General features: G+C 65.8%; 46 protein-coding genes, 3 rRNA genes and 1 pseudogene (2 of these 50 running past the window's edge). 37 read left to right on the forward strand and 13 right to left on the reverse strand.

Annotation, left to right across the window (positions count from 1 at the left end):
• Positions 1 to 605, forward strand: partial view of a JAB domain-containing protein gene (locus K5L49_RS13085; protein ID WP_223693370.1) — the 3' portion only. It extends 148 nt beyond the left edge of the window; the window shows 605 of its 753 coding nt (coding positions 149–753); its start codon lies off the left edge, out of view; its stop codon occupies positions 603 to 605.
• On the opposite strand, the gene aspS is transcribed toward K5L49_RS13085, so the two are convergent.
• A complete protein-coding gene (gene aspS / locus K5L49_RS13090; RefSeq protein ID WP_223693372.1) occupies positions 535 to 1,863 on the reverse strand; it encodes an aspartate--tRNA(Asn) ligase in 1,329 nt (442 codons plus the stop codon). The two genes, K5L49_RS13085 and aspS, sit on opposite strands and share 71 nt — an antisense overlap.
• Positions 1,864 to 1,969: 106 nt before the next feature.
• Between aspS and K5L49_RS13095 the strand changes: the two genes are divergently transcribed.
• The 8 genes from K5L49_RS13095 to rrf all read left to right on the forward strand — a co-directional run bounded on the left by K5L49_RS13095 (position 1,970) and on the right by rrf (position 12,710).
• On the forward strand, positions 1,970 to 2,692 hold the full coding sequence (locus tag K5L49_RS13095) for a histidine phosphatase family protein (RefSeq protein ID WP_223693373.1): 723 nt from the start codon (positions 1,970 to 1,972) through the stop codon (positions 2,690 to 2,692).
• Positions 2,689 to 3,294 carry a TlpA family protein disulfide reductase gene (locus K5L49_RS13100; RefSeq protein ID WP_223693375.1) on the forward strand — a complete coding sequence of 202 codons (606 nt, stop codon included), beginning with the start codon at positions 2,689 to 2,691 and terminating at the stop codon, positions 3,292 to 3,294. Before K5L49_RS13095 ends, K5L49_RS13100 begins: the two co-directional genes overlap by 4 nt.
• A gap of 1 nt (position 3,295) precedes the next feature.
• Complete coding sequence (locus tag K5L49_RS13105; RefSeq protein ID WP_223693377.1) at positions 3,296 to 4,036, forward strand: cytochrome c biogenesis CcdA family protein; 741 nt, start codon at positions 3,296 to 3,298, stop codon at positions 4,034 to 4,036.
• 61 nt (positions 4,037 to 4,097) lie between these two features.
• On the forward strand, positions 4,098 to 5,645 hold the full coding sequence (gene resB, locus K5L49_RS13110) for a cytochrome c biogenesis protein ResB (protein WP_374107687.1): 1,548 nt from the start codon (positions 4,098 to 4,100) through the stop codon (positions 5,643 to 5,645).
• A gap of 9 nt (positions 5,646 to 5,654) precedes the next feature.
• Complete coding sequence (gene ccsB, locus K5L49_RS13115) at positions 5,655 to 6,728, forward strand: c-type cytochrome biogenesis protein CcsB (protein WP_223693380.1); 1,074 nt, start codon at positions 5,655 to 5,657, stop codon at positions 6,726 to 6,728.
• A 674-nt stretch (positions 6,729 to 7,402) separates the two neighbouring features.
• Positions 7,403 to 8,926: ribosomal RNA gene (locus tag K5L49_RS13120) — 16S ribosomal RNA — on the forward strand.
• 415 nt (positions 8,927 to 9,341) lie between these two features.
• Positions 9,342 to 12,456: ribosomal RNA gene (locus K5L49_RS13125) — 23S ribosomal RNA — on the forward strand.
• Positions 12,457 to 12,593: 137 nt separating this feature from the next.
• Positions 12,594 to 12,710 (forward strand): 5S ribosomal RNA (gene rrf, locus K5L49_RS13130).
• Together the 16S, 23S and 5S rRNA genes form the textbook arrangement of a ribosomal RNA operon.
• Positions 12,711 to 13,665: 955 nt before the next feature.
• Here the strand turns inward: rrf and K5L49_RS13135 are convergent.
• A complete protein-coding gene (locus tag K5L49_RS13135) occupies positions 13,666 to 14,166 on the reverse strand; it encodes a hypothetical protein (protein ID WP_223693382.1) in 501 nt (166 codons plus the stop codon).
• On the opposite strand from K5L49_RS13135, the gene K5L49_RS13140 reads away from it, so the two are divergent.
• Together K5L49_RS13140 and K5L49_RS13145 are read left to right on the forward strand one after the other, a co-directional pair.
• Positions 14,131 to 15,162: a hypothetical protein gene (locus tag K5L49_RS13140; protein WP_223693384.1), complete on the forward strand. Its 1,032-nt coding sequence runs from the start codon at positions 14,131 to 14,133 to the stop codon at positions 15,160 to 15,162. The two genes, K5L49_RS13135 and K5L49_RS13140, sit on opposite strands and share 36 nt — an antisense overlap.
• Complete coding sequence (locus K5L49_RS13145) at positions 15,137 to 16,159, forward strand: HAD-IIA family hydrolase (RefSeq protein ID WP_223693386.1); 1,023 nt, start codon at positions 15,137 to 15,139, stop codon at positions 16,157 to 16,159. Before K5L49_RS13140 ends, K5L49_RS13145 begins: the two co-directional genes overlap by 26 nt.
• A 4-nt stretch (positions 16,160 to 16,163) precedes the next feature.
• Here K5L49_RS13145 and K5L49_RS13150 read toward each other — a convergent pair whose 3' ends face one another.
• Complete coding sequence (locus K5L49_RS13150; RefSeq protein ID WP_223693387.1) at positions 16,164 to 17,156, reverse strand: o-succinylbenzoate synthase; 993 nt, start codon at positions 17,154 to 17,156, stop codon at positions 16,164 to 16,166.
• Positions 17,157 to 17,213: 57 nt separating this feature from the next.
• On the opposite strand from K5L49_RS13150, the gene K5L49_RS13155 reads away from it, so the two are divergent.
• The 3 genes from K5L49_RS13155 to K5L49_RS13165 are packed head-to-tail and all read left to right on the forward strand — an operon-like array spanning position 17,214 to position 20,305.
• Complete coding sequence (locus K5L49_RS13155; protein WP_223693389.1) at positions 17,214 to 18,125, forward strand: 1,4-dihydroxy-2-naphthoyl-CoA synthase; 912 nt, start codon at positions 17,214 to 17,216, stop codon at positions 18,123 to 18,125.
• A gap of 9 nt (positions 18,126 to 18,134) precedes the next feature.
• Positions 18,135 to 19,307 carry an AMP-binding protein gene (locus K5L49_RS13160; RefSeq protein WP_223693390.1) on the forward strand — a complete coding sequence of 391 codons (1,173 nt, stop codon included), beginning with the start codon at positions 18,135 to 18,137 and terminating at the stop codon, positions 19,305 to 19,307.
• A 26-nt stretch (positions 19,308 to 19,333) separates the two neighbouring features.
• The gene (locus K5L49_RS13165) at positions 19,334 to 20,305 is read left to right on the forward strand and encodes a 1,4-dihydroxy-2-naphthoate polyprenyltransferase (protein ID WP_223693392.1); all 972 of its coding nucleotides are present in this window, start codon (positions 19,334 to 19,336) and stop codon (positions 20,303 to 20,305) included.
• A 72-nt stretch (positions 20,306 to 20,377) separates the two neighbouring features.
• Here the strand turns inward: K5L49_RS13165 and K5L49_RS13170 are convergent, their stop codons facing one another.
• Positions 20,378 to 20,707, reverse strand: coding sequence for a DUF4229 domain-containing protein (locus K5L49_RS13170; protein WP_223693394.1), 330 nt, complete (start codon positions 20,705 to 20,707; stop codon positions 20,378 to 20,380).
• 42 nt (positions 20,708 to 20,749) lie between these two features.
• On the opposite strand from K5L49_RS13170, the gene K5L49_RS13175 reads away from it, so the two are divergent.
• From K5L49_RS13175 to K5L49_RS13240, 14 genes are all read left to right on the forward strand, one after another.
• Positions 20,750 to 21,103 (forward strand): PLD nuclease N-terminal domain-containing protein, encoded by a 354-nt coding sequence (locus K5L49_RS13175; protein WP_223693396.1) that lies wholly within the window; start codon positions 20,750 to 20,752, stop codon positions 21,101 to 21,103.
• Positions 21,096 to 22,916: a 2-succinyl-5-enolpyruvyl-6-hydroxy-3-cyclohexene-1-carboxylic-acid synthase gene (menD, locus tag K5L49_RS13180; protein WP_263298863.1), complete on the forward strand. Its 1,821-nt coding sequence runs from the start codon at positions 21,096 to 21,098 to the stop codon at positions 22,914 to 22,916. The genes K5L49_RS13175 and menD overlap by 8 nt, the downstream gene beginning before the upstream one ends.
• 562 nt (positions 22,917 to 23,478) lie before the next feature.
• Positions 23,479 to 24,504, forward strand: coding sequence for a LacI family DNA-binding transcriptional regulator (locus K5L49_RS13185; RefSeq protein ID WP_223693398.1), 1,026 nt, complete (start codon positions 23,479 to 23,481; stop codon positions 24,502 to 24,504).
• A gap of 31 nt (positions 24,505 to 24,535) precedes the next feature.
• Entirely contained in the window at positions 24,536 to 25,903 is a 1,368-nt protein-coding gene (locus K5L49_RS13190) for an ADP-ribosylglycohydrolase family protein (RefSeq protein WP_223693399.1), read from the forward strand.
• 26 nt (positions 25,904 to 25,929) lie between these two features.
• Entirely contained in the window at positions 25,930 to 27,342 is a 1,413-nt protein-coding gene (locus tag K5L49_RS13195) for an ABC transporter substrate-binding protein (RefSeq protein WP_223693401.1), read from the forward strand.
• Between the two features lie 14 nt (positions 27,343 to 27,356).
• Positions 27,357 to 28,295: a carbohydrate ABC transporter permease gene (locus K5L49_RS13200; RefSeq protein ID WP_223693403.1), complete on the forward strand. Its 939-nt coding sequence runs from the start codon at positions 27,357 to 27,359 to the stop codon at positions 28,293 to 28,295.
• Positions 28,292 to 29,209 (forward strand): carbohydrate ABC transporter permease, encoded by a 918-nt coding sequence (locus tag K5L49_RS13205; RefSeq protein ID WP_223693405.1) that lies wholly within the window; start codon positions 28,292 to 28,294, stop codon positions 29,207 to 29,209. Before K5L49_RS13200 ends, K5L49_RS13205 begins: the two co-directional genes overlap by 4 nt.
• A complete protein-coding gene (locus tag K5L49_RS13210; RefSeq protein ID WP_223693406.1) occupies positions 29,206 to 30,090 on the forward strand; it encodes a ribokinase in 885 nt (294 codons plus the stop codon). The genes K5L49_RS13205 and K5L49_RS13210 overlap by 4 nt, the downstream gene beginning before the upstream one ends.
• A 32-nt stretch (positions 30,091 to 30,122) precedes the next feature.
• Positions 30,123 to 31,088 carry an ADP-ribosylglycohydrolase family protein gene (locus tag K5L49_RS13215; protein ID WP_223693408.1) on the forward strand — a complete coding sequence of 322 codons (966 nt, stop codon included), beginning with the start codon at positions 30,123 to 30,125 and terminating at the stop codon, positions 31,086 to 31,088.
• Positions 31,081 to 32,148, forward strand: coding sequence for an ADP-ribosylglycohydrolase family protein (locus K5L49_RS13220; protein ID WP_223693410.1), 1,068 nt, complete (start codon positions 31,081 to 31,083; stop codon positions 32,146 to 32,148). Before K5L49_RS13215 ends, K5L49_RS13220 begins: the two co-directional genes overlap by 8 nt.
• A 675-nt stretch (positions 32,149 to 32,823) precedes the next feature.
• On the forward strand, positions 32,824 to 33,126 hold the full coding sequence (locus tag K5L49_RS13225) for a LacI family DNA-binding transcriptional regulator (protein WP_223693411.1): 303 nt from the start codon (positions 32,824 to 32,826) through the stop codon (positions 33,124 to 33,126).
• Positions 33,119 to 33,604, forward strand: coding sequence for a hypothetical protein (locus tag K5L49_RS13230; RefSeq protein WP_223693413.1), 486 nt, complete (start codon positions 33,119 to 33,121; stop codon positions 33,602 to 33,604). Before K5L49_RS13225 ends, K5L49_RS13230 begins: the two co-directional genes overlap by 8 nt.
• Before the next feature lie 88 nt (positions 33,605 to 33,692).
• Entirely contained in the window at positions 33,693 to 35,189 is a 1,497-nt protein-coding gene (locus tag K5L49_RS13235) for an alpha-amylase family glycosyl hydrolase (RefSeq protein ID WP_223693415.1), read from the forward strand.
• 844 nt (positions 35,190 to 36,033) lie between these two features.
• Positions 36,034 to 36,579 (forward strand): acyl-CoA thioesterase, encoded by a 546-nt coding sequence (locus K5L49_RS13240; RefSeq protein ID WP_223695305.1) that lies wholly within the window; start codon positions 36,034 to 36,036, stop codon positions 36,577 to 36,579.
• 151 nt (positions 36,580 to 36,730) lie between these two features.
• Here K5L49_RS13240 and K5L49_RS13245 read toward each other — a convergent pair whose 3' ends face one another.
• Complete coding sequence (locus K5L49_RS13245; protein ID WP_223693417.1) at positions 36,731 to 38,107, reverse strand: FAD-binding oxidoreductase; 1,377 nt, start codon at positions 38,105 to 38,107, stop codon at positions 36,731 to 36,733.
• Positions 38,108 to 38,186: 79 nt separating this feature from the next.
• Here K5L49_RS13245 and K5L49_RS13250 point away from each other — a divergent pair, with 79 nt between their 5' ends.
• Complete coding sequence (locus tag K5L49_RS13250) at positions 38,187 to 39,164, forward strand: DNA-3-methyladenine glycosylase family protein (protein ID WP_223693418.1); 978 nt, start codon at positions 38,187 to 38,189, stop codon at positions 39,162 to 39,164.
• 73 nt (positions 39,165 to 39,237) lie between these two features.
• On the opposite strand, the gene K5L49_RS13255 is transcribed toward K5L49_RS13250, so the two are convergent.
• From K5L49_RS13255 to K5L49_RS13265, 3 genes are all read right to left on the reverse strand, one after another.
• Entirely contained in the window at positions 39,238 to 39,801 is a 564-nt protein-coding gene (locus K5L49_RS13255; protein ID WP_223693420.1) for an SRPBCC domain-containing protein, read from the reverse strand.
• A gap of 145 nt (positions 39,802 to 39,946) precedes the next feature.
• Entirely contained in the window at positions 39,947 to 41,542 is a 1,596-nt protein-coding gene (locus K5L49_RS13260) for a phytoene desaturase family protein (RefSeq protein WP_223693422.1), read from the reverse strand.
• Positions 41,543 to 41,645: 103 nt separating this feature from the next.
• Positions 41,646 to 42,542 (reverse strand): LysR family transcriptional regulator, encoded by an 897-nt coding sequence (locus K5L49_RS13265; protein WP_223693424.1) that lies wholly within the window; start codon positions 42,540 to 42,542, stop codon positions 41,646 to 41,648.
• A gap of 157 nt (positions 42,543 to 42,699) precedes the next feature.
• On the opposite strand from K5L49_RS13265, the gene K5L49_RS13270 reads away from it, so the two are divergent.
• The 3 genes from K5L49_RS13270 to K5L49_RS13280 all read left to right on the forward strand — a co-directional run bounded on the left by K5L49_RS13270 (position 42,700) and on the right by K5L49_RS13280 (position 48,338).
• On the forward strand, positions 42,700 to 46,320 hold the full coding sequence (locus K5L49_RS13270) for a proline dehydrogenase family protein (RefSeq protein ID WP_223693426.1): 3,621 nt from the start codon (positions 42,700 to 42,702) through the stop codon (positions 46,318 to 46,320).
• Between the two features lie 39 nt (positions 46,321 to 46,359).
• Positions 46,360 to 47,187, forward strand: a complete 828-nt coding sequence (locus tag K5L49_RS13275) for an aldo/keto reductase (protein WP_223693427.1) — start codon at positions 46,360 to 46,362, stop codon at positions 47,185 to 47,187.
• A gap of 146 nt (positions 47,188 to 47,333) precedes the next feature.
• Positions 47,334 to 48,338 (forward strand): hypothetical protein, encoded by a 1,005-nt coding sequence (locus K5L49_RS13280; RefSeq protein WP_223693429.1) that lies wholly within the window; start codon positions 47,334 to 47,336, stop codon positions 48,336 to 48,338.
• A gap of 77 nt (positions 48,339 to 48,415) precedes the next feature.
• Here K5L49_RS13280 and K5L49_RS13285 read toward each other — a convergent pair whose 3' ends face one another.
• The 5 genes from K5L49_RS13285 to K5L49_RS13310 all read right to left on the reverse strand — a co-directional run bounded on the left by K5L49_RS13285 (position 48,416) and on the right by K5L49_RS13310 (position 52,395).
• Positions 48,416 to 48,793 (reverse strand): GntR family transcriptional regulator, encoded by a 378-nt coding sequence (locus K5L49_RS13285; RefSeq protein ID WP_223693431.1) that lies wholly within the window; start codon positions 48,791 to 48,793, stop codon positions 48,416 to 48,418.
• Positions 48,790 to 50,433: a sensor histidine kinase gene (locus K5L49_RS20505; RefSeq protein WP_308116550.1), complete on the reverse strand. Its 1,644-nt coding sequence runs from the start codon at positions 50,431 to 50,433 to the stop codon at positions 48,790 to 48,792. The genes K5L49_RS13285 and K5L49_RS20505 overlap by 4 nt, the downstream gene beginning before the upstream one ends.
• 19 nt (positions 50,434 to 50,452) lie before the next feature.
• Positions 50,453 to 51,067 (reverse strand): response regulator transcription factor, encoded by a 615-nt coding sequence (locus K5L49_RS20510; protein WP_223693432.1) that lies wholly within the window; start codon positions 51,065 to 51,067, stop codon positions 50,453 to 50,455.
• 200 nt (positions 51,068 to 51,267) lie between these two features.
• Positions 51,268 to 51,846 carry a sugar O-acetyltransferase gene (locus tag K5L49_RS13305; protein WP_223693434.1) on the reverse strand — a complete coding sequence of 193 codons (579 nt, stop codon included), beginning with the start codon at positions 51,844 to 51,846 and terminating at the stop codon, positions 51,268 to 51,270.
• Positions 51,847 to 51,957: 111 nt separating this feature from the next.
• Positions 51,958 to 52,395 carry an Lrp/AsnC family transcriptional regulator gene (locus tag K5L49_RS13310; protein WP_223693436.1) on the reverse strand — a complete coding sequence of 146 codons (438 nt, stop codon included), beginning with the start codon at positions 52,393 to 52,395 and terminating at the stop codon, positions 51,958 to 51,960.
• A 220-nt stretch (positions 52,396 to 52,615) separates the two neighbouring features.
• On the opposite strand from K5L49_RS13310, the pseudogene ddaH reads away from it, so the two are divergent.
• The 5 genes and pseudogenes from ddaH to K5L49_RS13335 form a co-directional block, all read left to right on the forward strand.
• Positions 52,616 to 53,469, forward strand: a pseudogene (gene ddaH / locus K5L49_RS13315) (dimethylargininase).
• Between the two features lie 11 nt (positions 53,470 to 53,480).
• On the forward strand, positions 53,481 to 54,779 hold the full coding sequence (gene rocD, locus K5L49_RS13320) for an ornithine--oxo-acid transaminase (RefSeq protein ID WP_223693437.1): 1,299 nt from the start codon (positions 53,481 to 53,483) through the stop codon (positions 54,777 to 54,779).
• A 133-nt stretch (positions 54,780 to 54,912) separates the two neighbouring features.
• Positions 54,913 to 56,388, forward strand: a complete 1,476-nt coding sequence (locus K5L49_RS13325; protein WP_223693439.1) for a peptide MFS transporter — start codon at positions 54,913 to 54,915, stop codon at positions 56,386 to 56,388.
• Between the two features lie 72 nt (positions 56,389 to 56,460).
• Positions 56,461 to 57,330, forward strand: a complete 870-nt coding sequence (locus K5L49_RS13330) for a LysR family transcriptional regulator (protein ID WP_223693440.1) — start codon at positions 56,461 to 56,463, stop codon at positions 57,328 to 57,330.
• A 3-nt stretch (positions 57,331 to 57,333) separates the two neighbouring features.
• Positions 57,334 to 57,671, forward strand: the 5' portion of a protein-coding gene (locus tag K5L49_RS13335; protein WP_223693442.1) for a beta-N-acetylhexosaminidase. 1,330 nt of this gene lie beyond the right edge of the window; only the first 338 of its 1,668 coding nucleotides appear in the window; its start codon is at positions 57,334 to 57,336; its stop codon lies off the right edge, out of view.

Consider the following 57,671-nt stretch of genomic DNA (forward strand, 5'->3'; position numbering starts at 1 on the left):
TCATCGCGTTCGCGCGGTCCATCCTCCGACGCACCGGCGGCTTCCCCGGCCTTGCGACGATGGACTACGCCCGGCTCGAGACCCTCCCCGGCATCGGGCCGGCGACCGCCGGGAAGCTGGTCGCGACCATCGAGATCTGGCGGCGGGCCGGAACCTCGTCCGCTTGGACGCGGCTGGTCGACCACGAAGCGATCGCGAAGATCGTCAAGCCCGAGCTTCTCCACCGCGACAATGAGCGGTTCGTCGTCGTCATCGCGGATCGCGCCTCTCGGCCGATCGAGATCGTGCTGCTCCGCGACGGCGGCGTCGACCAGGTCACGATCGAGCCGGCCGAGGTGCTCCAGGCCGTGCTCACCCGGGGTGGCCGGTCATTCGCGGTCGCGCACAACCATCCGAGCGGCATCCTCGACCCGAGCGTGGCCGACATCGCCGTCACCCGTCGTCTCGACCAGGCGGCGGTCACCATCGGCCTCCGGTTCCTCGGGCACATCCTCGTCGCCGGAGACGGCTGGGTCACCCTTCCCGCGCGCGGCTCTACGGCAGCAGGCGGGTCGGTCCGCGGAAGAGGTAGGTCGTCTCCCGCAGGTTCGACAGGTGCAGCATGAGCATCAGCACGCGGCCGAGACCCATGCCGAAACCACCGTGCGGCGGAACGCCGTAGCGGAAGAAGTCGAGGTAGAAACCGAGCTCGGCCGGGTCCAGACCCTTCTCGCGGGCCTGCGCCTCGAGGATTTCGACGCGATGCTCGCGCTGGGCTCCGGTCGAGATCTCGACGCCGTTGAAGATGAGGTCGTAGCTGTTGGTGATGCTCTCGTCGGCCGCGTTGCGCATGTGGTAGAACGGCCGGATGCTCGCGGCGTAGTCGGTGAGGAAGACGAATTCGTGGCCGAACGTCTCCTTCACATATGCGGAGATCTGTCGCTCGCCCTCCGGGTCCATGTCGTCATCGTGGCGCGGAACCTCGTAGCCGCGCTCCGCCACGATCCGCTTCGCCTCGGCGAGGGGGATGCGCGGGAACGGCGTCGACGGCACCTCGATGTCGACGTCGAACAGTGCCTTGATCTGCTCGCCGTGCTTCTCTTTCACGGCGGAGAATCCGGCAACGATCAGGTTCTCGTGCAGCGCCATCACGTCTTCGTGGCTGTCGATCCAGCTGATCTCTGTGTCGACGCTGGTGAACTCGGTGGCGTGACGGCTCGTGAAACTGGGGTCGGCGCGGAAGGCCGGACCGATCTCGAAGATCTTGCCGAAGCCGGCCGACTGGGCCATCTGCTTGAAGAACTGCGGGCTCTGCGAGAGGTACGCCTTGGTGTCGAAGTAGTCGACCTCGAACAGCTCTGCGCGCGACTCGCTCGCACTGGCCATGAGTTTCGGCGTGTGCAGCTCGATGAAGTCGTGGTTCACCCAGTACTCGCGCAGGGCGTGCTCGAATGTGGTCTGCACTCGGAAGATCAGGTTGTTCTTCGGCTCGCGCAGGTCGAGGAAGCGCCAATCCATGCGCTTGTCGATCCCGCTGTCGGCAGCGATCGGCGTCTCGGGGATGGCGGCCGTCTCCACGGTCAGCGTGCTGAGCTTGATCTCGATGCCGCCGAGCTTCACGCGCTCGTCGTGCTTGAGCTCGCCGGTGGCGGTCACGAAACTGCCCTGGGCGAGGCCCGAGATCGTGGTGGCCGGCTCATCGGCGACGACGACGCCGTCGGCGTCGACCGTGCGCGGATTCACCAACTGAACGGCACCGCTCTCGTCGCGCAGAACGACGAACTGCACCTTCTTCTGGTCGCGAACGGTCTCCACCCAGCCGGCGACGGTCACGGGGCCGTCGGGGGAGGCGGCCAGGTCTTTGATCAATACTCGTTCGGTCACGATCCACTAGCCTACCGTCCGCCCCTCCCGCCGGCGCGGGCCGTCGGGAAGCCGTCGACGGGGGCGCACAGTGAATTCAAGGCAAACCCCTCCGTAGACTGGGGTCGTGGTAGCAAGCCAAGTCCACCTCGTACGTCATGGCGAGGTGTTCAACCCCGACGGCATCCTGTACGGCAGGCTGCCGGGCTTCGGCCTCTCCAAGCTCGGGCACCGCATGGCGCAGTCCGCCGCCGACGACCTCGGCGCCCGCGGACGCACGATCGCTGCCCTCCGCGTGTCCCCGTTGCAGCGCACCCGCGAGTCGGCTGCTCCCGTCGCCCGGATGTTCGGCCTCGAGCCCCGCATCGACGACCGCATCATCGAGCCGACCAACCACTTCGAGGGCACCGTGATGGCACGGGCCCTCCGCAACCCGGTGAACTGGCCGTTCCTCGTCAACCCGGCACGGCCGAGCTGGGGCGAGCCGTACAGGAGCATCGAGGCGCGGATGCGCGCCGCGATCGACGATGCGTTCGACTCGGTCGACGAAGGCGACGTCGTCCTCGTCAGCCATCAGCTCCCGATCTGGGTCACCCACCTCTCGGTCGCCGGGGAGCGGTTCTGGCACGATCCGCGCAAGCGCCGGTGCGCGCTCTCCAGCATTACCACCTTCGAGCGCACGACGGTGCCGGCCGCGCAGCCGAACCCGGAGGCCGCCGCCGCAGAATCTTCTTCCTCCTCCATCGAGGTCCCTCAGAACGGAGCACCCCCCGTGCGCATCATCGAGGTCGGATACGTCGATCCGGCCGCCGCCCTGAACGCCACCGCCACCGATGTGGGGGCCGTGTGAAGCGTCGAATCCGCCTCCTCCTGTCTGCCGCCGCCCTCGCCGCCTCGGCGGGCCTCGTGCTCTCCGGCTGCACGACGGACAAGCTCGCCGAGCAGTACCGGTCGGGCTCCGGCCAGAACTACATCGCCGGCGACGGCACGGTCAGCGAGTTCGCCGTGAACAACCGCGGCGACGCGGTGACCTTCTCCGGCAAGACCGGCACCGGCGAGACGGTGTCGTCCATGCAGTATGCGGGCGACGTCCTCGTCGTGAACTTCTGGTACGCGGGATGCCCCCCGTGCCGTGTCGAGGCGCCTGAGCTCGAGAAGCTGTACAAGAAGTACCAAGCACAGGGCGTCGGATTCCTCGGAGTCAATCTGTACGACTCGGAAGCCACGTCGGCGAGCTTCGAGAACGAGAAGGGGATCACCTACCCGTCGGTCCTCGACCGCGACACCGGCTCCGTGCTCCTCGCGTTCAGCAAGACCGTTCCGCCGAAAGCGACGCCCACCACTCTGGTGATCGACAAGAAGGGGCGGGTCGCAGCCCGCATCCTCGGAGCGCTCCCCGACCCGAGCATCCTCGACACCCTTATCCACGACACGCTCGCCGAGACCGATTGAGGTGACCGGACTCGCCGACATCGTGTTCAGCGGCCAGCTTCTGCTGGCGCTGCCCATCGCCGTGCTCGCCGGTCTCGTCTCGTTCGCGTCGCCCTGTGTCCTGCCCCTGGTGCCGGGCTACCTGGCGTATGTCGGCGGGTTCAGTGAGCCGGGCGCCAAACGGGAACGGTCGAGGCTGCTCACCGGGGTCTCGCTCTTCATCCTCGGCTTCGCTGTCATCTTCGTCGCATACGGTGCGGCGTTCGGTGCGCTCGGCTCCTGGCTGTTCCGGTGGCAAGATCTGGTCATCCGCATCCTCGGCGTGTTCGTCATCGTGATGGGGCTCGTCTTCATCGGTCAGTTCTCGTTCCTGCAGCGCACCATCAAGCCCAGCTGGCGGCCGGCCACCGGGCTCATCGGCGCTCCTCTGCTCGGAATCGTGTTCGGCCTCGGCTGGACGCCGTGCATCGGCCCGACCCTCGGCGCCATCAGTGCGCTCAGCGTCGGTTCGGGATCGCCGTGGCGCGGCGCCCTGCTCGGGCTCTTCTACTGCATCGGCCTCGGGATCCCGTTCCTGCTCGTGGCGCTCGGCTTCGACTGGGTCGCCGGTTCGGTCGCGTTCCTCAAGCGGCACATCCGGCTGATCAATATCATCGGCGGCGTTCTGCTCGTCGTCATCGGCGTCTTGATGGCGACCGGACTCTGGAGTGACCTCATGTCCCGATTCTTGGCGGTGATCGTAGGCTTTGAGCCGGCCATCTGACCACATCGATTCCGCGCCACCGCGAGTCGACCCCGACGTCGTCCAGCCCAAGCTGGGCCCGATGGGTTGGCTGCGCTGGTTCTGGCGACAGCTCACGAGCATGCGCACGGCGCTGTTCCTGCTGTTGCTACTCGCGGTCGCCGCCGTGCCCGGTTCACTCGTGCCGCAGCGCAGTTCCGACCCGAACGGCGTTTCCAAGTACTTCGTCGACCACCCGGACATTGCCCCGTTCCTCGACAAGCTGCAGGCGTTCGACGTCTACACCTCGGTGTGGTTCTCGGCCATCTACCTGCTGCTGTTCGCCTCGCTCATCGGGTGCATCATCCCGCGCACCAAACATCACCTGGACGCGCTGCGGGCCAAGCCGCCACGAACCCCGGTGCGGCTGACCCGCATGGCGGGGTTCCAGGCGCGCCTGCTGCCCGCCGATCTGGCTCGAGATGCGCCGGAGCCGATCGCGGCCGCCCGCGACATCCTGCGCAAGAGCGGCTACCGCGTCGCGCTGTACGAAGACGCCCGATCGACGTCCGTCTCAGCGGAGCGCGGCTACCTGCGCGAGACCGGCAACCTGGTCTTCCACACCGCGCTGCTCGGCATCCTGCTCGCCATCGGGTTCGGCGGTGGCTTCGGGTTCACCGGGCAGAAGATCGTGGTGGAGGGGCAGAGCTTCGTCAACAGCCTCCCTTCCTACAACTCGTTCAACCCGGGGCGGTTCTTCTCCGATTCGTCGCTGCAACCGTTCTCGATCCGGGTCGACAGCCTCAAGGTGGCGTACGAGACGAAGAACAAGAATGCGCTCGGCGAACCGATCGACTACACGGCGAACGTGACGACGACCGGGCCAGGCGGCGCCACGGGAACGACGACGATCAAGGTGAACGAGCCCCTGGCCATCGGCGGCACCAACGTGTATCTGCTCGGTAACGGCTACGCCCCGACGATCACGGTGCGCGACCCGAAGGGTCACGTCGTCTTCACCGACTCGGTGCCGTTCATCCCGCAGGATTCGCAGCTCACCTCGCTCGGCTACATCAAAGTCCCGGACGGTCTCTCGCAGCAGCTCGGCATGATCGGCTTCTTCTATCCGACCGTCGGGAAGAGTCAGACGGCCGCCGGTGCTCTCACCTCCATCTATCCCGGCCTGCGAGATCCAGTGCTGAGTCTCAACGTCTGGGCCGGCGACCTCGGCGTCGACAGCGGCGTGCCGCAATCGGTCTACAGCCTGAACACCGACTCGCTCAAGCAGCTGGCAGGCCCGCCGACCAAGAAGGCCGCCCTCCAGGTGAAGCCCGGGCAGACGATCGAGCTCCCGAACGGGATGGGAACGCTCAGCTTCGACAACGTCAAGCGCTATGTCTCGCTCGACGTGCACCACGATCCCGCCCAGGTATGGGTGCTCGTGTTCGCGATCCTGATCCTCGCCGGCCTGCTCACCTCCCTGTTCGTGCCACGACGCCGCATCTGGGTCAAGTCCGTCGACAACGGCGACGGCTCCCACACGCTGGAGTACGCTGGCCTCGCCCGAGGCGAAGACCCCAACCTCATCGCCGCCGTCACCTCGGTCGCCGACGAGCATTCCGCCGTTCTCACCCGCATCCGAAACACTTAGGCTGGCATCGTGACCACAACTCTGGCTCAGCTCTCGACCGTGTTCATCTACGCGGCCATGGGCATTTACGCTCTCGCGTTCATCGCCTTCGCGATGGACCTCGCGCGGCGGGGGGCCCGCGCCACGGCCGAGGAGGCCGCCGTCGTTCCGAGTGCCGTCACCCGCAGGGCGGAGGCGGGCGCCCCGGCCTCGGCCGGAGTGACGACCATCACCACGGCGGAGGCGTCCGGCGGCTCCGAACGGAGCTCCGGCACCTCCACCCTCACCCGGCTCAGTGCCCGCATCAGCTCTCGGGTGGAGGACGAGGTCACGAACGGCGGTTCGGTCTCCGTCGCGATGCGCACCGCGTTCACGCTCACCATCATCGGCTTCACGTTCCACCTGGTCTCGACGGTGCTGCGCGGGGTCGCGGCCGATCGCGTCCCCTGGGCGAACATGTGGGAGTTCTCCATGACGGGCACGCTCGTCATCATCGGAGTCTTCCTCCTGGTGAATCTCCGGTTCGACGTGAAGTACCTCGGCACCTTCGTGCTCGGTCTCGTCTGCATCCTGTTGATGATCGCCACCGTGCGGTACTACGTTCCGGTCGTCCCCTTGCCGCCGGCCCTGCAGTCGTACTGGTTGGTCATCCACATCATGGTCGCCATCCTGGGAACGGCGTTCTTCGCACTCGGCTTCGCGCTGTCCGGTCTGCAGCTGCTGCAGGCGCGGCGCGAGCGGCAGGCCGAGGAGTCGAGGCCGCAGCAGTTCAAGTTCCTCGCCACCCTTCCGGGAACCAAGACACTGGAGAACCTCGCTTACCGGGTGAACATCATCGGCTTCATCTTCTGGACGTTCACGCTAATCGCCGGCGCGATCTGGGCCGAGAAGGCCTGGGGTCGGTATTGGGGCTGGGACACCAAGGAAGTCTGGACCTTCATCATCTGGGTGATCTATGCCGGATACATCCACGCGCGGGCCACCCGCGGCTGGCGCGGATCCCGTTCAGCGTGGCTCGCCGTCATCGGGTTCTCCGCGGTGATGTTCAACTTCGGCATCGTCAACGTGTTCTTCCACGGACTGCACTCGTACTCAGGCCTGTGATCCGTCGCAATCCGCTCCGCTCAACGCCCCCGATCCCGGGGGCGTTTTGCGTTGGTCCTGCGGGGCGAACGGGGCCACTGCCCCGTGATCACGCGGAAGTAGCCCCGCGACACGCCCGGGCTGCAGGCCGAATTTGCGAGCCCTCCAGGACCTGCGTAAAGTAATCACTTGTCACCCCAAAGGTGCGGAAAGCGGAAGAGCTTCCCGGCCTCAAGAGGGACCAAATCCTAAGCCTAACGGCACAATCTCAACTTGCTTGAGAGCGCCCGAAATGCTTAGGATATAAACCCCACTCACTGAGCAGGTCTAACCGACTCGGATCGTGTGAAACGGTTGCGTCCAGATAAGGACCGCCGCGATAACGCGAAACGGCCGACTTGACAAACTGACTGAGAGTGGTAAGGTAGAGAAGTTGCCCCAGAGAGACGGCCGGGAGGTCAGAAACTGGGAGCGTCCGATCCTTGAGAACTCAACAGCGTGCACAATGTCAAATGCCAAAAACCTCGACACTTAGCTTCGGCTAGGTAAGAGATTCCTTTGGAAACAGATTAAAACAACAAAGCAAGTCAGTAATGATTTGTTCTGTCAGTTTCAAACTTGCTGAGGTGTTCACCCATTCCGGTGGCCCGAAGCACTAGATGTGCCGCAGCGCTTGCGTTGCGTGCAATCAAACATTTACGGAGAGTTTGATCCTGGCTCAGGACGAACGCTGGCGGCGTGCTTAACACATGCAAGTCGAACGATGAACCCGGAGCTTGCTCTGGGGGATTAGTGGCGAACGGGTGAGTAACACGTGAGTAACCTGCCCTTGACTCTGGGATAACCTCCGGAAACGGAAGCTAATACCGGATACGACGTACGGAGGCATCTCCTGTACGTGGAAAGAACTTCGGTCAAGGATGGACTCGCGGCCTATCAGGTAGTTGGTGAGGTAACGGCCCACCAAGCCTACGACGGGTAGCCGGCCTGAGAGGGTGACCGGCCACACTGGGACTGAGACACGGCCCAGACTCCTACGGGAGGCAGCAGTGGGGAATATTGCACAATGGGCGCAAGCCTGATGCAGCAACGCCGCGTGAGGGACGACGGCCTTCGGGTTGTAAACCTCTTTTAGTAGGGAAGAAGCGAAAGTGACGGTACCTGCAGAAAAAGCACCGGCTAACTACGTGCCAGCAGCCGCGGTAATACGTAGGGTGCAAGCGTTGTCCGGAATTATTGGGCGTAAAGAGCTCGTAGGCGGTTTGTCGCGTCTGCTGTGAAATCCCGAGGCTCAACCTCGGGCCTGCAGTGGGTACGGGCAGACTAGAGTGCGGTAGGGGAGATTGGAATTCCTGGTGTAGCGGTGGAATGCGCAGATATCAGGAGGAACACCGATGGCGAAGGCAGATCTCTGGGCCGTAACTGACGCTGAGGAGCGAAAGCGTGGGGAGCGAACAGGATTAGATACCCTGGTAGTCCACGCCGTAAACGTTGGGAACTAGATGTGGGGACCATTCCACGGTCTCCGTGTCGCAGCTAACGCATTAAGTTCCCCGCCTGGGGAGTACGGCCGCAAGGCTAAAACTCAAAGGAATTGACGGGGGCCCGCACAAGCGGCGGAGCATGCGGATTAATTCGATGCAACGCGAAGAACCTTACCAAGACTTGACATATACGAGAACGGGCTAGAAATAGTCAACTCTTTGGACACTCGTAAACAGGTGGTGCATGGTTGTCGTCAGCTCGTGTCGTGAGATGTTGGGTTAAGTCCCGCAACGAGCGCAACCCTCGTTCTATGTTGCCAGCACGTAATGGTGGGAACTCATAGGAGACTGCCGGGGTCAACTCGGAGGAAGGTGGGGATGACGTCAAATCATCATGCCCCTTATGTCTTGGGCTTCACGCATGCTACAATGGCCGGTACAAAGGGCTGCAATACCGTAAGGTGGAGCGAATCCCAAAAAGCCGGTCTCAGTTCGGATTGAGGTCTGCAACTCGACCTCATGAAGTCGGAGTCGCTAGTAATCGCAGATCAGCAACGCTGCGGTGAATACGTTCCCGGGCCTTGTACACACCGCCCGTCAAGTCATGAAAGTCGGTAACACCCGAAGCCGGTGGCCTAACCCTTGTGGAAGGAGCCGTCGAAGGTGGGATCGGTGATTAGGACTAAGTCGTAACAAGGTAGCCGTACCGGAAGGTGCGGCTGGATCACCTCCTTTCTAAGGAGCATCTGGCACTCTTCGGAGTGTCCAGGCGCCAGATCGAGACACACGTTCTCGCTGGTAGCTCATGGGTGGAACATTGACATTGGTGCGGAGCTGAACGGCTCGAGATCAGTACGCTCTTCGGAGAAGGAAAACCTCGAACCACGAAGCACCGCACATGCACGCTGTTGGGTCCTGAGGGACCGGGCCGGCCTTGAGCCGAACTGGACCTCTGGACCTTTTCTTGTCGGCATGACTTGCCGTCAGAGAAGGTACCGCCCGTACTTTGAGAACTACACAGTGGACGCGAGCATCTTAGATTCGAGTCGAGCCGGTTTCGGCTGGCGAGTCTCGGATCACAAAAGATGATCTGATTTATTAGATCATTGGTCAATTTTTCTAAACGAAGAATCGATTCAAACTCATGTGATTTCAAATTTCTAAGAGCAAACGGTGGATGCCTTGGCATCTGGAGCCGAAGAAGGACGTAGTAATCTGCGATAAGCCTCGGGGAGTTGATAAACGAACTTTGATCCGAGGATTTCCGAATGGGGAAACCCCGCTGGGCCCGTAAGGTGACCCAGTGACTCCCGCCTGAATATATAGGGCGGGTAGAGGGAACGTGGGGAAGTGAAACATCTCAGTACCCACAGGAAGAGAAAGCAAAAGCGATTCCGTTAGTAGTGGCGAGCGAAACCGGAAGAGGCTAAACCGATCATGTGTGATAGCCGGCAGGCGTTGCATGGTCGGGGTTGCGGGACTTTTCTGCTGATTCTGCCGAACAGCAAGCGTTACAAAGGAATATAGACGAATGGCATTGAAAGGCCAGTCATAGAGGGTGCCAACCCCGTAGTCGAAATGTTCCAATGGCGCGAAGAGTATCCCAAGTAGCACGGGGCCCGAGAAATCCCGTGTGAATCCGTCAGGACCACCTGATAAGCCTAAATACTCCCAGATGACCGATAGCGGACAAGTACCGTGAGGGAAAGGTGAAAAGTACCCCGGGAGGGGAGTGAAATAGTACCTGAAACCGTTTGCTTACAAACCGTTGGAGCCTCCTTGTAGGGGTGACAGCGTGCCTTTTGAAGAATGAGCCTGCGAGTTAGCGATATGTGGCGAGGTTAACCCGTGAGGGGTAGCCGTAGCGAAAGCGAGTCTGAATAGGGCGATTCAGTCGCATGTCCTAGACCCGAAGCGAAGTGATCTATCCATGGCCAGGTTGAAGCGACGGTAAGACGTCGTGGAGGACCGAACCCACTTAGGTTGAAAACTGAGGGGATGAGCTGTGGATAGGGGTGAAAGGCCAATCAAACTTCGTGATAGCTGGTTCTCTCCGAAATGCATTTAGGTGCAGCGTTGCGTGTTTCTTGCCGGAGGTAGAGCTACTGGATGGCCGATGGGCCCCAAAAGGTTACTGACGTCAGCCAAACTCCGAATGCCGGTAAGTGAGAGCGCAGCAGTGAGACGGTGGGGGATAAGCTTCATCGTCGAGAGGGAAACAACCCAGACCACCAACTAAGGTCCCAAAGCGCGTGCTAAGTGGGAAAGGATGTGGAGTTGCACAGACAACCAGGAGGTTGGCTTAGAAGCAGCCACCCTTGAAAGAGTGCGTAATAGCTCACTGGTCAAGTGATTCCGCGCCGACAATGTAACGGGGCTCAAGCACGCCACCGAAGTTGTGGCATTGACATTATTGGTAGGCCTTCGTGGTCCAGCCGTGTTGATGGGTAGGAGAGCGTCGTGTGGCCAGCGAAGCGGCGGTGTAAACCAGCCGTGGAGGCCACACGAGTGAGAATGCAGGCATGAGTAGCGAAAGACGGGTGAGAAACCCGTCCTCCGAAAGACCAAGGGTTCCAGGGCCAGGCTAATCCGCCCTGGGTAAGTCGGGACCTAAGGCGAGGCCGACAGGCGTAGTCGATGGACAACGGGTTGATATTCCCGTACCGGCGAAGAACCGCCCAAACTAATCCAGTAATGCTAAGTGTCTGAATCCCCTTGATCGAAGCCTTCGGGCCTAGACGAGCGGGCCTAGCACACGACCCTATGCTGGTGCGGTTAGCGTATTAACAGGTGTGACGCAGGAAGGTAGCCGAGCCGGGCGATGGTTGTCCCGGTCTAAGTGTGTAACCCGAGAGATAGGCAAATCCGTCTCTCATGAAGGGCCAGGCACGATGGGTAGTCTTAAGTGACGAAATCGGTGATCCTATGCTGCCAAGAAAAGCATCGACGCGAGGTTCCAGCCGCCCGTACCCCAAACCGACTCAGGTGGTCAGGTAGAGAATACTAAGGAGATCGAGAGAATCGTGGTTAAGGAACTCGGCAAAATGCCCCCGTAACTTCGGGAGAAGGGGGGCCTGAGGCGTGTAGGAATTTACTTCCGAAGCGTTTGAAGGCCGCAGAGACCAGTGGGAAGCGACTGTTTACTAAAAACACAGGTCCGTGCTAAGTCGCAAGACGATGTATACGGACTGACGCCTGCCCGGTGCTGGAAGGTTAAGAGGAAGGGTTAGCTTCGGCGAAGCTCAGAATTTAAGCCCCAGTAAACGGCGGTGGTAACTATAACCATCCTAAGGTAGCGAAATTCCTTGTCGGGTAAGTTCCGACCTGCACGAATGGCGTAACGACTTCCCAGCTGTCTCAACCGCGAACTCGGCGAAATTGCACTACGAGTAAAGATGCTCGTTACGCGCAGCAGGACGGAAAGACCCCGTGACCTTTACTACAGCTTGGTATTGGTGTTCGGTGTGGCTTGTGTAGGATAGGTGGGAGACTTTGAAGCTTGGACGCTAGTTCAGGTGGAGTCATTGTTGAAATACCACTCTGGTCACTCTGGATATCTAACTTCGAACCGTAATCCGGTTCAGGGACAGTGCCTGGTGGGTAGTTTAACTGGGGCGGTTGCCTCCCAAAAAGTAACGGAGGCGCCCAAAGGTTCCCTCAACCTGGTTGGCAATCAGGTGTCGAGTGTAAGTGCACAAGGGAGCTTGACTGTGAGACTGACAAGTCGAGCAGGGACGAAAGTCGGGACTAGTGATCCGGCAGTGGCTTGTGGAAGCGCTGTCGCTCAACGGATAAAAGGTACCTCGGGGATAACAGGCTGATCTTGCCCAAGAGTCCATATCGACGGCATGGTTTGGCACCTCGATGTCGGCTCGTCGCATCCTGGGGCTGGAGTAGGTCCCAAGGGTTGGGCTGTTCGCCCATTAAAGCGGTACGCGAGCTGGGTTTAGAACGTCGTGAGACAGTTCGGTCCCTATCCGCTGCGCGCGTAGGAAATTTGAAAGGATCTGACCCTAGTACGAGAGGACCGGGTTGGACGAACCTCTGGTGTGTCAGTTGTTCCGCCAGGAGCACCGCTGATTAGCTACGTTCGGGATGGATAACCGCTGAAAGCATCTAAGCGGGAAGCCGGCCTTGAGATGAGATTTCCATGCCTTCGGGCGAGAGGCTCCCAGCTAGACTACTGGGTTGATAGGCCGGATGTGGAAGTGGGGACTAAAGACCCATGGAGCTGACCGGTACTAATAAGCCGATAATTTGATAATCATTACTCTCATACTGTTGTAAGGCTGGTATGAGGGGCCATGAGAATGCTTGCGTCCACTATGTGGTTCTCGATGTACGGTCGAGAACCGAATCAATCAGCAATGATTGTTCGTTCACTTTGATACATCAATAGTGTTTCGGCGGCCATAGCGAGAGGGAAACGCCCGGTTACATTCCGAACCCGGAAGCTAAGACTCTCTGCGCCGATGGTACTGCAGGGGGGACCCTGTGGGAGAGTAGGACACCGCCGGACTTCTTTTGTGAAATGGCCACCCAGCAATGGGTGGCCATTTCGCGTTTAACACGCATTCACTAGCCGAACGGGCTAGCCACCAAAACTATTCAACAGAGCGCGGACTGCAGAAGCATCGTCGAAGCTGTGCACTTCGTACCGTCAGCAGACAGGAGACGTCGTGAGCGAGACACCAGCAGATGACCGGAACGACAACCGGAGCACGGGTCGGGGCGAGGGCTCGGGCGGTGCGGGCTCACGGGGCGACGGAAGTCGTGACCGTTCACAGCCCGGCCGCACTGGACACGACCGGAGCAGCGACCGTCATTCCGGCTCTTCGCGTGGTGGTGCCGGCGGCGGACAGTTCCGCGAAGGTCAGGGCGGCGGGTACCGGCGCGATGGGGGCTCGCGCGGCGACTCTTCCGGCGGCTCGCGCGGCGACTCAACCGGCGGCTACGGCCGCGGGGGCCAATCGGGCGGCGGGCAGCCGAGCGGCGGCCGGTCCCGCGACGGCGAACGCCGCGACGGGCAGTCTCACGGCGGCCGGACGCGGGACGGTCAGGGTGGTGCTCCGCGCTCAGGACAGTCCGGCGGGTATCGTGGCGATGCGACTGCTCGTGGTGGTCAGGGAGGCCGCGGCGGTGCTCCGTTCCGTGAAGGGCAGGGCGGCGGATACGACCGCGGCGATCAGAGCAGCGGACGTCGTGATGGCGCCCCCCGTGATGGCCAGTCGGGTGGATACCGGGGCAACTTTGGCGGCCGTGATGGCGCTCGCGACAGCCAGTCGGGCGGATACCGGGGCAACTCTGGCGGCCGTGATGGCGCTCGCGACAGCCAGTCGGGCGGATACCGCGGCAACTCCGGCGGTCGTGACGGCGCTCGCGACAGCCAGTCAGGCGGATACCGCGGCAACTCCGGCGGCCGTGACGGGCAGTCGGGCGGATACCGCGGCAACTCCGGCGGCCGCGACGGCCAGTCAGACGGGTATCGGGGTGGCGCCGGCTCGCGTGACGGCCAGACCGGCAGCGGGTACCGTGGCGCCTCCGGAGGAAGTCGTGGCGGCGCCGGTGGTCGTGACGGCCAGTCGGGCGGGTACCGCGGGGGTGCGGGCGCTCGTGACGGCCAGGGTTCGCGCGGCGGCGAGTCCGGTGGATACCGGGGAACCTCGGGCGCCCGTGACGGACAGCAGTCGGGCGGGTACCGCGGTGCAGCGGGCAATCGTGACGGCCAGGGTTCGCGCGATGGCGCACGCGGGGGACAGCGCGGCGGGTACGAGCGCGATGGCGCGCGCGGCGCATCCGGTGGTCACGGGCGGGACGGTCAGCGCTCGGGCGGGAACCGGGGCGGCCGCGACGAGAAGCTGTGGACCCGCGACGGAACTCCGGCGCGCGGTGACCGGGACGCGCGCGACCGCGAGCGTGAACTCACCGAGGAAGAGCGGATGGCGCGAGAGCTGCGATCCGTTCGGACCAGGCACGACGACCCGGAGCTGCCGGCGGATGTCGAGCCGCGCGACCTGGACAAGGCCGCGCGCGTCGAATTGAAGACGCTGAGCAAAGAGAACGCCGACTGGGTGGCCTGCCACCTGGTGATGGCGGCGCGCCTGATCGAAGATGATCCCGAGCTCGCGCACCAGCACGCGATGTCGGCAGCGCGACGGGCTGGACGCATCGGCATCGTGCGTGAGACTCTGGCGATCACGGCCTACGCCACCGGCGACTTCGCGCTCGCGCTCCGAGAGCTGCGCACCTACCGGCGGATTTCCGGCTCCAACGATCAGCTGCCGTTGATGGTCGACAGTGAACGCGGCGTGGGTCGGGCCGATCGTGCGCTCGAGCTGGGTCGGTCGGTCGACCGGACCACGCTGCCGAACGACGTGCAGGTCTCGCTCGCCATCGCGATGTCGGGTGCGCGTCTCGACCTCGGACAGAACGAGGCGGCGCTGGCCGAGCTGGAGATCCCGCAGCTCGACCCGAATCGTGCGTTCAGCTGGAGTGCCGACCTGTTCCACGCCTACGCGTATGTGCTCGAAGAACTCGGTCGTCACGAGCAGTCCGAGTCGTGGCGGGAACGCGCCGAACGGGCGGAAGAGGCGCTCGGCGTATCGGCCGGCGACGACGAGCACGAGACGGTCGACGTCGTCGAGGAAGAGTTCGAACTCTTCGACGTCGAAGGGGAAGACAGCGTGACGCTGGCCGAGCCCGACGACGAGAACGAGGCCGAGAACGAGGCCGAGAACGAGGCCGAACCGGACGCCGAGGTGGCGGATCACGACACTGTCGAATCGGAGCCGGAGCCGGAGCCGGAGGATGAAGACGACGTCGATGAGAGCGACGAAGACGCGAGCGACGGCGACGACTCCGGCGCGGGGCCGGCCGTGACCGCCGGGGATTCGACCACGTCGGTGGTGTTCGACGACGGAACCGAGAACGGGGAGGACAGCACCGATGGCACTGTTCCGACGGAGCGCTAAGACCGTGACGCCGCTGGACGGAGTGGATGTCGTGCTCGCCGACCTCGACGGGGTCGTCTACAAGGGGGCCCAGGCCATCCCGTTCGCGGTGGAGAGTCTCAATGCTGCCGCGGATCGGGTGCGTGTCGGTTACATCACCAACAATGCTTCCCGCACGGACGCCTCCGTCGCCTCGCACTTGAGTGAGCTCGGATTGCGGGTGCAGCCGTCTGATGTCGTGACCTCGCCGCAGGCCGCGGTCCGCCTGCTGGCGGCGCACGTCTCGGCCGGGTCCACGATCCTCGTGGTCGGTGGCGACGGGCTGGTGGATGAGGTGGAGAAGGGCGGGTTCACCGTGACCCGCTCGGCCGACGACGACCCGGCTGCGGTCATCCAAGGGTTCGCCCCGGAGGTGGGCTGGACGGAACTGGCGGAGGCCGCGTTCGCGCTGCAAGGCCGCAGCGAAGAGGAACGACCGTGGGTGGCGACCAACACGGACTGGACGATTCCGGTCGCGCGCGGGATCGCACCCGGCAACGGAACGCTGGTCTCGGCGGTGCACACCGCGATCGGACGGTTGCCATTGGTGGCCGGGAAGCCCGAAGTCGCGATCTTCGATGAAGCGGTGGCGAGGTTCGGTGCGTCGAAGGCGCTTTTCATCGGCGACCGGCTGGACACCGACATCCTCGGTGCGAATCGCGCGGAGATCGACTCGGCGCTCGTGCTGACCGGGATCGATGGAGCCAAACAGCTGATCGCGGCGGATGCGGGATCACGGCCGACCTACATCCTGGACGATCTGCGGGGGCTCTCCCAGCCGTACCCGAAGACGATGTTCACCAAAGACGGCCTCACCGCGACGGTCGGCGAGGCCACGGTGCGGATCGACGGAAACGATGTTCTGATCGTGGCGGAGGGGAACTCGGAGCTCAATCTGCTCCGGGCCGCCTGCGCGGTGATCTGGACGTCGGGGCGCGCGATCTACGGGCTCGAGGTTCCGGAGCGACTGTACAGCTGAGGGGTCAGAGCGCGGTCGCCCGCTCGACGACGCGATAGCAGCGGCGAAGGCGGTCGAGCCACCACTGGCGACGGTCGGCATCGGCGGCGAGGGCGTTCAGCCGTTCGGCCGAGACGGTGGGCCGACGAACGGGGATGAATCCGTCGACCGGAAGCAGAGGCTCGTCGGCCACATCGTGCACGAACATCGCGACAGTCCCCAGCCCGCAGTCGAACTCCAGGTTCGGAACGGCCGCGGCCAGATGTGCCCCCATCGCGATGCCGACGGATGTGTCGATCGCGCTCGACACGACCACCGGCAGGCCGGCGGCCGCGACGATGCGGAGGGCCGAATGGATGCCGCCCAGCGGCTGGGCTTTCACGATGAGCAGATCGGCCGCGCCCGCCTGAGCGACGGCGAGCGGGTCGGCGGCTTTGCGCACGCTCTCGTCCGCGGCGATGGGCACGCCCATGTACGCGGTGCGTCGACGGATCTCGGCGAGCTCCTCCACCGTCGCGCAGGGCTGTTCGACGTACTCGAGGTCGAATGGCGCGAGCGCGTGGATGGCGTGCTCAGCTTCATCGACGTTCCAGAAGGTGTTCGCGTCAACGCGGATGCGGCCCTCCGGTCCGAGATGGTCGCGCACAGCGCTCACGCGAGCGAGATCGTCGGCGAGGGTCTGACCAGGCTCGGCCACTTTCACTTTGGCGGTGCGGACACCCGGATACCGGTCGAGGATGGCGGCGACGTCGGCGGCCGCGACGGCCGGGACGGTGGCGTTGACCGGGATGCGGTCGCGGAGCGGCTCGGGGGCTTCGCGCCAGCCGAAATCGATCGCGGCGTGCAGCCACGCGGCCGACTCGTCGTCATCGTATTCGACGAAGGGCGAGAACTCGGTCCACCCCTGCGGCCCCTCGAAAAGCACCGCCTCGCGCACGGTGATGCCGCGGAAACGGGTCGTCATCGGCAGTGCGACGACTCGTGCAGTTCTCAACAGCTCAGCCAGGTCGGGCAACATTCCACAAGTCTGTCACGCGCCGGTTCACGGAGCCCGGTCGAACCGTAGGCTGGTGGCATGGCAAAGGCGGTTTCAGACATCTTCGATGCGAGCGCGTGGCGCGAGGTCCCCGGTTTCGATGAGCTCAGCGACATTACGTACCACCACGACACCGCCGGTCGCGTCGCGCGTGTCGCCTTCGACCGGCCGGAGGTGCGCAACGCCTTCCGCCCGCACACGGTAGACGAGCTGTATGCGGCGCTCGAAGACGCTCGCACGAATCCGCGAATCGGCGTCGTGCTGCTGACCGGCAATGGGCCGAGCCCGAAAGACGGCGGCTGGGCGTTCTGCTCGGGGGGCGACCAGCGCATCCGGGGCCGCGATGGCTACAAGTACTCCGACGGCGAGACCGCCACCGGCATCAACGCGGCGCGCGGCGGCAGACTCCACATTCTGGAGGTGCAGCGACTCATCCGGTTCATGCCGAAGGTCGTCATCGCCGTGGTGCCGGGGTGGGCGGCCGGCGGCGGACACTCCCTGCACGTGGTCTGCGATCTCACCATCGCCAGTGAAGAGCATGGACGCTTCAAACAGACGGATGCCGATGTCGGGTCGTTCGACGCCGGATACGGCAGCGCATACTTCGCCCGGCAGATCGGGCAGAAGTTCGCGCGCGAGGTGTTCTTCCTCGCTCGGGAGTATTCGGCGACGCGAGCCTACGAGATGGGCGCCGTCAACGCCGTGGTCCCGCACGCCGAGCTGGAGAGGACCGCGCTCGAGTGGGCGAACGAGATCCTCACCAAGTCGCCGACCGCCATTCGCATGCTCAAGTTCGCCTTCAACGCCGTCGACGACGGGCTGGTCGGGCAACAGGTCTTCGCGGGCGAGGCGACACGCTTGGCGTACGGAACCGACGAGGCGGTCGAAGGCCGCGACTCGTTCCTCGAGAAACGGGAGCCGGACTGGTCGGCGTTCCCCTGGCAATACTGAGGGGTGGGCATGACGCGACGCGTGCGCGTAGTCGACTCGAACCGTCCCGATGAGGTGTTCGCCGCGCTGCGTGAAGCCCTGGCCGACGGCGGAGCGGCGGTGATCCCGCGCGAGCCGGCGACAGAGCCCGGAAAGCGCGGAGGCGCGGGGTGGCCCGCGCCCGAAACCACGGTGGCACAGAACGTCGCCCTGGTGATCGAGACATCCGGGTCGACCGGGTCACCGAAACGCGTGGCGCTCTCGGCCGACGCGCTCCTCGCCAGTGCGGCCGCCTCGGCCGGCGCGATGGGCGGCCAGGGGCAATGGATGCTCACACTGCCGGCGCACTACGTGGCGGGTGCGCAGGTGTTGGTGCGATCGATCGCGGCCGAAACCGTTCCCCTGATGTACGGTCCGGGACATTTCGACCCCCTTCGGTTCGCCCGGGCGGCCTCCGAGATGGTGCACGATCTGCGGTTCGTCTCGCTCGTTCCGGTGCAACTGTCCCGGCTGATCGACGCGGTCGAGAGTGGCTCGGCCGATGTGGCGGCCGCCCTGCGCCGATTCGACGGGATCCTCGTCGGCGGGCAGGCGCTCGACGACGGTTTGCGCGAGCGGGCGCTTGCCGCCGGGTCGCGCATCCTGTCCACCTACGGCTCCAGCGAAACCGCGGGGGGATGCGTGTACGACGGAACGCCGATCGGTTCGACGCTCGTGCGTGAGGTCGACGGCCTGCTCGAGATCGCCGGACCGGTGCTGGCAGACGGCTACCTCGACGACCCGGACCGCACGGCGGCGGCGTTCCATGAGGCCGACGGACAACGCTGGTACCGAACCGGAGACCTCGGCCGGGTGACGGCGGAGGGCCGGGTCACGGTGACGGGCCGCGCCGACAACGTGATCATCTCCGGAGGCGAGAAGGTGCTGCTCGACGCCGTCGAACGAACGGTGCGCACGCTGGCCGGGTTCGAGCAGGCGATCGTGATCGCGGCGACCGACGCGGAATGGGGGCAGGTTCCGGTGGTGGCGGTGGCCGGGCACCCGACGACAGCGCTCGCCGACCTCCGCGGAATCGTGGCCGGTCGGCTGGGCCGTGCGGCCGCGCCCGCACGGATCGTCGAGTTCGACGCGCTGCCGCATCTGAGCAGCGGCAAGCCCGACCGGGTTCAGCTGACGAGGCTGGTGGCGGAACGCACGGCATAGCCGGTGTCGTTACAATTCGCACTGTGATGAGTCAGAACAAGCCACGAATGCAGCGGATGACGCCGGCGCAGCAGCGCGGGCGCAGCGGACGGCCCGGAGTCGCCAAGGTGAAAGTGAAACCGGCCACAGCCTCCGACTGGATCGCTGGTGCGCGGCTGCGCACCCTGCCGCTCGCCATCGCACCGGTGATCATCGGTGTCGGCGCGGCGAAAGTCGCCGACGGCGCCGGTGTCTGGCATCCCGTGCGGTCCCTCCTCTGCCTGGCGGTCGCCGTCTTCCTGCAAATCGGCGTGAACTACGCGAACGACTACTCCGACGGCATCCGGGGCACGGACCAATTCCGTGTCGGGCCGAGCCGGCTCACCGGTTCCGGTCGCGCCGCACCGAAACGGGTCCTGACCGTCGCGCTCGTCTTCTTCGCGCTCGGCGCGGTGGCCGGCATCATCCTGGTGCTGCTCACCCAGCTCTGGTGGTTGCTGATCGTGGGTGCCGCGGCGATCGTCGCGGCCTGGTTCTACACCGGAGGCAAACGCCCCTACGGCTACTTCGGGCTCGGCGAGGTGTTCGTCTTCGTGTTCTTCGGCCTGGTGGCGACCGCCGGCACGACATACCTGCTCGCAGGTGTGGTCAACCAGGAGGCCTGGTTCGGCGCGGTCATCGCGGGCCTCATCGCCTGCGCTGTGCTGATGGTGAACAACATCCGTGACATCGAACCCGACAAGGCCGCCGGCAAACGCACGCTGGCCGTGCTGCTCGGCAACGTCGCCTCGCGCATCGTGTTCTGCGTGCTTCTGCTCGTGCCGTTCGGCATCCTCGCTGTGCTCGCGCTGCTCTACCCGATCGCCTGGCTCGGGATGTTCGCATTGCTCGCCGCACTGCCGGCGTGCGTGATCACCCTGTTCGGCAAGACACCGCGTGAGCTCGTGACCGCACTGCAGCTGACAAGCCTGACCGGACTGCTCGTTGCGGTCGCCCTCGGCTGCGCCTACGCGTTTTGAGCTCCCGACCCGACGAAAGGGTCGAAACACGCCGCGTGAACCCGTGGCCTGACGCCGCAGGTGGACAGGCCGCTAGGCGGCCGGGTGCTTCGGATCGGCGGGCGTCTCGTCGAGACCCGCCCGAGGGTGCGCAGGATGATCGGCGGCGTCGACGGCCGCATCTTCGTCGTCGTCGTCCGCCGTGGTGGCGGGGGTCTCACGGTGGCGCACCGCATACAGATCACGGGCGACCGCATCCCGCGGCTTGCGCAGAATGATGTATGAGAGGCACAGACCGATGAGCGCGGCCGCGATGACAGCGATCCACCAATCGATGCGCAGCACAAGGAGGATCGCGAGAGGGATCGCGAACAGGAGGAGCCGCAGCACCGTATAGGTGACCCAGGAGGGAATGCCTTTCACCCTCCCAGCTTAGAGACACTCTCTGAGAGTTACGATTGACCCATGGTTCGCCTCTGGATAGTCCTCGGCGTCGCTGCCGCGGTGTTCTACATCTATTCGGTGGCAGACTGCGCCTTCTTCGATCGGTCGAGGGTGCGTGGGCTTCCGAAGCCCCTCTGGATCATCGTGATCGTGCTGTTCCCGGTCATCGGCGGCCTGCTCTGGTTCTTCATCGGCCGCGGTCGGCGGCGAGACAACGGCGCCCGGCGAACGGTGGCCCCGGATGACGACCCGGAGTTCCTGAAGCGACTCGGCCGCGACCGCGACCAGGAGGAGCGCATCCGTCAGCTCGAGAAGGAGCTCTCGGACCTCGACGACAACGGACCAGACGACCAAACCGGCCGCAGGGATGCCTGAGCGCCCCCACGAGGCCGCCGGCGGGAACGACGAGAACGGCGCAGCCCTGACCGACGTCGGCTTCGATCTGCGCCAGGCCGCCACGGGCAACCCGGCCACGGACTCGGCGATCGCCCTGCTCGGTTCGATGGCGGGAGCAGGGGTTCGGGATGTGGTGGTGAGCCCCGGTTCCCGCTCACAGGCGCTGGCGCTCGTCGCCGCCGAGCTGGAACGTTCGGGCGCGGTGCGACTGCACGTGCGGATCGATGAGCGGGTCGCCGGCTTCCTGGCGCTGGGCCTCGCTCGGGAGAGCGGCCGGCCGGCCGTGGTGGTAACGACGAGCGGCACCGCCACCGCGAACCTGTACCCGGCGGTGCTGGAGGCCCACGAGTCGGGCGTGCCGATGATCGTCGTCACCTCCGACCGACCCGCCGAACTGCGCGGCATCCGCTCGAACCAGACCACCCGCCAGACCGATATGTATGGCACGGTTCCGCGCCTGTCGCGAGACATCGCGGCCCCCAGCGGGGAAGCCGGCGAGTCGGACGCCGCTGCCGCGCTCGCGGTCGCAGCCGTGCGTGCCGCGGTCGGGGCAGACACGGCCGACCCTGGGCCCGTGCACCTCAACATGGGATTTCGGGAACCGCTGTCGGTCGCGGTACCGGCTCTGGAGGTCGAGCGCACGTCGGATGCGCCGATCATCGCCGGCCCCGTCGCGCTCGACCGCCCGACCCTCGAACTCGAACCCGGACCGCGCACCGTCGTGGTGGCGGGTGCCGACGCCGGCGAGCAGGCGGAGCTCCTCGCGCGCGAGGGCGGATACCCGCTGCTCGCGGAAGTCTCCAGCAGCGCACGCTTCGGACCGAACCTCGTCGTGGCCTACCGGGAACTGCTCGCCGATGAGACCTTCGGTGGCCGCGTCGAGCGCGTGGTGGTGTTCGGGCACCCGACGCTCAGCCGGGAGGTTCCGGCGTTGCTGACGCGAGACGGGGTCGAGACGATCGTCGTGGCGCCACGGGGTGCGGAAGCGTACAACCCGGGTCGTCGTGCCCGCGTGGTCGGGGCGGTCGTTCCGCCCGTATCCGTCGACCTGCGCTCGCCGGAGGTGCGGGGATGGGTCGGAAGCTGGGTGTTCGCGAGCCGCCGGCTGCGCGAGGCTGCGGAGGCCGCTGCCGACGCCGGCGCGACGGCCCCGGATGTGGACAAGTCGCGGTCGTTCTCACCCGCCGATGCGCTGGCGTTCGCGAAAGCGGAGCTCGCCGCCGTGCGGGCGCCGATCACCCGGCCGCTTCTGGCGGAGGCGCTCTGGCGGTACACCTGGCCGCACGACCGGTTCGTGCTCGGCGCCTCGCGGCTGATCCGGGATGCGGACAGGATCGTTCCCGGCAAGAAGATCAGGGTTCATGCCAACCGCGGTCTGGCCGGCATCGACGGTACGGTCGCGACGTCGATCGGGATCGCTCTGGCCAGCGAGGCCGCCGCGACCGACGCCGGAACACCGATCGGCGTGACCCGGGTGCTCCTCGGCGACCTGGCTCTGCTCCACGACGCGGGCGCACTGTTCTTCGGCGCCGGCGAAAGACGGCCGCACGTGCAGGTGGTGGTGGGCAACGACGGTGGCGGAACCATCTTCGACGCGCTCGAGGTGGCGGCCACCGCTCCCGCGACGGCGTTCGACCGGGTGCTCTACACCCCGCAGAGCGTCGACCTGGCGGCGCTCGCCGCAGCCTACGGCTGGGGGCACCGTGTGGTGCGCACGAAAGGCGAACTCGACCAGGCCCTGTCGGTGCCGCCGGCCGGCGTCAGCATCGTAGAGGTTCCACTGACGCGGTGATGCGGTCGGTGCGGTGACGCGGTGATGCGGTCGGCGCGACGACGCGGTGACGCGGTGACGCGGCGACTGTGAGTTGACCTCGCAATTCGATACGTCGAACGTGGGCGTGGAACTGCGGAGCAGGCTGATCGAGGTGCCCGGGGTCGCCCAATTCCAGCGCGGCTCAGAAGGGTGCAGGTGGGGGCGCCACGCCACGCGCGTTGCCCACGGCCGGGGATTGCCCCAGGTGCGCGCGCGTCGGATCGCTCGCCGCGCCGACGCCGAGGCATCGTGAGTTCCGTTCGTCGCGTCGAATAGGGTCGCCAGGCGGAGCGGAACCGTCGTTGAATCCGCCAGGTTGTTGCTGCGCGGCCAGATCTGCGCGAACGTCTGCGCGCCATCTACGACCGCGCAAACGCCTTCGAAGACCGGGCCGACGAGGGGCGTGCATCGTCGCCGCGCGCCGCCCGCGGTTTGGCGCATTCGCGGGGTTGACAGGGCGGCGACGAGTACTCATACTAATTCGGCTTGAGCGCAAAATCGTTTTATATAAAACGATTCGAATTGAGGAGACAGCGGAGTCATGTCGCTAGAAGTGGTTCTAAAAGATGTCGCGCTTTTGTCTGGCGTAAGCCCGGCAACTGCGTCGAACGCCCTCTCGGGCACCCGCCCTGTGTCCGAGAAAACTCGGCAGAGAGTCTTTGCGGCCGCCGAAGAATTGAACTATCGCCCCAACCTTGTCGCCCGCGGTCTCCGCAGGCAAGAGACCCGCACGATCGCTCTCCTCGTCGCCGATATCGCCAACCCGTACTACCCAGCCGTGGCGCGCGCCATTCACGATCGAATCGGCAGCCACGGATACGTATCATTCATTGGCAACACGGACGGCGACCCGGACACCGAGGTGCGCGTGCTGGAGGAGATGCGGTCGCGCAGCGTCGACGGCGTGATCATGAGCACGATGGCGTTGTCGCCGGAGCGGATCCGAAACGTAGTCGGTCCGACAACGCCGCTAGTTCTGCTCACTGGCGAATGGGTTGAGTCCTCCGGTCATGAGGTGCGCAGACTGCGAGCCGATGAGGTCGGCACCGACGACGCTCCCGGAATCAGGGAAGCAGTCGAGCATCTTCACAGCCAGGGCATCTCTGAAATTGGCTTCATCAGCGGGCCGGCGGGTTCAGTACCCGGTGCAGGCCGGCTTCAACGATTCCGAGACGCGATGGCGGAGGCGGGTCTGCACGTCAACTCGGCCTGGATCGAGAACGCCGACGGTTACACCCTCGAGACCGGGTACGACGCCGCCGACAGGCTCCTCTCGCGTCCAGATCGTCCAGCCGCGATCATGTGCGCAAACGATCTCATCGCCATCGGCGTCCTCGAAGCGGCGCGCGACAACCGTCTGACGGTGCCCGCTGATCTCGCCGTCATCGGCTTCGACGACATCCCCACCGCGAAGCACGTTAGTCCGCGGCTCACGACGATCATCAACCCGGCCACACTCGTCGGGTACGCCTGCGCGGACGCCCTCATGCGTCGGATCGAGCTCCCCGACACTCCGTTCGAGCACACCGCCCTAGCGACTCATCTCGTCGTGCGCGGTACGGCCTGACCTTCCCTTCCACAGAAAGAAGCAATACATCGTGACAAATACCGGTATCCGGCCTCGCGTCGAGCTCACACCCGACTTCCAGTCCGTGTTCTTCAACGCGCTCTCGCCCATCGACCTCCTGCACGACGAAGTCGTTCAGCGCCGAGAGACCGGCTACGACGTCGATGCGTTCGTGGAGGAGGCGAACCGCACAGACCGCGACGACACCGCCGCGATCCTCGACATCGTCGACCGGATGGAGTCTGCCGAGCGGCTCCCCGGATGGGAGTACGTCGAACCGGACTCGCTTGAGGGGATCGAAGCAACCCTGGGCGCCCAGCAGCCCGAGCGAACGATCGCCGAAGCGACGCTGCGTGACAAGATCAACGCCGCGTGGCTCGGCCGAATCGCCGGATGCAACGTCGGGAAGCCCGTCGAGTGGGGCAGCCACTGGACCGCCCAGCACATTCGCGAGTACCTCGAGCTCGCCGACGCGTACCCGCTCCGCGACTATGTGCCCGTGCTCGACCCGATGCCCGCCGGGTTCCAGCTGACCGAATGCTGGCCAGAGACCACGCGTGGCAACGTCAAAGGATCGGCGCGCGACGACGACATCGACTACCCCATCCTGGCGCTCCACCTCCTGGAGACCCACGGGTTGGCGCTGCGCACCGAGGACGTCGGGGCGGCCTGGACGCGGCTCTTCCCGATCGAGCAGGTGTTCACCGCCGAACGCGCCGCATACGTCAACCTCGTCGAGGGGTTCGCCGTTCCCGAGGTCGCCCGCCGCCGCAACCCGTATCGGGAGTGGATCGGCGCGCAGATCCGCGGGGACGTCTTCGGGTATGTCTACGCAGGGCGCCCGTGGGAGGCGGCGAAGCTGTCCTACCGGGACGCGGCGCTGTCGCACGTCGGCAACGGCGTCTACGGCGAGATGTGGGCCGCAGCCCTCGTTGCCGCGGCGTTCACCGCGTCCTCCGCACAGGATGCCGTCGAACAGTCACTCGCAGTCGTTCCGCCGCAGTCGCGGCTCGCCGAAGCCCTGCGCCACGTCCTCCGACTGAAGGAAAGCGGCGTCAGCTGGGATACCGCCCTCGCGGAGCTGCAGGCAGCCTACGGCCACTACTCGTGGGTGCACACCATCAACAACGCAGCCGCTGTCGCGGCCGCCCTCCTCTGGTCCGACGACGACTTCGTGACCGGGGTCGGACGCATCGTGATGAGCGGATGGGACACCGACTCCAACGGCGCCACGGTTGGCTCGGTGCTCGGCGTCCTTACCGGCACTCAGAACCTTCCCGAGCACCTCATCGCCCCGCTCGAGAACCGGACCAGGTCCGCTCTCTTCGGCTTTGACAACTCCGTGATCTCCGACCTGGCCGAGCGGACAGCACGGCTCGCACTCACCGGCCTGAAGTAAACCCGAATCAAGAGAAAGAGACGAAGATGCCTCACACATTCCGTACCGCCCGGAGCCGCGCCCCGCGGCGCCGGCTCTTCAAAGCGGGGGCAATCGCGGTAGCGGTTGCCACTGCGCTCGCAGCCTGCACGAGCGGCGGCACAGCGGGCAGCACGTCCGGTGAGCCGACCGGCACGTTGAGCTACTGGTTCGCGCCGTACACCCCCGACGCGAAGGGAACTGCCCAATTCCTTCAGTACAACATCACTCCGTTCCAGAAGAAGTACCCGAAGGTCGACCTGCAGGCGATTCAGAAGAACGTCAACACCATCAACCAGCAGGTTCAGGTCGCCCTGGCAGCTGGCAAGGGACCGGATCTCGTCACCGCATCCGGTATCTCGAACCAGATCACCTACGCCAAGGCCGGCTATCTCACCGATCTGACCACGTTCGCCGATGAGAACAAGTGGAGCGACACGCTCCTCCCGTGGGCTCAGGAGGTCAGCAAGGTCGACGGCAAGATGGTGACGTTGCCGCAGGGATATGAGACGTTGCTGCTGTTCTACAACAAGTCTCTGTTCGAGAAGAACGGCTGGACCCCTCCGACGAACCAGAAAGAGGTTGAAGACCTCGCGGCGAAGATGGAAGCCAAGGGCATCACTCCGTTCGCTGCGGGTAACTCCGACTACCCGGCCGGTACGGAGTGGCTGGTCAGCGCGTTCTTCAACGACGTGGCTGGCGCCTCGAAGGTCCACGATGCGCTCACCGGCTCGATCAAGTGGACGGACCCGGCGTTCGCTGATTCGATCAACCGGTTGAAGGAATACTTCGACAAGGGCTGGTTCGGCGGCGGGGTGAACAAGTACTTCTCGACGACCGATCCGCAGAAGTACACCCAGTTCGCCAGTGGCCAGGCCGGAATGTACATCTCCGGATCGTGGGAGTTCTTGACCCTCCCCGACTACTTCAAGAAGACGAACAGTGAGTTCGATTGGGCTCCGCTACCGTCACTGGCCGATGGGGTACCGATCACCTACCCGCTGTCGCTGGGTAACGTGCTCTCGGTCAACAAGAACACGAAGAACGCGCACGCAGCGGAAACGTACCTGGACTGGAACCTCAAGGACACCAAAACCATGTGGGACCAGGTCGCCTCGATCGGTGCTGACGCCATGCCAGTGAACATCAACCCGGCGGACATTCCTTCCAATGTCGACCCGAAGATCGCTCGCCAGTACACGGAGCTCTCGAAGGCAAGCGAGGAAGGTGCTGTGGGGTACACCACCTGGACATCGTGGGGTGGACAGGCCGACCAGTACATCATCGACAACACGGACAAGGTCCTCAGTGGCAGCCTGTCAACGACGGACTACCTGAACGGGCTGCAGGCTGCGTACAAGGGTGATGCGGCAAAGGGCACCATCCCGACAATCTATTCGACAGGGAAGACCGCGGGATAATGAGCTCCACTCTCATGACCGGACCTGGTGCGGTTCAAACCGCGGGCGGAGCGTCTAGCTCCGCCCGCGGGCGCCGCCGCTCGAAACGGCGCAACGCGTGGATCGGGCTGTTGTTCATGGCGCCCGCGTTGATGCTGAACCTTGTGGTGATCGGTGGTCCGTCGATCTCGAACCTGTACTACGCGTTCACCGATTGGTCAGGTCTCGGCCCAGCCAAGTTCAACGGATTCGACAATGCGATCCGGCTCGCTCAGGACCAGTCGTTCTGGAACGCCCTCAGTCACAACTTCATCTACATGGTCTTCTTCCTGACCGTGCCGATCGCGATGGGCCTGTACGGTGCGTTCGCGCTGTCCAGGGTTCGACGAGGGGCGGTACTCTTCCGCGTCCTGTTCTTCATCCCGTATCTGATTGCGAGTGTCGTCAACGCGGCGATCTGGAAGAACATCCTCGACCCGCAGGCCGGTCTCGCGGCAGCGCTGAACAAGATCGGCATCCACTGGCTGGACAACGTGTACTTCTTCGGCGACCCAAAACTGTCGCTCGGCAGCGTCATGTTCGTGGACAACTGGCACTTCTGGGGCTTCCTCGTCGTACTGTTCCTCGCCGCGACAACGAACATCGACAGTGCGCGGTACGAGGCCGCCCGCATCGACGGTGCGAACGCCTGGCAGGAGTTCTGGCATGTCACGCTCCCGGGCATCCGACCGACGCTCGCCTTCGCGTTGACGATCATCTCGCTCTGGTCGTTGCTCGCATTCGACTACTCCTACGCGCTCACCGGCGGTGGGCCGGCCGGCTCCAGCGACCTGGTCTCCCTCCTCGTCAACCGCACCGCATTCGGCGCCAATGAAGCCGGCTACGCCGCCTTCATGGGACTCACCATGTCCGCCCTCGGCGGGATCATCGTCGTCATCATCGGACTGCTGCGTCGCAAGGAGGACGAATCATGACCGCGACACAATCCACCAACACAACCAACGTGCTTGCCCAAGACTCCAAGCGGCGGCGCCGGCGTTCCCAAAACTCGCTCGACTCACGCCCCGGAGGCTTGAAGCGCGCACCGATCTCAGTCATCGTGCTTGTCCTGCTTGCGCTGTTCGCAATTCTGCCGGTTCTGGTCCTCTTCTTGAACGCGTTCAAGTCGGACACGGAACTGGCCACCAACCCGATCGGTCTGCCGTCAACATGGGATCTCTCGAACTTCTCCACCGCGTGGACGCAGGGAAACCTCGGTCAGGGTCTCGGAAACAGTGTCATCCTGGTCGTCGGCACGATTATTGGGGTGTGGATCTGCGCGGGTATGGCTGCGTATGCGCTCGCCCGGCTCCGCGTTCCGTTCAAGCGAGGGATCTCCCTCTACCTGCTCATCGTCATCTCGCTGCCGGCGCAGATGTTCCTCGTGCCGTTGTTCTTCCTCTGGACAAACCTCGGCCTCTACGACAACCTTTTCGGCCTAGTTCTCATTTACACAGCGTTGAACACCCCGTTTGCGACGCTACTGCTGGAGACGTTCTTTGTCGGAATCCCGAAAGAGCTCGACGAGGCTGCGCGGCTCGACGGCGCGAACGAATGGCAGGTCGCGACGAAGGTCATGCTTCCGCTAGCTCGGCCAGGATTCCTCACCGCCGGCCTCGTCGTTGGACTTGCCGTCTATGGTGAGCTGTTCTTCGCGACGATCTTCATCTCCTCACCCGACAACCTTCCGATCTCCACCGCGTTCCTCGCTTTCCAGCAAGGCTTCACCCGGCTCTACGGCGTCACAGACGCTGCCGGACTGATCATGATCATCCCCGTGATCGTGCTGTTCCTGCTCATGCAGCGGAACTTCATCAGCGGACTTGCTTCCTCCGGAGTCAAAGGATGAGTGCCCGAGTCACCGTTGTCGGGAGCGCCAACGTCGACCTTGTCACCCGCGTCGATCGAATCCCAGCTCCAGGCGAAACGGTCACAGCAGAATCATTCGCGGTCTTTGCTGGCGGCAAGGGGCTGAATCAAGCAATTGCCGCCCGCCGCGCTGGCGCGCAAGCCCAGCTAATCGCAGCGGTGGGTGACGACGCGTACGGACAGCTCCTAGTGGACACAATCGCGACAGAGGGGATGGACAAAAATCTACTCCGACGTGAGGGCGGAGCGACCGGAACCGCGTTCGTCACCACAGACGCGACAGGCGAGAACAACATTGTCATCGTCCCCGGCGCGAACAGACTGCTTCGACACCTCACCGACGAAGAGCGCGAACTCGTGTCCGAGTCTGACGTCCTCATTTGTCAGCTGGAAGTGCCCGACACTGTTGTGGAAGACGCGGTGACAGCCGCCTGGAAATCGGGGACGAAGGTGGTCTTGAACCCGACTCCTGTGCGCCACGTTCCCGCCGCGATTCTCGCCGCCGTCGACGTTCTCATCGTCAACGAGCATGAGGCACAGCAGCTACAGGTAGATAAGTTGCCGGTCCCGTGTGTGCTCACGACACTCGGTTCCAAAGGATCCACCCTCCAGGTCCGCGGTGGCAGAGCAATTCACATACCAGCCAGAAAGACGATCCCCCTCGATACGACCGGTGCGGGCGACACGTTTGTTGGCGCCTTCGCCGCTGAGGTCGCGCGGGGCGTCGAATACGAAGCAGCAGCGCAGTGGGCCAGCATCGCAGCGTCGCTGTCCGTAGAGGAGCCGGGAGCTGTCCCGTCCATCCCAACCAGGCGAGCCGTCGACGACGCGCTCGGCCCGAAAAGAGAAGAGAACCAGTGAACGAGGAAACACGGAATCGAATCCGTGGAGCGGTGCTTGGACAAGCGATCGGTGACGCACTCGGCGCCCCGACGGAAGGCATGAGTCGCGCCGGAATCCGAGAAAAGTACGGTCGCGTGACCGACTTCGTGTCGGAGGACCCGGCCGGAACGGACGACACGGAGTACGCGGCCCTGACGGCGCAGATCTTGCTGAAATACGGCCCGGCAGTAACAACCGACGACGTCGCTAACGAGTGGACTCTTGCGCTTGTCGACCAGGCGACGCCCTTCGACGGCGGTGGGTTCTCCGAAATGGACGCGATCCACAACCTCGCCAGGGGACTGCGTCCGCCGGCGACCGGTTCTGACAATCATGAGCTGTGGAGCGACGGCTCGGCGATGCGAGTAGCACCGATCGGCGCATTCGCCGCTGGTGACCCGATCGAAGCGGCCCGGCTTGCCGGCATCGACGCGCAAGTCAGTCACGCCCTCGACGGCATCTGGTGCGGTCAGGCTGTCGCTGCTGCGACGGCGGCAGCGATCACCACCAACGACTGGAAAGTTGTTGTCGAAACGGGACTCAACGCCACTCCCGAGGACTCATGGTCTCGGCGCATGATCGAGAAGGCACTTGCCGTTGCAGCCGGTCCCGGATCGTCGGAGCAGCGGTTGGATGAACTGGAACGCCGAATCGCGATCTTCCACTACCCCTGGGCGGACGTGGCCCCTGAGGCAACGGCGCTCGCCTTCGGAGTCTTCGCAATCGCCGAAGGCGACTATGTGGAGTCTGTACTCGGAGGCGTCAACATCGGCCGGGACGCAGACACTATCGCCGCGATGGCTGGCGCGATGTCGGGTGCGCTCAACGGAGTCGATGCGATCCCGGAGATGTGGACGAAGCGCCTCGGCCCGCTGCGTGGCAGCTGCATCGCCGCGATGGCAGGGGTCGACCTCTGGAACCTCGCGGACAGCATCGCCGACTCTCTCGACGCACGAAAGGCCCTCACCAATGTCTGACCTTCTTTCCCGCGCAAACGGCGCCTTCCTCGGTCTCGCCGCTGGGGATGCCTCCGGTCTCCCGTCGCGTTACCACCAAATGACCCGCGCATCATTTCGGCGCAGCTTGATGTGGATGCAATCAGCTGAAATGGACGATCAGCACATCAATAAGCTGCCGCTGCCGAACACCCACTCCGCACCTCTTGCCGAGCAGACTTTCTCCGCGACAGACGACGCCGAGCAGGCTGCCCTAGGAAGCGCCATCCTCCTGCGTGCACATCAGAATCGTGCGGTCGCGTCGGATGACGCGCCTGAAGTCTGGGAGCTTTTCGCTGCTTGGCAACAGATCGTTCTCCCACAGGCAGACGAATACTGGGGATCAGTGGCCGACCGGTCGGCGATTCTGAACAGCGAAGAGGGACTCGTTCCTCCGGCGACAGGCACTGACAACCCCCACTTCTTCGATGACTCTGCTGTGGCACGATGCCTGCCTGTCGGTGTTGCATATGCGGGGCAACCTGCAGAAGCCGCTCGGGTCGCGCGACGGCTAGCGTCTATCACCAACGCCGGCGTCGGAATTGACGCGGCCGCTGCTTTTGCAAGCGTCATCGCGTCGACAGTAGGTGGAAGTACCGTCCGCGACGCGATTGTTGGCGCCGAAGCAGAAATTGACGCCGATTCGTGGCTTGGTCGAAAGTACAAGCTCGCGGAAGCCATTTTCGAAGAAGCAGGCTCACTCGTTGCGGCTGTGCCCGCCTGGAACGACGACGTGGCTAACCTCGAGTACAACTTCGGCAATATGGCTGCGGAGACGCTCCCGCTAGCGCTGATCATCGCTCGTGAATCTACTTCGTTTGTCGAAGCAATTGGTGTCGCGAACCTGATTCCCAAGCAGGCGGATACGATGCCGGCGATGGTGGGTGCCATTACTGGAGCAGCGCACGGGCTGTCGGTCATTCCGGCGACATGGCGCGACCGGGTGAGCACGCTTCGCGGCTATTGCGTCCCCTCAACGGCGGGTCAGCAGCTGCAGGAAATCGTCGACGACCTTGTGAAGATGGCGCGAGTCGCGTCGTGAAATGCTCCTATGTGGCGTGCCCTAGCTGCACGCCAATACCGGGTTGGGATCGATGAAACGGAAGTAGTCGGTTCCAGTGGTGGAGTCATCGCCATCGCGTCATGGGGACCGTGCATTGCGCGGTCCCCATCAGCGTTCCCGACGTGAAGATCGTCCTGCCGGCCCGTCGCGGCGTAGTGCGCAGTTGCCCGCAGTGCCGACGTGGCGGGAAATGCTCGCGTTGCACTCGATTGTCGAAAGTGTTTCTTGGCCAAGAAGCTTTGAAGCGCCCCAAGTCGCGTTCCGTCAAGGTCGAGCAGATTGGTCATCGCCCCGGGGCGACCCGGACCAGGACAGCAAGCTCTTTGGCACAACCCTCCGAGGGTACGAGGCCGCTGGTGTACTGATCGATGAGATGACCGCGAGTTCGACCGACGCAAGTGTTTCGCTCAGTTTGGGTGCCCACAATTGCGGCCATGCGAGCGACGCTTCTCGCGTTAGTGACGAACGCCGGGGCGACCGAGCCGAAGAGAGCGCTCAGGCGATAGTTCGCCTGTGCCGGCGCACGTTCCTGCAGTTCGTTGAGTCGAAATGAATACAGCTTGACAGCTAACGACCAGCCGTGCATACTTTTGCGGCTAACCTCCAAAATCGTTTTATATAAAACGATTCGGCACCGTATAGGACGAGGAAGTCATGTCTCTGGAAGTCGAATTCAGGGAGGACGCACAGCGCGCAAGTGTCAGCCCAGCGACCGCGTGTGCTGCGCTCTCCGGAGCCTGTCCTGTTGCGGAAGCCACCAGACAGCGCGTGTTTGAGTTCGTCGAAGCGCTGGCCGGCGCACTAAACGGAGCCGACAGCATCCCTGACGCACGGAAAGACCGTCTTGGACCGCTCAGCGGAAGCTCAATCCCGGCGATGACCGGAGTCGACCTCTGGGAGCTCGCAGATCAGATCGCCCACTCAGTCGACGAGCGAAAGGTGCTGAGCAGTGTCTGAACTTCTTACCCGCGCACACGGGGCGCTCCTTGGACTAGCGGCAGGAGACGCGTCCGGCTTCCCCTCGAGGTACCACCGGCTGACGCGAACATCCGCCTCCTTCCGCCGCGGGCTCCTGTGGAGCCAGGCAGCGGAAATGGACGAAAACCAGATCAACACGTTCCCGCTCCCATTCACCCTGTCCGCGCCGCTCGATGGTGAGACCTTCTCCGCCACCGACGACGCCGAGCAGGCAACGCTGGGTGCGGCTGTGCCTATCCGAGCGTTCGGCATCGCGAACCTGGTCCCGAAGCAGGCCGACACCATGCCTTCGATGGTGGGTGCGCTCGTCGGTGGTGCCCACGGCACCTCTGCGATTCCCGAAACATGGCGGATCAAGGTCGAGAGGCTGCGCGGGTACGGCGTTCCATCCACGGACGGCGTGCGTCTCCGTGACCTCGCCGAACAGCTCGTAACTGCAGTCCACGTGGCTTCCTAGATTTCGGCCCCGGGGAGTGCTGCTTTCACTCCCCGGGGCCGAAAGACCAAATGAAACTGTCCGATTCGAACAAAGAAGTGAGAATGACATGCGACGTTTGAAGTTACGCACAGCAATAGCCGCTGGGGTCACTGCGGCGCTCATCGCAACAGGAGCTGTTGCAGCGATTGCCCCGGCGTCTGCCGAATCCCATTCCATCGTTCAAGCCAACAAGCCGAAGCGGGGCAGCACCGACTTCCAGAACCTTAACGGGTTCATGTGGTTCTACAACAGCTACTTCGGCAATAAATACAAGGACATTACGAAGGATCTCGACCATCTGAAAGCGAGCGGGATCCGCGTCCTGGGGTTCTTCAGCCCGTACAACGGAGATAAGACCCTCTGTGCCGGCTGCGACCCGGTCGACTTCTATTCGGTGTCGCCACAGAACGGAACCATTCAGGATTGGAAGACCCTCGTCGCCCAAGCCCATCGGAAGGGGATGAAGGTTGTCACCTACTTCGTGAATATCTACATGGACGCGAACTCTCCCTACTTCAAGAAGGCCGAACAGGAGTACGCCGCAGGCGACCGGACTTCACGCGAGGTCAGCTCGTTCACGTGGACGACCAACCCCAACGACCCGCTTCCGTCGCTGCAGATGGCACCCCCGACGTGGACAAACTGGGAATGGAGCCCGACCGCGGGCGCGTACTACTGGAAGCTGTGGTTCGGACCCGGATTCAACTGGGACCAGCCCACCAGTGTCGCGGAGGTAAAGCGAATCGAGAAGTTCTGGCTGGACACCGGGGTCGACGGCTTCATGTGGGATGTCGGCCGGCTTGACCCGCGGTTCCAGGAAGCCGCGGTCACCCTTCCGAAGACGTACACCAAGACCGACAAGTGGGTGACGTTCGAGGGATCTGGTGCCCCGAATGCGCAGGCTCTGCACGACTTCGGGCTGACCTCGTGGTTCAACTACAAAGATCAGGGCGATTGGACGAACGACTACACCCGTCTCGTCAGCGGTCAGATCGACGTCAACGGGCTCGAAGCGGAGTTGAAGAACTCCGACTACGCCCGTTCCGTCGGAGCAACCACTCACGCATGGACGATCGCGGCCGATGAGGACGAGAACCTCGCCAATCACGACTATCCGTCCTATCCAAACGACGAGGTCCAGCGCGTTCAGGAGGCGGCGCTGCTGGCCGGCTCCGGAATCCTTTACGGCTCGCCGATGTACGACCAGTACATCCGGTGGTCGCCCACCCTGCGTGCGAATTGGGATCGGGTTCTGAGCACCGTCAACAACAACAAGGCGTTGTTGCCCGCCGCTAGCCGTAACCGAGTTCCTGCCGGTCCGGACGGCACAGCGTTCGCTGAGCGACGCACAAGCGAGAACGGTAAGCAGACGGCGCTGCTGATTTACAACTTCAGTGCTGGGCCGAAGACCGTAACTGTTGACCTCAGCGGGACAGGAATCGACCTGAAACAACAGCCGAAGGACCTTTATCACGGTGGTAAGGGCGCGAAGATCAGCGGCTCCGCGTATTCGGTCGAGCTGCCCGGTTATGGATTCACCATGCTGGAGGTGAAGACGAAGTAGCACCACGGGGCAACGCGGTCCGGTGAGAGTTGCCGCATCGCGTTGCCCTACTGACAGCGCCCCATACCGGCAACATTTTGGCTCGGCAGGCCAGGTTCAGAGCACCGATCTGGGTGCCGCGTGGACCGTCGCATCGTCACCGCTGACCGCGGGGAAACTCGCGCCACGAAACTCCGGTCACCAACAGTTGTAGAGTCCGAACGGCTCGACTGAGTTCGCCAGCGCTACAGGCTCAACAGCACAGACGGGTACGCGCCGACCCGCCAGCGCCCGAACGCATGCGGCGTGCAGGAGTCAGACTGCGGGGCCGTCTTTCCCAAGCGCATCCGTGGCCGCATCAGTGAAGACGTCCGTTTCGCAGGATTCGGTTCTGCTCTACAAGGTCCAGTTGGTCAAGGAGCTCTCCGATGTCCGGAAGTGCCATGCCAAACGGACGCCCCAGATCTACCACGTACGCATTCGTGTCAGGCATGGGTGAAGTGCTGAAGACGCCAGCGGACACGATGCGCTTAAGCGCATTGTTGACTGATTCGGCGTCGGTGACGCTGGTGGATGTCCCGACGCCGTGAAGCACCGTTCCGTCGCCGTCCAAGACTCGCTGGAGGGTGAAAACGTTGAATCGAACCGAAATGGAATGCGGGCGCCCCGACGCGCGGAAAGACATCCTGCGGAAATCACACGTAGGATTCCCGACCGACCGATAACCTCTTCCGTCCGACATTTACAGGGCGACCTCACAGCGCGGTGACGCACAAACGGAGCGGCGGCGCGGGGCGACGGGTTGGAGGCTCTCCACAACAGAAGTGAGGGGGCGTTGGCAGATGGCTAGCATGACCGGGTGCACATGATCTTTCGGACGATGCTTCACGCCCTGCTCTCCCGGTTCGGACCGCGCCTCGGGCATTTCGATGTGGCGTTCACCAAGTTCCGGGTGCTGCCCACAGACCTCGACATCCTGAAGCACATGAACAACGGAGTGTACCTCTCGATCGCCGACATCGGACGGTTCGACCTCCTCACTCGCAGTGGCGTGTGGGCGATCTTCAAGAAGCGCGGCTGGTATCCGGTAGTGGCCTCGGAGACGATCACATTTCGCAAGTCACTGGAACTGTGGCAGCCCTTCATCGTCGAATCGCGCATCCTCGGGTTCGACGAGAAAGCCGTGTATGTGGAGCAGCGGTTCACCGTGGACGGCGAGATCTACACGCAGGCGTTCATCCGCGGCCGCTTCCTGAAACGTGCCGGCGGAATTGTGACCATCGAGGAACTGCTCGACGCGGTCGGCCCCGCGCCGACGGAGGTCACTGTGCCCGAGTGGCTGACCCAATGGGGCGCGGATGCGGCCCTGCCCCCGACGAAGGCCGACGCGCCCAGCGTGTGGAGCGACTGACCCCATACGGCATCACGTCAGACGAATCCCACGCTCGGCCGAGAGAGTCCGTCATGACGGACGTCACGAGTGCGCGTCGCGGAAAGCCTGCTGAGTCGAGGCTCTTGAGTTGAGCCTCCTGAGTTGAGCCTGCTGAGTTGAGCCTGCTGAGTCAAGACTGCGGACCGAATGCAAAAACGCCTTCCGGGTCTCGTTCGGCCCGGATGACGGCGAGCCGGTCGAGAATCGCCGGAGGCCAGGTCTTCTCGAAGGCGGCGCGATCGACGAGCCCGGCAGACCAGTTGACGTTGGTGATCTCGGCGAGCCGGTCGGCGAACGCCTCGCGGATCGCCGCCTCCCGCACCGGGGCGAGCTCGTCGAACACGGCGGGGTCGCCCGAGATCAGCGAGACGGTGAACGCGCCGTCACGGCCGCCGACGGCGGTTCCGTCGGCGGTGTCGCGGGAGGTGACTCCGCCGAGCTGGCGGATTTCCGCCGCCACGAACGGCGAGTCGGTGCCCGGCCCGACGAGCGCGAGGAAAGCGGCGGCCGCATCCCGATCGAACGAGTCGAGCATCAGCCCGCGGACCCAGTCGGGACCGCCCACTTCGGGGTCGTTGTGGATGGTGCCCACCGCGGTGGTGGGGATCTCGGCGACGAAATCGAGATACACCGGTGCCGCTTCGCGCAGGGGCGCCAGGAGTCGAGCCCCCTCGGTGGCATCGCCGGGGAAGGCGAAACGCACGCTGAGCAGCGAGCGGCCGCGCAGGGGCGGCGGCGGACCGTCGACGTCGGGGATCTGGAGGAAGACGGCCGAGGTGGTGGCCTGCTCGGGCAGCTGGGCCGCCCAGTCCGCCCAGCTGTGGAAAGCCGTCTCGACCGCATCGCCCTCGAAGAAGAGGCTGCCCGCGTAGAGCGTGGCGAGCGGGATGAGCTCGATGGTCATCTCGGTGACGACACCGAAGCCGCCCTTGCCGCCACGCAGCGCCCAGAAGAGGTCGTCGTTGGTGGTGGCATCGGCCGTGACGACCTCGCCGTCGGCGGTGACGACACGGAACCCGCGCACCCAGTCGGCGGTGAACCCGTGGCTGCGGGCGAGCGGGCCGAGACCGCCGCCGAGCGTGTAGCCGACGGCTCCGACGCTGATGGACGATCCCGTGACCGCGGCGAGCCCGTGTTCGGCGGTCGCGGCGATCACCGGGGCCCACCGGGCGCCGGCCCCGATGATGGCCAGGCGGGCCTCCGGGTCGACCGTGACGGAGTCGAGGGCGCGCGTGGAGATGAGCACGCCGTCGGTGACCGCGATGCCGGCCGCGCCGTGCCCGGTGGCGTGGACGCGCACGCGGAGGTCGTTCTCGCGCGCGAAGCGCACGGCCGCCGCGATGTCGCCCTCCGACCGGGCGGCGACGACCAGGTCGGGGTCGTGGAGGATCGTCGGATTGAAGCATTCGACCTCGGCGGCGAGGCCCTCCTCACCGCGGAGGTGGACGGTGCCGGTGACGGTTTCGCGCAGCTGCGCGACAGTATCGGTTGCCAGTGCTGTTCCCATGGGCCGAGCGTAGAGGAAGCCGGTGACATCGGGAGGGCGCTGTTCGTGAATCCTTCGGGGGCTGACGTAGCATTCCAGCATGACCGCCGTGACTCCCGCCGACAGCGCGAGCGTGAGCGTCGCCGCCCGGACGAAACCGGTCACGACGGTCTACTCCCCGGCCGAGCCGGTGGATGTGCGGGCCACACTGAGCGTGCTCGGCCGCGGTCCGCACGATCCGACGACGCGGTGGGATGCGCGGGGGGTGTGGCGCACGTTCCGCACCCCGCACGGGTCGGCGACCGTGTGCATCCGGGTGCCCGCCGGCTCGCGGGGCAGCGCCGTGGAAGCAGCCGCGTGGGGGCCGGGCGCCGAGTGGGCGATCGCTTCGGTTCCTGAGCTGCTTGGCCGCGGCGACGATTGGAGCGGGCTGGATGTGGGCGGCACACCCTTGCTGCGCGAGAGCCGGCGCCGCAACGCCGGACTGAAACTGATGACGACGGGACGGATGCTGGAGGCCTTGGTCCCGGCCGTCGTGGAGCAACGGGTGACCAGCCTGGAGGCGTACCGGTCGTGGGCGCGGCTGCTTCGCTGGTACGGCGAACCGGCTCCCGGTCCGGCTCCGGACGGGATGCGCGTCGTGCCGACCTCGGCACAGTGGCGGGGCATCCCGTCATGGGAGTGGCATCGGGCCGGGGTCGATCCGGGTCGGGCCCGCACGGTGCGTGCCGCGATGGTGGTGGCGGGGTCGCTCGAGCGGGCGACGGATGCCGCGGAGACGCCGGACGCCGCCGCTCGCGCGCTGCGAACGGTCCCGGGGATCGGAGCGTGGACGGCCGCCGAGACACTGCAGCGCTCCCACGGCGACCCGGATGCGGTGAGCGTCGGCGACTACCACCTGGCGCACTACGTGGGCGAGGCTCTGATCGGGCGACGCGTCGACGACGACGGAATGTTGGAGCTGTTGGAGCCGTGGCGCGGCCAGCGGCAACGGGTCATCCGGTTGATCCTCGCCAGCGGGCATCCTTTCGAGCGCCGCGGGCCGCGGGTCGCTCTGCAGGACCACCGGTGGCACTGAGCGTCGGGCGGGGCTGCGCGCGCCGATTCGGTGAATGCCCTGTTCGCAGGCGTTCGCGGCCGGCGGTCGCCCGCTAGCCGAGGGTGCCGGTTCGGCGGAGCTCGACGGCGTGCAGTGCGGCCTGCTCGATCCGGAGATCGTGGTTGAGCTCGCGGCAGAGGCTCTGGTAGTGCTCGATCATGGCCGGGTAGTAGTCGTTCCACTCGGGCATCGCCTTGCCGCTGCGGGCGGCGATGAGCCTGTCGAGGTAGTAGTCCCAGCTGACCCCGACATCCGCTTCCTCGGTGAGTGAGCGGAGACGGCGAGCGAACGTCAGTGTCGTGTGTCCGCTCGCTTCGGTGAGATGCCAGTAGACCCGCCACGAATCTCCGGCAGGGCCGACATCTGCGGCGAAACGGTGCGGCGCCGCGCATTCGAGGATGGAGACGTTGCCCCATTCGGCGTTCTCTTCGGCGTTCATCCGGAATCGGACAGCCCCGGTTGAAGGGAGACCGGTGTACTCGCCGATCCACTGCGCCAGTCGTGGTGACCGGGTGAAATACGACCAGACATCGTCGATCGGAGCCTTGAAGATCCTGTCGAGGACCACGTAGACCCCGTCATCTTTGCGGACGAGTCGTCCTGTTGGTTGCGGCATCATTTTGCACCTCCCGCTGTTCCTCACCATAGTCACGTGGTCGAGGATGCGGCAGTGCGAACCGTGCGAGTATTCTCAGGCCCCTCGCGAAGTGCACATCCGTGTTGCAGGATGCCTTTCGCGTCGAGCGGGACGAGGCCCTGGGTCAGGATTCGAGCACGGCCATGGCCGCGTTGTGTCCGCCGAGACCACTCACCGCGCCGCCCCGCCGGGCTCCGGCGCCGCAGAGCAGGATGCGCTCGTGCCGGGTGGCGACGCCCCACCGCTGCGCCGGCGTCTCAAGCGGGTCGTCGTCTTCGGCGAACGGCCAGGACAGCGGCCCGTGGAAGATGTTGCCGCCCGGCATGGCCAGGGCATGCTCGAGGTCGCGGGTGGTCTTCGTCTCGATGCAGGGCATGCCGTTCGCATCGGTGAGCAGGAGGTCTTCGATCGGTTCGGCGAGCACCGAATTGAGGGACGAGAGCACGGCGGCCTGAAGCCTGTCGCGGGTGGCCTCGTTGTTCTCATCGTTGAGCCAACGATCGGGTGTGTGCAGCCCGAACACGGTGAGTGTCTGAGCACCGGTCGCAGCGAGCTCGGAGTCGAGGATGCTCGGATCGGTGAGCGAGTGGCAGTAGATCTCACAGGGGAGGAGCTCGGGCATGACTCCACGCACCGCACCGGCGAATGCCGCCTGTAGCTGGGTGTACGTCTCGTTGATGTGGAACGTTCCGCCGAAGGCCGCCGCCGGATCGACCGAAGCGTCGCGCAGGCGCGGAAGACGTTCGAGCAGCAGGTTCACCTTCACCTGTGCGCCCTCGGCGGGTGGGCGGGCCGGGTCGGGTTCGTCGCCGAGGAGCCGGTCGAGCACGTCGGGGGCGACGTTCGCCAGCACGTGCCGGCCGACGACGCGGCGCTCGTGGTTCTTGCGACGGTAGTCGACGATGCCGTTCGGCGAGACCGCCGTGACCTCGGCGTTCGTCACGAGGCGGGCGCCCGCCTCGCGTGCGGCCCGCGCGAGCTCGGAGGTGACCGTTCCCATGCCGCCGATGGGCACATCCCAGTCGCCGGTTCCGCCGCCGATCACGTGGTACAGGAAGCAGCGGTTCTGCGCCAGACCCGGGTCGTCGAGACGTGCGAAGGTGCCGATGAGCGCATCCGTGGCGGCGATACCGCGCACCAGGTCGTTGCTCAGGCGCGATTCGATGAACTCGCCGATCGGGTTCTCGATGAGTGCGTTCCAGAGCTCCTCGTCGCCGACGAGCGCCTTCGCCTCGCTGCGGGTGAGCAGTGGTTCCGTCACGGTGGGCCAGAGAGACCGCGCCACTCGGGTGGTCGCGGACGAGAAGCGGGTGAACGCCTCGGCATCGGCGGCGGCGCCGATGCGCCTGAAGGATTCTGCGGTCGCGGCCGGGTCGGCCGTGTCGATGAGGAGACCGATGCCGGTGGGGTCGCTCGGAACCGGTGTGTACGAGGAGTAGCGGCGCCGGGCGAGGCGGATGCGCAACCCGAGATCGTCGATGATCCGCTGCGGAAGCAGACTGACCAGGTAGGAGTAACGAGAGAGCCACGCGTCTACCCCGTCGAACGCTTGAGCGCTGACGGCCGCCCCGCCCACGGTGTCGAGGCGCTCGATCACGATCACGCTGAGCCCGGCCTTCGCCAGATAGGCGGCAGCGGTGAGGCCGTTGTGGCCACCCCCGACGATCACGACGTCGTGGGTGGGCTCCGGATCGGCGTCGGTGGCGGTGACTTCGGTCATACCCACACCCTAGGTCTCCGGATGGCGATCGTTCGAGGGGTCCGGCCGAACAGTGGAGAAGGGACCGAAGCGTTCGCCTGTGGAGGAGTCGTCGGGGCCGGCGCTAGGCGGTGGGGACGGCGCGGGCAAGCGCATCCCGGACCGCGACGAGACCGGGCCTGGCCGCGGAGGCCCGCCTCGCCGACGTGAAGATGGTGCGCTGAGGTGCGCCGGGAAGGTCGAGCAGCCGAACGCTCGGGCGCTCGCCCGCCCAGACGAGATCGGGGAGGAGCCCGACCGCGTTCCCCGAACGGATGAGCCGGATGTGGGCGATGAGGTCGGCCGTCTCGAACCGCACATCCGGTTCGAATCCGGCGGCGCGGCACAACTGCACTGCCCAGGTTCGCGCTGCTGTGCCCTGCGGCTCCATGACCCAGGGGAGAGTCTCGGTCTCCCGCAGGGAGGTCGCACGCACGCGTGCGTCGCGGTCGACGGAGGAGGCGAGACGGATGGTGTCGGTCGCCATTTCGATGCGGTCGAGGTCGGGATGGATCCCGCGGGTGCTGCCGGGGTACTGTTCGGCGATCGCGAGGTCGAAGTCGCGGGCCGACACTTCGAAGAGCCCGCGTTCCGGCTCGCGTTCGGTGACCTCGACGCGCAGGTCGGGGAACTCCTCGGCCAGGATGCTCAGCGCGCGCGGGACGATGGCGTGCGAGGCCGACTGGAACACGGCGACCCGCACCATGCCGGTCACCGTGGTGAGCGAGGCGGAGAGTTCCGCCTCGGCCTCGTCGAGAAGATCGAGGATGGTGGCGGTGTGCTCGACGAGGATCTCCGCCTGCGGCGTGAGCTGCACCCTGCGCCCCGCCTTCTCGAGCAGGCGCACGCCCGACTCCCGCTCCAGGGCGGCGAGTTGCTGTGAGACGGAGGATGGACTGTAGGAGAGGGCTTCGGCGACGCCGGTGACGGTGCCGCGCACCTTGAGCTCGCGCAGCAGGCGGAGTTTGCGCACGTCGAGCATCTCGCTCCTTTGTTCAGCTGAACCGAATGATATCGTTCGAAAACATTCGCTTTTACTAACGAAAGAATAGCCTCACACTGTTCTGCACAGGCGCAGTTCCCCACAATTCGATCGGACCTGAGGCCTCCCCCCACGAGCGAGGAATACAGTCGTGAGCATGGTCAATCACACGGATGGCGTCGAACTCCGGCCGTCGCAGCTCGCGGTCGACGCGGTCGAGTTGGTGCGCACTTGGCTCGCCGTGAGTTCGCCCGCGGATGCGACCGGTGCGAAGCCCCGGGAAGACCCCGCCGCCGCGCGACTCGCAGGCGTGCTGAAAGACCCGAACGGGCTCGATTTCGTGGTGGGCTTCGTCGACGGAGTCGCCCGCCCGCAAGACCTGTTCGTCGCCGGCTACAACCTGCAGAAGGTCGCCAAGAACATCCCCTCCTTCCTGCCGTGGTACATGCGTCTCGCCATCTGGCTGGGTGGCGTCTTCGGCCCGGTGCTGCCGTGGCTCGTCATCCCGATCGCTCGCCGTGTGCTGCGCCGGATGGTCGGGCACCTCGTGGTCGACGCGACTCCGCAGAAGCTCGGGCCGGCCATCGCGCACCTGCGCAAACCCTCCGACCCGCAGGGCCACGGCGCCCGGCTCAACCTCAACCTGCTCGGCGAGGCGGTGCTCGGCGAGAACGAGGCGGGGCGGCGACTGGAAGGTACCCGCACACTGCTGGCCCGGGATGACGTGGACTACGTCTCCATCAAGGTCTCATCGATCGCCTCGCAGCTGTCGATGTGGTCGTTCGACGAGACGGTCGAACGCGTGGTGGAACTGCTGACACCGCTCTACCAGCTCGCCGCAGCGTCGCCCACGCCCAAATTCATCAACCTCGACATGGAGGAGTATCGCGACCTCGACCTCACGGTCGCGGTGTTCGCCGGCATCCTCGGCAAACCGCAGTTCGCCGGGCTCGAGGCCGGGATCGTGCTGCAGACCTACCTGCCCGACGCCCTCGACGCTCTGCAGACCCTCACCGAGTGGGCGACGCAACGACGCATGGCCGGCGGTGCGCCCATCAAGGTCCGTGTGGTCAAGGGCGCCAATCTGGCGATGGAGCGGGTGGATGCGGCGATCCACGACTGGCCGCTCGCCACCTACGAGAGCAAGCAGGCCACCGACACCAACTACAAGCGCGTGCTCGACTGGGCACTCACCCCGGAGCACACCGCGTCTGTGAAGATCGGTGTGGCCGGGCACAACCTGTTCGACGTGGCCTTCGCCTGGCTGCTCGCCTCCCGTCGCGGCGTCACAGACCGGATCGACTTCGAGATGCTTCTCGGCATGGCGACCGCCCAGGCCGAAGCCGTGAAGAAGACCGTCGGCGCGCTGCTGCTCTACACGCCGGTGGTCGATCCGGCCGAGTTCGATGTCGCCATCTCATACCTGATCCGCCGTCTCGAGGAGAACGCGAGCCAGGAGAATTTCATGTCCGCGGTCTTCGAGCTGGAGACGAACGCGACGCTCTTCGAGCGCGAGAAGCAGCGGTTCCTGCTGTCGATCGCCGACCTCGAAGCGGATCGCAGCCCGCGCGGTGTGGCGCCGCTGCCCAACCGGCGACAGGACCGCGCGCGCGAATGGGAGGACGCCGAAGCCTTCACGCGCCCGCCCGCCGAACCGCAGAACGAGACGACGCCAGACGCCGGACTCACCAATGTCGTGCTGGGGCTGACCCGCGGGTCGGCCGGGCTCGAGACGCCGTCCGCGACAGGCTTCCGCAACGCGGCGGACACCGACCCGTCGCTTGCGGCGAACCGGGTCTGGGGGCGCAAGATCCTCCAGCGCTCGACGGCGACGGAGCTCGGACGCGAAACGATCGCGGCGGCTGCAGTGACCGACGCGACGGCGCTCGAGGCGCTCATCCGCACCGTGAAGGTGAACGGCGAGGCGTGGGGGCAGCGCAGCGGATTCGACCGCGCGGCCGTGCTCGACCGGGCCGGCCTCGCGCTCGCGGCCAACCGTGACCGCCTCATCGAGATCATGGCGGCCGAAACCGGTAAGACCATCGCGGAGGCCGACCCCGAGGTCAGCGAAGCGATCGACTTCGCCCACTACTATGCGAAACTCGCCCGCGACCTCGACACGGTTCAGGGCGCACGGTTCGTACCCTCCGCGCTCACCGTCGTCACACCGCCCTGGAATTTCCCGGTGGCGATTCCCGCCGGGTCGGTGCTCTCGGCGCTCGCCGCGGGAAGCGGCGTCATCATCAAACCGGCGCATCAGGCCAAGCGCACGGGTGCGGTGATGGTCGAAGCGCTGTGGGAGGCCGGCATCCCGCGCGAGCTGCTCGCCCTCGTGGATGTGGCCGAGAACGAACTCGGGCAGCGACTGATCGCCGACCCACGGGTCGATCGGGTGCTTCTGACCGGCGCTTACGAGACGGCCAAACTCTTCCGATCGTGGCGGGCCGACCTCCCCCTGCTCGCAGAGACCAGCGGCAAGAACGCCATCATCGTCACGCCGAGCGCGGACTACGATCTCGCCGTCTCCGACATCGTGAAGAGCGCCTTCGGGCACGCCGGGCAGAAATGCTCGGCTGCCAGCCTCGTCATCCTCGTCGGGTCGGTGGCGAGATCCGAACGGTTCCGCAACCAGCTCATCGACGCGACGACGAGCCTGCGCGTGGGTTACCCCCACGACCCGACCACGCTGATGGGGCCGCTGATCGAGCCGGCGAGCGGCAAGCTGCTGCACGCCCTCACGGCGCTGGGCGCCACCGAGGAATGGCTCGTGCAGCCCAAGCAGCTCGACGACACAGGGCGACTCTGGTCGCCCGGCGTGCGAGCGGGGGTCGCCCCGGGATCGTACTTCCACCTCACGGAGTTCTTCGGCCCGGTGCTCGGCATCATGACGGCGAAGAACCTCGACGAAGCGATCCGCTACCAGAACGCCATCGAATACGGACTCACCGCGGGGCTGCATTCGCTCGACACCGACGAGCTCGCGCACTGGCTCGACACGGTGGAGGCCGGCAACCTCTACGTGAACCGAGGCATCACCGGCGCGATCGTGCAGCGGCAACCGTTCGGCGGCTGGAAGCGCTCTTCCGTGGGCGCCGGCACGAAAGCCGGAGGCCCGAACTCTCTGATGGGACTCGGCTCATGGGAGCCCGAGACCGGCACATCGAGCGCGAGCCTCCACCTGCGCGGGCTCGACCGCAAGGTGACCCAGCTCATCGAATCCGGGCAATCTTCGATGGACTACACGGCATTCGACCTCGTGCGGCGGTCGGCGCTCAGCGACACCATCGCGGCGGCGACAGAGTTCGACACCGTCAAAGACGTGTCGGGCGTCGGTGCGGAGCGCAACCTGTTCCGCTATCGGCCCGTCCCGGTCGCCATCCGCCTCTCAGAAGGAGAAGACCTGCCGCCCCTGCTGCGGATCCTGGCCGCGGGAACGGTGGCCAAAGCCTCCTTCACCGTCAGCAGCGCGATCAAGCTACCGCGCCCGGTGCACCAGGTGCTGCGGGAGCGGGACATCCCCGTGACGATCGAAGACGACGCGAAATGGCTCGGCCGGGTCGGCTCGGGAACGGTCGGAACGCACCGCATCCGGCTCATCGGCGGAGACAAGGTCGCGCTCGCCGAAGCGCTGGGTGGCACACCCGACGTCGCGGTCTACGCCAACCCGGTCACCGCGTCGGGCCGCGTCGAAATGCTCACCTTTCTGCACGAGCAGTCGATCTCGATCACCGCGCACCGCTTCGGCAACCCGTCCCGGCTCTCCGACAGTGTCATCTGACCGGTTTCGTGCGGCCGACGCGCCCCGTAGCCTGAAAGCATGACGATCCCCTCGATAGCCCTCAACAGTGGAACCCGCATCCCCCAGATCGGCCTCGGCACCTGGCCGCTCGACGACGCAGAAGTCGAACGCGCGATCATCGAAGCGGTGACCATCGGCTACCGGCACGTCGACACGGCCGCCAAATACGGCAACGAGGTAGGCGTCGGCCGCGGAGTGCGCGCCAGCGGGATCCCCCGCGAAGAGATCTTCGTCACCACCAAACTCGACGGCGGTTACCAGGGCGACGACCGGGCCATCGCCGGGCTCGACGCCTCACTCGGCCGGCTCGGGCTGGACTATGTGGACCTGCTGCTCATCCACTGGCCGCTCCCCGAACGCAACGAATACGTGTCGACCTGGCAGACGTACGAAAAGCTCCTCGCCGCCGGCAAAACCCGCGCGATCGGCGTCTCCAACTTCAAACCGGCGCACCTCGACCGGCTGAACGCCGAAACCGGAACGGTGCCGGCGGTCAACCAGATCCAGCTCAGCCCCGCCATCACCCGGCAGGAACAACGCCGCTACGACACCGAGCACGGCATCGTCACCGAATCGTGGAGCCCGCTCGGCGCCGGAAGCGACTTGCTCGACGCACCAGTGCTCGCCGAGATCGCGCGCAAATACGAGAAGACCCCCGGTCAGGTCGTTCTCCGCTGGCATCTCGACAACGGTCTGGTGGTCATCCCCAAGACGAAGACGCCGCAGCGCCTCGCCGAAAACCTCGACGTCTTCGACTTCACCCTCGACGCCGACGACCTCGCGGCCATCGCCACTCTCGACCAGGGCGACCAGGCCGGCGTCGACTCCGACACCTCCGGACACTGACACCCCCGCGAGGACGCTGACACCCCGAGGACATTGACACCCCCGAGGACATTGACACCCCAAGGTCGCTCGCGCACCCGGCCGAGCGGGTACGGCGGCGGATGCGGCACGAACCGACGCGCGCATCCGCCCATAAACTGGGCGACATGACCCGGTCGGACACAACGGAACAGAATCCGGCCGTCCGCCACCTGCTGCTCAACCCCTGGGTGTGGGCCGCCCTCCTCCTCGCGGCCGCGACAGTACTGGTGAGCGACGACCCGCGAGTGGGCTTCCTCGCCTACCTGCTCATGCTCGCCGGTGGCTGGCTGTGCGGGTTCGGCTTCGTGAACTTGACCGGACGCATCCGGAAACGGCGGGTCGGCATGCTCGTGCACCTCACGGGGGCGGTGCTGGCCGGGCTCCTGCTCTGGCTGATGGTCACGGCGGGGGCCGACATCATCGGTGAACTGCCGCAAGCAGCGAAGGCCGCATACGTGGTCGCGCAGCTCGCGGCGGCGCCGGCGGCCGGATGGGTCTGGCTGGCGCTGATCGGACGCGTCACCACCATGCTCGGCCGCCGTTCCGCTCCGAAAGTCGCGCCGGCGCCCCCGGCATGGGAGCTCTCGACGGAGCGCTCGACGCTGCGCTTCTCCGCTGTGCCCCTGCGGATGCGCACCCTCGGGCTCATGATCGCGCTGATGGTCGTCATCGTCGGCGGGATCGGTGCCCTGCTGATGATCGCCACCGGCGACCTCGCGGAGCGCCTGGGCGCCCGCGTGGTGATCATCGCGCTCGGAATCGTGCTCGGTCTGCCCACGTACATGCTCCTTGTGTCGGCGATGCACCGTCGAACCGTGGACTGCGTGGTGTCGTTCGACTCGGATCGCCTGCGGGTGGAAGCCGGACCTGTGCGCGTCGACGTCGCCTTGAGCGAGATCGATCTCCTACTCTGGCGTTCCGACAGCGACTACGCACGAATCGAGCTCCGCAGCGGCACGACGGAGCTCTGCCTCATCGCCGGGCTTGCGCGAGCGCCGAAAGGGGTCGCACCACAGCTTCCGCCGCTTCCGAGGCACATCCGGGGGAGTCTCGAGTCCGAAAAGCTCACCGAGAGGCGGTCGCGCCGCGGCGTCACCACCTACCAGAAGCCCGAGGATGCGCGACCCTAGCCGCGTGGTGCCTTCCGGAAGCGCACCCTTCCGGAAGCGCGCCCTTCCGGAAGCGCGCCCGTGCGGAAGCGGGGCTGTCAGCCGGGCCGGCGGGCTTCGAGCGCGGCACGGGCGAGCGCGAGCGCATCCGCTGTGCTGAAGCCGAGAGTGGTGACCCGGTCCGCGAAGGCGGAGGCGGCCACGGCGGCCTCCTGAGCGGCCGGGTTCGTCGCCGCGATGAAGGTGCCGGCCCGGCCGTGGGTCGCAACGACACCCTCCTGCTCCAGTTCGCGATACGCGCGGGCGACGGTGTTCGCAGCGAGGGAGAGCGACTCTGCCAGGGCGCGAACCGTGGGGAGCCGCGTGCCGACCGCAAGCTCGCCGGTTCTCGCGGCTTCGGCGATACGTCGTCTCAGCTGCTCGAAGGGCGGTGCCGTCGACGCCGGGTCGAGGGGCCGCATCAGGGGATCCGTCATGCGCTGTCGTCCGTCCGTCCATCGAGGAGCGGGAGCACGACGGTCACGACGAGGCCACTCTCCGTCTTCGCGTTGGCCAGCACGACCCCTCCTCCGGCAGAACCGGCCAGGGCTCCCACGATCGCGAGCCCGAGCCCTCCGCCGGAGTGGGCCGTTCGCGAGGCGTCCGCCCGGGTGAACCGGTCGAGGGCGACCGGGATGAACTCGTCCGGCATCCCGGGGCCGCTGTCCCGCACCGTCAACACCACTTCGGCGTCGGTGGCGGTCAATTCGGCCGTGATGGAGCCTTCGACCGGTGCGGACGCTTCGACCGCCGCGGGTGCATCGGCGACCACGGCCGTCTCGCCTCCCGAGGATGCCCCGTCGGGCCCGGACCCGGCGGTGCCGGACCCGTCGGTGCCGGACCCGTCGGTGCCAGCCCCGGCGGTGGAGGGCGGTACCGCTATCGTGGCAGTGGCAGTGGCAGTGGCAGTGGCAGTGGCAGTGGCAGTGGCAGCGGCAGCGGCAGCGGCAGCGGCGCCGGTGATCGCGGTGACCGCGTTTCCCAGCAGATTGTCGAGGATGCGGCCGAAATCCGTGGGAGAGAGGGCGACGCTGACCCGGGGCGCGTGCCGCTCGCGGGGTCGATAGTCGAAGTCGATGGAGATCTCGGGAGCGACCCCGTCGTCACCGGCACGGGAGGCGAGCAGGCGTGCCCGGTCGATGGCGTCGGCCAGCTCATCCGTGAGGGTGCGCCAATCGGTGCGGCCGCTGGAGGGTCCGGCCTCGATGCGAGAGAGTTCGAGCAAATTGTTGGCCAGCTGGCCGAGCCGCAGTGCCGTGGCATGCGACGACCGGATGTCGGTGAGCAGCGCGTCGGCATCGCCCGAGTCGAGTTCGGCCAGCTCCAGCTGACCCCGGAGCACGGCGAGCGGTGTGCGCAGCTCATGGCTCGCATCCGACACCATCTGCCGCTCGCGGTCGGCGGAGGCGCGCAGCCGCCGGATGAGGTCGTTGAGGGTGGTGGCGAGCTCGGCCAGCTCGTCGCGGGCCGGCCCGACCGGGAGCAGACCGGTGGAGGCGACGTCGGCGATGCGTTCGGCCTGCTCGCGCATCCGACTCACCGGGCGCAACGCGGCGCGGGCGAGCAGCCAGGACGCCCCGCCGAAACCGAGCACCAGCACGCCGGCGCCCACTGAGAGCGCGGCGGTGAGACGGTCGAGGATGAGGTCGGTGGTCTCGGCGTTGCGCGCGGCGATCACCTGGATGTTCCCGGCGCTGGTGGCGACGGTGCGCACGAGCACGAGGTACTGATCGTCGCCGAGTTGCACCGTGGTCGGCTCGTCGCCGAAGCGGGTCAGCCGGGGGACCTCCGATTCGAGTGCCGCGGGCAGGGTCGAGGCGAGGACGATCCCGTGCGGGGAGACGATGGCGAGCTCCTGCCCGCCGCCGGGAAGCTCGAACGGGCCGGTGGGATTGTTCTTGAGGGCCGCGATGGGGGCGGCGACGTCGTTGTCGAGCAGGGTGACCGTGGCGTTGTGCAGGATGGCGGCCACTCCGAACCGGACCACCCCGACGGCCACGAGGCCGAAGAGAGCCGCAACGATCAAGCTGCCGATGGTGATGCGGGCGGTGATCGACAGCCGGCGCAACCAGCTCACGCGAGACCCGGTCGCGCGCTCACGGCGTCGCAGCCTCGGCGTTCTTGGCGTCCAGACGGTATCCGCGGCCGCGCTCGGTGACGATGGCGAGACCGGCGCCGGCGATCTCCAGCTTCTTGCGCAGGTAGGAGACGTATTGGTCGATCACATTGGTGCCGATGTTGTCGCTCGTTCCCCATACGGTCTCGAGGATCTCCGAACGGGCCAGCGTCTTGTCGGGGTTCGTCGCGAAGAGGCGCAGGAGAGTGAACTCGCGTCGACTGAGGGGCATCTCGTGGCCGGCGACGAGCGCGCGGTGCTCGTGCGAGTCGATGGTGAGGCGTCCGACGGTGACCTGGGGGCGCATCCCGCTGGGTTCACGGCGGAGCAGGGCGCGCACCCGGGCGGCGAGCTCGGCGAAGGCGAACGGCTTGGTGAGGTAGTCGTCGGCGCCGGAGTCGAGGCCGTGCACACGGTCTTCGATGGCATCCCGGGCGGTGAGCAGCAGGATGGGCATCGGGTTCGCGGCTTCACGGATGTGTCGGCACAGTTCGAACCCGCTCATCCCGGGCAGCATCACATCGACGGCGGCGGCCGAGAACGGCTCCCCGCGCAGGGCGATGAGCGCGTCGACACCGTTGGTGACGAGCGTCACGTCGTATCCTTCGGCGGTGAGGCCGCGCTCGACGAGGCCCCCATGTCTGGATCGTCTTCCACCACGAGCAGTTTCATGGGTTCATCGTGCCACCGTTTGCCGTGGCGGTGCTCGACGTGGGGCCCTCCGGTCTGGGTGTTTGCTGTATGTTCTCGCAGAGTGGCTTGATCTCCTCCGGTGTGCGGCGCCGCGTACGGCGACTACCAGCGCCGGATCACACCGGCTTTCGGGCCGGCCACCAGGGCCCTCTCGGGCACATCGCCGGTCACGATCGCGCCGGCGGCGACCACGGCGTCGCGGCCGATGGTGACACCGGGCAGGATCATCGCGCCCGCGCCGATCCACACGTTCTCGGCCACATCGATGGGTGCGCCGGTGAGGAATTCGTGCCGCTCCTCCGGGTCCACCGGATGACCCATCGTGATGAAGGTGGCCTTCGGGCCGACCATCACGCCGTCACCCAACCGGATGCCGGCGTAGTCGAGGAACGTGCATCCCTGATTGATGAAGACGCGTTCGCCGAGTTCGAGCCGCAGACCGTGATCCGTGTAGAACGGCGGATAGATCGTGAGCCGCGGCGGAAGGGTGCGGCCCAGGATCTTTTCGAGCAGCGCCGTCTTCCCGGTCTCGTCGTCGAAGGGCAGCACATTCAGGCGCGAGGTCAGCTCGGTGGCCTGGAGGACGCGCTCGCTCATCGCGCGGAAGTCGCGGCCGAGAACCCGTTCCCCTTGTGCGAGGAGATCGGGATCGTGGATGGGAAGGAAGTGGTCGGACGTCATCCGACCATCTTCGCCGGTGCTGCTCGCCGGGGGAACGTCTGCGTGGATCGCCGGGCGACGGGATGAGTGGGGCGACGGGACGAGTGGGCGACGGGACGAGTGAGACGATCCTCAGTCGTGACCGCGGTGGATCAGGCGCGAGAGCACGATGGCGCTGCGCGTATGGTCGACGTTGGGGGCCAGGCGCACCTTCTCGAGGGCGGCTTCGAGGCCCGGGATGTCGCGAGCGCGGATGTGGACGATCGCGTCGGCGCTGCCGGTGACGGTTCCGGCATCGACGACTTCGGGGACGGCCGAGAGGATGCGGAGCAGCTCGTCGGGGGCGACGGTGCCGCGGCAGAAGAGCTCGACATACGCTTCGGTGCTCATCCCGTCGATCGTCGGGTCGACCTGGATCGTGAAACCGCGGATCACGCCATCGGCGACGAGGCGGTCGACGCGGCGTTTCACGGCCGACGCGGACAGCCCGACGACGGAACCGATGTCGCCGTAGCCTGCGCGCGCGTTCTGGCGGAGCAGGTCGAGGATGCTGCGATCGAGATTATCCACGGCGCAAGCATACGGCGGATCGTTGCGTGGATGCTGGGTGTTACGCAGTATTCGTGCGCGACGTTTCCGTGCGCGGGGGGCGGCCGTGAACTGGCCGGTGCAGGATCGACCGTGATCGCTCGTCGCACAGAATCGCCGTCGGCGCTCCGATCTGCGGCGATTACATGCGCATAGAGATGGATACATGCTGACATTCGTGTGTGACACTATCCACATGTCGATGATTCACGAGGATCCTGAGACCCGAGAGGCTCGTCCGGTGCGCCGGTCGACCCCTCGCGCGGTGCTGATGTGCCGGCCCGAGCACTTCACCGTGGTCTACCGGATCAACCCGTGGATGGACCCGCAGGTTCCGACCGACACCGATCTCGCCGTGCGGCAATGGGAGCAGCTCTACGGCATCTACCGCGACCTCGGCTACGAGGTGCAGCTGATCGACCCCATCGACGGGCTGCCGGACATGGTTTACGCGGCGAATGGCGGATTCGTCATCGACAACATCGCGTACGGAGCCAGCTTCACCTACCCGCAACGGCAGCCCGAAGGACCGGCCTACATGAGCTGGTTCCGCGACCACGGCTTCCAGGTCGCGGTGCCGCAGAACATCAACGAAGGCGAAGGCGACTTCCTGCTCGTCGGCGACACGATCCTCGCCGGAACCGGTTTCCGCAGTGCGAGCGGCAGCCGCGAAGAACTCGGCCGGCTCTACGGGCGCGAAGTGGTGACCCTGCGTCTGATCGACCCGAGCTTCTACCACCTGGACACCGCGCTCGCCGTGCTCGACCCGACACCGGGTCAGGAGCACATCGCATACCTGCCGGGCGCTTTCGACGAGGCGAGCCTCGGCATCCTCCGCGCCCGGTACCCCGATGCGATCATCGTGAACGACGAGGATGCGGCGGTGCTCGGTCTCAACTCGTTCTCCGATGGCTACAACGTGGTCATCGCCTCCCGGGCGGCCGACTTCGAACGCCAATTGCGCGGGCACGGATACAACCCGATCGGCGTCGACCTCTCCGAACTGCTGCTCGGGGCGGCGGAGTCAAATGCTGCACCCTCGAACTGCGACGCTGAAAGGACAGCGCATGACGAACGACACCGTCGGATCGGCGGCCGGAACCGATGCGGGCACAGTGGCGCACCGCATCCACGCCGAAGCGGGGCCGGCCACACCGCGCCAGGCGGAGGCGATCGAACGGGAAGACGAGCACACCGCGCACAACTACCACCCGCTCCCCGTCGTCGTGGCCGAGGGCGACGGGGCCTGGGTGACCGACATCGACGGACGCCGCTACCTCGACTGCCTCGCCGCATACTCGGCGGTCAACTTCGGACACTCCAACCCGGTGCTGCTGGATGCGGCCCGAGCCCAGCTGGACCGCATCACCCTCACCAGTCGGGCGTTCCACAATGATCAGCTCGGCCCCTTCGTCGAGGCGCTCTCCGGCCTCGCCGGGAAAGACATGGTGTTGCCGATGAACACCGGCGCCGAGGCCGTGGAGTCAGCGATCAAAGTCGCCCGCGCCTGGGGGTACCGCGTGAAAGGCGTTCCTGACGGGTTGGCGAACATCGTCGTGATGGCCGGCAATTTCCACGGGCGCACGACGACGATCGTCAGTTTCTCAGACGACCCCTCCGCACGCGACGGGTTCGGCCCGTTCACGCCGGGATTCCGCACGGTGCCCTACGGCGATGCGACAGCGCTCGCCGCGGCCGTCGACGAGAACACCGTCGCGGTGCTGGTCGAGCCCATCCAGGGCGAGGCCGGCATCATCGTTCCCCCCGCCGGATACCTGCCCGCGGTGCGCGCACTCTGCGACGAGCGCCGGGTGCTGTTCATCGCCGACGAGATCCAATCGGGTCTCGGCCGCACCGGCGCCACGTTCGCCTGCGATCTCGTGGGTGTCGTCCCCGACCTCTATCTGCTCGGCAAGGCGCTCGGCGGGGGGATCGTGCCCGTCTCCGCGGTCGTGGGCAACCGGGACCTGCTCGGCGTGCTCCGCCCCGGCGAGCACGGTTCGACCTTCGGGGGGAACCCCCTGGCCGCCGCGGTCGGCCGGGCAGTGGTGGGGATGCTCGCGACCGGCGAGCTGCAGGAGCGGGCACGGCTGCTCGGGCAACGATTGCACGCCGGGCTGTCGCGACTGATCGGCCACGGGGTGCTCGAGGTGCGTGGAGCCGGTCTGTGGGCGGGGATCGACATCGACCCGGCGCTCGCGACCGGGCGCGAGGTGTGCGAGCTTCTGCTGGAGCGTGGACTCCTGGCGAAGGATACGCACGGTTCGACGATCCGGCTGGCACCGCCACTGGTCGTCGACCCTGCCGATCTCGACTGGGCGGTCGAACAGCTCGAGGGGGTGCTGGGCGAGCTCTCGGCGCGGTGACCCCACCCGCGCCGGATTGTGCGGATGCACGACGAACCCGCTGCCGCGCATCCGCCGTGTGCACAGACTCCCGTTGTCCACCGATTTCGGCACAACAGTTCCCTAGACCGGCACGGGGTGGAAGCATCCTGATATGACGAACACGACGGAGCGATCCGAATTCCGTGCGTCCGGGGGCGACAAAGGGTTCTTCGGGCAGCCACGGGCGCTCGCCAACATCTTCGGCGTGGAGATGTGGGAGCGCTTCTCCTTCTACGGGATGCAGGGCATCCTGCTCATCTACCTCTACTACTCCGCGGCCAAGGGCGGGCTGGGTATCGACCAGGCGACGGCGGCCGGAATCGTCGGCGCCTACGGCGGCGGGGTGTACCTCTCCACGATCCTGGGGGCGTGGCTCGCCGACCGCATGTTCGGGTCGGAGCGGGTGCTGTTCTGGAGCGCCGTCGTGATCATGGCCGGGCACATCGCCCTCGCCCTGCTGCCGGGGGTCTCGGGCGTGGTCGTGGGCTTGATCCTCGTGGCTTTCGGCAGCGGAGGTCTGAAAGCCAACGCGACGCGCATCGTCGGCACCCTCTATGACGAGCACGACCCGCGCCGGGATGCGGGGTTCTCGCTCTTCTACCTGGGCATCAACCTGGGGGCGTTCTTCGGCCCCCTCCTCACCGGGCTGCTGCAATCGACGCTCGGCTTCCACTGGGGGTTCGGGCTGGCCGCGGTGGGGATGGCCTTCGGCCTGATTCAGTACTCGTTCGGGCGCAAACGGCTTCCCGCCGCGTCGAGGGAGGTGCCGAATCCGCTGCCCGCTTCCCGGCGCCCGCTCGTGTTGGTGCTCGCCGTGGTGGCGGTGATCGTCGCCGTGGTGCTCGTCATCACCGGGGTGATCACCGCGGGCAATTTGGCGCTCATCGTGATCGGCCTGGTGGTCGTGGCGGCCGTAGCCTACTTCGTGGTCATCCTGAGCTCGAAGCGGCTCGACGGCACCGAACGCAGCCGTATCGTGGCGTTCATCCCGCTGTTCGTCGTGAACGCCGCGTTCTGGACGCTGTACCAACAGCAGTTCACCGTTCTCACGATCTACTCCGACGAACGCCTCGACCGCAACCTGTTCGGTTGGGAGTTCCCGGTCTCGTGGGTGCAGTCGATCAATCCCATCTTCATCATCATCCTGTCAGGTGTGTTCGCGGCGATCTGGACGAAGTGGGGTGACAAGCAACCGTCGACGCCTCTCAAGTTCGCGGCGGGAACGGTGGTGATGGGGTTGGCGTTCCTGCTCTTCCTCTTCTGGGTCGGTGGCGGCCCGAACAGCACGCCGCTGCTGGCGATGGTGGGCATCCTGCTGGTGTTCACGATCGCCGAGCTCCTCATCTCGCCCGTGGGGCTGTCGGCCTCGACCAAGCTCGCCCCGCACGCCTTCCAAGCGCAGATGGTGGCGCTCTACTTCCTGTCGGTCTCCCTCGGAACCGCGATGGCCGGCCAGCTTGCCAAGCTCTACGACCCGGCGACCGAGGGGGTCTACTTCGGAGTGATCGGAGGCGTCGCGATCGCGATCGGCGCGGTGCTCGCCCTGCTCAGTCCGTGGGTGCTCCGCCTCATGCGCGGGGTGCGATGAGATGGACCGGTGGGGGGCGGAGTCACCTCTGGAGCGAATGAACGACGGTCGACTCAGTCATAGAATCGCTGAATGGAACTCCGACAGCTCGAGCACTTCGTCACGGTCGCGGAAGAACGGCACTTCACGCGGGCGGCCGAATTGCTGCAGATCTCCCAGTCCGGGCTCTCCGCCTCCATCCGGTCGCTGGAGCAAGAGCTGGGAACATCCCTCTTCATCCGCAGCACCCGGCGCGTGGAGCTCACGACGGCGGGTCAAGCGCTGCTCGGCGACTCGGTGCGCACCCTCGCCAGTGCCGCGGCCGCCCGCAACGCGGTCGCCGCGGTGCGCGGCCTGGTGCGCGGGCGGCTCACGATCGGAGCCGAACCCTGCCTCGGCTCCGTCGACCTGCCGGCCGAGCTCGCCTCGTTCCGCACGGCGAACCCCGGTGTCGAGGTGCGATTGCGCTACTCGGGGTCGGTCGACCTGGTGGATGCGGTGGGCGGTGGGCGCGTGGACGTGGCGCTGGTCGTCGACACCGGCCACACGCCGGCCGGTGTGCAGCTGCGACCACTGGACACCCAAGAGATGCTGGTGCTCTGTCATCCGGGGCACCGGTTCGCGGCCCAGGGCAGCATCCGGCTCGACGAACTGCGCGGCGAACCGCTCGTCGGGTTCCAGGAAGGGTGGGGTGCGCAGGCCCTCGCCCGGCGCGCTTTCGCGGCGGCCGGTTTCGACTACCGCGCCGCGATGGAGGTGAACGATGTGCATCCGCTGCTCGACCTGGTGGGGTACAACCTCGGGGTGGCGATCGTTCCGGCGAGTTTCGCCCGAAAGCGCCCGGATCAGCTGGTGGCGGTGAGACTACTCGGCGACGTGCCGTCGTGGACGGTGGCCGTGGCGGTCTCCGATGAGCCCAGCCCGGCGGCGGGCGCCTTCCTGCGTCAGCTGCAGACGGCCTGACCCGTGACGGCCTCCTCGCGCCTCCTGCCCGCCCCTCTCTCGGTGACCGAGTGGGACGGTGAGTTCGTGGTGACTCCGCGCACCCGGATCGTCGGCGTGGAGGGCACAGAGGGTGTCGCCGCCTGGCTGCGGACGACCCTCGAAGCCTCCACCGGTTTCGTTCTCGGCAGCGCCATCGTCGCCGACCCCGACGATGGCGACGCCGCCGACGCCGGCCGGAGCGATGCGGCACGCAGCATCCGGCTCTCGCTCGACCCCGCAACGGCGGCGGAAGGGTACCGGCTCAGCGTCACCGAGGCGGGAGCGCGGATCGCGGGTGGCGATGCCGCCGGGGTCTTCGC

It is taken from the genome of Leifsonia poae, from assembly GCF_020009625.1.
In the GTDB taxonomy this organism is placed as follows: Bacteria; Actinomycetota; Actinomycetes; order Actinomycetales; family Microbacteriaceae; genus Leifsonia; species Leifsonia poae_A.

What these genes read in the sequence shown, in the direction of transcription:
- K5L49_RS13275 (WP_223693427.1), top strand. Translation starts at nt 46,360, where the DNA reads ATGACGATCCCCTCGATAGCCCTCAACAGTGGAACCCGCATCCCCCAG.
- K5L49_RS13160 (WP_223693390.1), top strand. Translation starts at nt 18,135, where the DNA reads ATGACGCGACGCGTGCGCGTAGTCGACTCGAACCGTCCCGATGAGGTG.
- K5L49_RS13325 (WP_223693439.1), top strand. Translation starts at nt 54,913, where the DNA reads ATGACGAACACGACGGAGCGATCCGAATTCCGTGCGTCCGGGGGCGAC.
- K5L49_RS13235 (WP_223693415.1), top strand. Translation starts at nt 33,693, where the DNA reads ATGCGACGTTTGAAGTTACGCACAGCAATAGCCGCTGGGGTCACTGCG.
- K5L49_RS13285 (WP_223693431.1), bottom strand. Translation starts at nt 48,793, where the DNA reads ATGACGGATCCCCTGATGCGGCCCCTCGACCCGGCGTCGACGGCACCG.
- K5L49_RS13195 (WP_223693401.1), top strand. Translation starts at nt 25,930, where the DNA reads ATGCCTCACACATTCCGTACCGCCCGGAGCCGCGCCCCGCGGCGCCGG.
- K5L49_RS13265 (WP_223693424.1), bottom strand. Translation starts at nt 42,542, where the DNA reads ATGCTCGACGTGCGCAAACTCCGCCTGCTGCGCGAGCTCAAGGTGCGC.
- K5L49_RS13220 (WP_223693410.1), top strand. Translation starts at nt 31,081, where the DNA reads ATGTCTGACCTTCTTTCCCGCGCAAACGGCGCCTTCCTCGGTCTCGCC.
- K5L49_RS13175 (WP_223693396.1), top strand. Translation starts at nt 20,750, where the DNA reads ATGGTTCGCCTCTGGATAGTCCTCGGCGTCGCTGCCGCGGTGTTCTAC.
- K5L49_RS13305 (WP_223693434.1), bottom strand. Translation starts at nt 51,846, where the DNA reads ATGACGTCCGACCACTTCCTTCCCATCCACGATCCCGATCTCCTCGCA.
- K5L49_RS13330 (WP_223693440.1), top strand. Translation starts at nt 56,461, where the DNA reads ATGGAACTCCGACAGCTCGAGCACTTCGTCACGGTCGCGGAAGAACGG.
- resB (WP_374107687.1), top strand. Translation starts at nt 4,098, where the DNA reads ATGGGTTGGCTGCGCTGGTTCTGGCGACAGCTCACGAGCATGCGCACG.
- rocD (WP_223693437.1), top strand. Translation starts at nt 53,481, where the DNA reads ATGACGAACGACACCGTCGGATCGGCGGCCGGAACCGATGCGGGCACA.
- K5L49_RS13280 (WP_223693429.1), top strand. Translation starts at nt 47,334, where the DNA reads ATGACCCGGTCGGACACAACGGAACAGAATCCGGCCGTCCGCCACCTG.
- K5L49_RS13240 (WP_223695305.1), top strand. Translation starts at nt 36,034, where the DNA reads ATGATCTTTCGGACGATGCTTCACGCCCTGCTCTCCCGGTTCGGACCG.
- K5L49_RS13200 (WP_223693403.1), top strand. Translation starts at nt 27,357, where the DNA reads ATGACCGGACCTGGTGCGGTTCAAACCGCGGGCGGAGCGTCTAGCTCC.
- K5L49_RS13270 (WP_223693426.1), top strand. Translation starts at nt 42,700, where the DNA reads ATGGTCAATCACACGGATGGCGTCGAACTCCGGCCGTCGCAGCTCGCG.
- K5L49_RS13225 (WP_223693411.1), top strand. Translation starts at nt 32,824, where the DNA reads ATGTCTCTGGAAGTCGAATTCAGGGAGGACGCACAGCGCGCAAGTGTC.
- K5L49_RS13165 (WP_223693392.1), top strand. Translation starts at nt 19,334, where the DNA reads ATGAGTCAGAACAAGCCACGAATGCAGCGGATGACGCCGGCGCAGCAG.
- K5L49_RS13150 (WP_223693387.1), bottom strand. Translation starts at nt 17,156, where the DNA reads ATGTTGCCCGACCTGGCTGAGCTGTTGAGAACTGCACGAGTCGTCGCA.
- menD (WP_263298863.1), top strand. Translation starts at nt 21,096, where the DNA reads ATGCCTGAGCGCCCCCACGAGGCCGCCGGCGGGAACGACGAGAACGGC.
- K5L49_RS13205 (WP_223693405.1), top strand. Translation starts at nt 28,292, where the DNA reads ATGACCGCGACACAATCCACCAACACAACCAACGTGCTTGCCCAAGAC.
- K5L49_RS13245 (WP_223693417.1), bottom strand. Translation starts at nt 38,107, where the DNA reads ATGGGAACAGCACTGGCAACCGATACTGTCGCGCAGCTGCGCGAAACC.
- K5L49_RS13185 (WP_223693398.1), top strand. Translation starts at nt 23,479, where the DNA reads ATGTCGCTAGAAGTGGTTCTAAAAGATGTCGCGCTTTTGTCTGGCGTA.
- K5L49_RS13210 (WP_223693406.1), top strand. Translation starts at nt 29,206, where the DNA reads ATGAGTGCCCGAGTCACCGTTGTCGGGAGCGCCAACGTCGACCTTGTC.
- K5L49_RS13140 (WP_223693384.1), top strand. Translation starts at nt 14,131, where the DNA reads ATGGCGCGAGAGCTGCGATCCGTTCGGACCAGGCACGACGACCCGGAG.
- K5L49_RS13155 (WP_223693389.1), top strand. Translation starts at nt 17,214, where the DNA reads ATGGCAAAGGCGGTTTCAGACATCTTCGATGCGAGCGCGTGGCGCGAG.
- K5L49_RS13255 (WP_223693420.1), bottom strand. Translation starts at nt 39,801, where the DNA reads ATGCCGCAACCAACAGGACGACTCGTCCGCAAAGATGACGGGGTCTAC.
- K5L49_RS13260 (WP_223693422.1), bottom strand. Translation starts at nt 41,542, where the DNA reads ATGACCGAAGTCACCGCCACCGACGCCGATCCGGAGCCCACCCACGAC.
- K5L49_RS13145 (WP_223693386.1), top strand. Translation starts at nt 15,137, where the DNA reads ATGGCACTGTTCCGACGGAGCGCTAAGACCGTGACGCCGCTGGACGGA.
- K5L49_RS13250 (WP_223693418.1), top strand. Translation starts at nt 38,187, where the DNA reads ATGACCGCCGTGACTCCCGCCGACAGCGCGAGCGTGAGCGTCGCCGCC.